Below are 55644 nucleotides of genomic sequence, written 5' to 3'. Positions count from 1 at the left end.
ATGCCGATGGCGTCGATCCATGCCTGGGTGGTGGGACGTTCGACGACGACCTCGTCCCCGGCGGACAGCCCGGCGGTGCCGGCGAGATGGAGGCTGGTGGCACCGGTGGGGACGTAGGCGTCGGTGACGCGCTGCGGGGTGCCGACGGTGGTGTACGAGGACTTGGTGCCGACCGTCAGCAATGTGCGGACGGTGGGGCGGTCCGCGACCAGCGTGGTCGCCGAGGGCGAGGCGCCGGAGCCGCGCAGGACCACTCCGCTCGCGGTGATGCGGAGCTGGCCGGCGAGGTGGTAAGTCCCGGGGGACAGCTGCACGGCGCCGCGGAAGCCGGCCTTGTCCAGGGGCAGCGCGGAGACCTTGTCGAGGGCCGTCTGGACGGTGGCGGTGGCGTCCCCGCCGGCGGGGGCGGGCACGGTCACCCGGGTCGGCACCTTCGGCAGTGCGACGCCGCCGCCCGCGTACCCGGCGTAGGAGTAGTCGGGGATGCGGTTCCCCTGGGCGTCGTGACCGTAGGTCAGGCGGCCGTGGGCCATGCCGAGCCAGGCGCCGCTCACCGGCCCCGACGCCGTCATCGGGCGCGCCGGACGGGCCCCCGCCGTGCTGCCCTGCGCCAGGCCGTGGCCGAGCACGGCGGCGGTCACGCCCGCCAGCACCGCGACCGCCGATGCATATCCATAGCGGCGCTTGCGCGACCGCCTCCCGACCTCAACCATGGGATGGCTCCTCGTCATTGACCCAAGGCCCGAGCGGAGGCTCGTGCACCGGTCAGGACGGGGGGCCGGTGGGGGGCGTTCCGGTCCGGGGGAATGTTGGCGAACCTTTGGCCGGGAGTTCGTTTTCGTCGTCCGGGCGGCCTGCCGCAGACCGCCGGCGGCACGGCGCGGCCCCGGCGGGGACCGCATCCCGCCGGGGCCGTGGTGCGAACGGCCGCGTCGGCTCAGGCCGACATCGGCCGCTGTGCCTTTATCGACTGGAGGAGCCCGATGGCGACCCATCCGGCGAACATCGACGACCCGCCGTAGCTGACGAACGGCAGCGGCAGACCGGTGACGGGCATGATGCCGAGGTTCATCCCGATGTTCTCGAAGGCCTGGAAGGCCAGCCAGCCGATGATGCCGGTCGCCACGACCGTGCCGTAGAGGTCGGAGCACTGCCGCGCGATGCGGCAGGCCCGCCACAGCACCACCCCGATGAGGGCGATGATCAGGCCCGCGCCGAGGAAGCCCAGTTCCTCCCCGGCGACCGAGAAGACGAAGTCGGTCTGCTGCTCGGGCACGAACTGGCCGTTGGTCTGGGCGCCGTGGAAGAGCCCGGAGCCGGTCAGTCCGCCTGCGCCGATCGCGATCCGTGCCTGGCTGGTGTTGTAGCCGACGCCCGAGGGGTCGAGCGCGGGGTCGGCGAAGGCCGCGAACCGGTTGATCTGGTACTGGTCCAGCAGATGGAACTGCCAGACCGCGAGCAGGCCGACCACGCCGGTCCCCAGCAGGCCCAGGATCCACCGCTTCGGCGCGCCCGCGGCCATCAGCATGCACAGCACGATCGCCGCGATGCCCAGCACCTGCCCCAGGTCCGGGGTGAGCATGATCAGCACCGCGGGGACCCCGCCCAGGGCGAGGGCCCGGACGATGCCCCGATGGTCCGGTCGGGCCAGGTCGCCGGCGTCCACCCGCGCGGTGAGCGCCACCGCCATCGCGACGATGATCCCGACCTTGACGAATTCGGCGGGCTGGACGGACATCCCGCCGCCGATCACGATCCACCGCCGGGAGCCGTTGATGGTCGCGCCGACCGGTGTCAGCACCAGCGCCACCAGCAGCACCGTCACGCCGTAGAGGAGGGCGGCGGTGTCGCGCAGACGCCGGTGGCCGTACCAGAGGGCCAACGCCCCCAGGGCGAGGCCGATGCCGGTGTTGAGGACGTGCCGCAGGACGAAGAAGTACGGGTCGCCCTGGTTGAGTTCCATCCGGCCGCGGGTGGCGGAGAAGACCAGCAGCGCACCGATCGCGGAGAGCGCGAAGGCCGCCCCGAACAGCACCCAGTCGAGCCGGCGGACCACGGACCCGCGGCCGAGGATGCGGCCCCAGACCGATTTGGCGCGCGTGGTCCCGCGCACGGGAATGCTGATGGCACTCACCTTGGCCTCCTGTCCGGACGCAGCCACGACAGCCAGACAGTACTCCGCAGATTTGCGCAACTACGAAAGCATGAGGTGTGTCGGTGCATTCGGTGGCGGCCGCGCGCGGTGGTGCGCCTCCCTGAACCCGGGGGCGCCGGGAGGTGCGATGTCCAACCTCCCTTCTCTGCCGTGGGGTTGGGGTGATCGTGGGCGCGGCGGGGACGGCGCTCCGGCCGTCGGGCGAGCGAAGCGGCTACGGGCCGACCTCGCGTCGGAACAGGGCCGTCCACAAGAACGGCTCCCCGAAGTACGAGGATTCCGGCGGTTCGTCGTGCATCCGGCGCAGGTCGACCTCGGTCAGGCCGGTGAACAGCGTGCGCAGTGACTCGGGGGTGTAGGCGAGACCGCCGTGCAGGCCGGAGCCGCGGTAGAAGTCGGCGTCCGGCAGCTCGGAGCCCATCGCCCCGGCCGCGAAGCAGGTCAGCCCGAAGAAGCCGCCGGGGGCCAGGGCCCGTTCGAGGAGGGCGAGGTAGCTGATGCGGCGGTGCGGCGGCAGATGGTGGAAGCAGCCGGAGTCGTAGATCAGGTCGTAGCGGCCGTCGAGGACGCCGCCGGGGTCGGTGGGGGCGGCGAAGGCGTTCCCGCAGTGGAAGCGGATCGCGGCCCCCGCCGCGCGGGCGCGCTCCTCGGCCCAGGCGACGGCGGCCGGTGAGAGGTCCACCGCGTCCACCTCGAAGCCCAGCGAGGCGAGGTACAGGGCGTTGCGGCCCGGACCGCAGCCCAGGTCCAGGGCGCGGCCGCCGGGGAGCAGGCCGCGGTCGTGGTACGAGACGAGGTTCTCGTCCGGCTTCGCCACGAAGAACGGCACCGACCGGTCGCGGGCCGCGTAGAACCCGTCCCACCAGGCGGCCCCGCCGGCCGTCCAGCGGTCCGCCTCCGGCGCGAACAGCCCGTCCAGCAGCCCGAGTACGTCCTCCACCGTCCGGATGTTCCGCGCCGGCTGCCGGCCGCTTTGCTCCGGCACCTCGGACTCGTTCGCCGCGCCCATCTGCTCTCCCCGTCCCCGCCGTTCGCCGTCGCCGACGAGGGTAGGGAAGTGCGGGGGACCTGCCCAGGTCGTCCCCGGTGCGCGAAGCGGCCCACCGCCTGTCTGACGGACCGCGCCCGGGTGATCGGCGTCCACCCTCGCCACCCCGGCCGGCGCCGTGCCCGTACCCCGCCGCAGCTCGTCACGGGGCCGATTCGGGCCCCGCCAGGGTCACTTTCTCGGCGCGTGCCCGCGCCGGTGGGCGGCGGCGGGCGGATGCCGGACCGCCGCCGCGGGCGGCCCCGGCCCGAGGCGGAAGGCCCGCCCCGGAGCTCACGCCCCGGGCACCACTTCCACCGAACCGATGTACTCCTGCGTCTCCTCGTCCGGCAGCCGCACCGCCTGCGCCCAGAAGTAGATGACGAGGCTGAACGCGGCGATCAGCCCGATGTCCCACCACAGGGGAAGGGCGTCGGTGGCGCCGCAGGACACCTTGGACGCCGGGCCGGTGCTGCAGAAGCCGCCCTGCCAGGAGATGACGCCCATGCCCAGCAGGTACGCCGGCAGCCACTGCGCGTGCCGCCAGTCCAGGTGCGGGGCCTTGGGGTTGAGGCGGAGCAGCGCCGAGCCGCCGAGCAGCAGATAGCCGAGGACGATCGCCACGCCGAGGCGCCACAGGGTGTCCCAACCCGCCCAGTAGATGATCAAGTTGGCGATGACGAAGGCCAGCGGGGCCCAGAAGAGTCCACCGGGCAGCCGGTAGGGGCGCGGCCGGTGCGGATCCTGTTTTCGCAGGCAGCCGAAGGCGAGCGGGGCGCCGGCGTACATCAGCACGCTCGCCGAGGTCACGAAGCCGACCAGCTTCTGCCAGGTGGGGAACGGCAGGAAGACCAGGAGCCCGACGGCGAAGGCGACCAGCAGGCCGAACCACGGCACCCCGCGCCCGGTGGTGCGCTCGAAGACCGCCGGGACGTAGCCGTTGCGGGAGAGCCCGTAGGAGACCCGGGAGGTGGCCGTCACGTAGATCAGGCCCGTTCCGGACGGCGAGATGACCGCGTCGATGTAGAGGAGCGTGGCCAGCCAGCCCAGGCCGATGGAGGTGGCGAGGCCGGCGAACGGGCCGGCCTTGCCGCTGAACGTCAGGTTCGCCCAGCCGCCGTGGGCGAACGCGGTGTGCGGCAGCGCCCCGATGAACACCACCTGGAGCGCGAGGTAGATCAGCACGCCGATGAGGATCGAGCCGATGACCGCCCGCGGGATGTCCCGGGCCGGATCGCGGCTCTCGCCCGCCAACTGGTCCGCCTGCTCGAAGCCGAGCAGGGCGAAGATGATGCCGCTGGTGCTGATCGCGGAGAGCACGCCCTTGGCGCCGAACGGTGCGAAGCCCTGGTGGCCGAAGTTGTGCCGGTGGAAGACCGCGGCCCCCATCACGACGATGGTCAGGACCGGGACGGCGATCTTCCACCAGGTCGCCACGCTGTTGGTGTGGGCCAGCCATCTGATGCCGAAGAAGTTGACGACGACGAAGAACGCCATGAAGGCGACGGCGAGCCCGTAGCCGGCCGGGGTCAGATGGTTCTTGCCGGTCTGCACCCAGGGGGCGTGCACGCTCAGGTAGTTCAGCGACGCCATGACCTCGATCGGCGCCACGGTGACCGCCTGGAGCCAGGAGAACCAGCCGAAGGACGCGCCGGCCGCGCTGCCGAACGCGTAGTGCGGGAAGCGCGCGGTGCCGCCCGCGACCGGGTACATGGCCCCCAGCTCGGCGTGGACGAACGCCAGGATGACGATGGCGACGGCCCCGATGCCCCAGGAGATCAGCGCCGCGGTGCCCGCCGCCTGCGCCGCGAACAGCGCCCCGAACAGCCATCCGGACCCGATGATCGACCCCTCGGAGGTCCAGATCAGCCCGACCAGCCCGATCTCGCGTTTCAGTCCGGGGTTCCTGGGGGCGGCCGGTGCGAGTGGCTTGCGCATCTCCATGGGACGTGCCCCCGTTCTGCTGCGATGGGTGCGGCAGGTGACAACGAGCCCGATGTGGGCTGACGTACCTTTTGCCCCAATAGTTCAGGACGGGGACGGGGGAGAAGGGCACGCCGCGCCGGGAACGCGGCCGCCCCCGGCGCGGTCACCTCACGGCTTGACCGCGTGCAGCACGCGCAGCCCCCGCGGCCCGGCCTCGTCGTGCCGGACCTCCAGGCCGGCGGCGCGGCACTGGTCGGCCACCCACCGCGCGGCCAGCCGCAGCTTGGGGTAGCTGCTGGTGCGCAGCTCCCAGCCGGTCGCCGAGCGGGTGTGCAGCAGATCGTTGACCAGCACCGTGTCGTCGTCGAGGTATTCCAGGAAGCAGGTCAGCAGGCGGTCCTCCGTGCTGCGGACCGGCAGGAAGCGCTCGGTGCCGGGCAGTTCCGCCGTCAGGTCGCGGTAGGTGGCGACGAAGTGTCCGCCGGGGCGGAGCGCGCGGGCGACATCGTGGAGCAGTGCGGTGACGTCCCCCTTGGCGGGCAGGTGCGGCAGGGTGTCGCCCATGCACACCACGGCCGCGACCGACGCCGGGTCCGCCGCCTCGGGAAGGGCGCCGCGGATGTCCCGGCACAGGGGGCGGATCGCGTCCGGGGCGCCACCGGTGCGTGCGTGGGCCGCGGTGAGTTCGGCCAGGAGGGCGTCGCTGGTGTCCACGGCGATGACCGGGGCGAAGCCGAGGCGGGTCAGCGCCAGGGTCTGCGTACCGGGACCGGAGCCGAGGTCGACGGCGACGGCGCCCGCCGGGTCGGCCGCGGGGTCCGCGTGGACGTCCAGGTCCCGCAGGAGCGCGAGTTGGCCGGAGGCCGCGGCCTGGAGGTCGCCGCCCAGCATCCAGGTGTAGTGCGCGGCGAGCAGGCGTGCGTAGTGCTGCGCGGCAGCCGTCATCGGGGATTCCTTTCGGGGGTGCGGTGTGTGCTCTCCACGGCCGACTCGCCGGTGCGCACCCACGCCGCGAGGTCGGCGAGGTAGACATTGGCCATCGAGGTGTCCAGGGCCGAGCCGAGGGCGGCCCGGTAGGTGGGGGTCGCCTCCGCGTACCGCTGCCGGCCGGTCTCGGTGATGCCGGCGGCGACCGCCCGTCCGTCACCGGGGGCGGCGGTCCGCCGGGCCAGTCCCTGGGCCTCCAGCCGGCCGACCAGGCGGGTGACGGTGCTGTCCTTCAGCCCGATCCGGTCGGCGAGTTCGCCCATCCGCAGCGCCGGGCCGCTGTCGGGGCGGCTGAGCGCGCACAGCGCCCGGTACTCCGAGAGCGGCAGGCCGTGGCGGCGCTGCAACGTCTCGTCCAGGTGTTTCTCCACCCGGCCCAGCAACCGCACCGCCATGCACCAGCGTTCGTCCTCCGCGTCGCCGGCGGGCGCGACGGAGCGGCCCTCCGATATCGCCTCATGTTCGATCACGGCCGTAACATAACTGCTTGCTCAAGCAATGAACAGGGGGCGTGGGGGTGGAGTTGGCCGGGCAAGGGACGGGGCCGTCCGGTCCTCCGGAAGCCCCGGCCGCCTCAGCTGCCTTACGGGGCGGGGGACTTGACCCTCGTGGGCGCCTCTACTGCTCCTCTTCCGGGAGGCCCAGGACGACCCCGCGTCCGGCGTACACCCGGTCCAGGGTCCGCCAGTCGACAGGGGCGAACTCCTGGGACCGGCCGGGGAATCCGGAGGGGTTGTGGATCACCACGTGGTCCGGGGTGACGCCGACGGCCAGGACCAGGTGGCCGCCGCGGTGCGGCGGTTCGGGGTCGGCGTCCCGGATGGCGGGGTGGACGGAGAGCAGCACGAGACGGCCGGCGCCGATCAGGGCGGGGAGTTCCTCCCGGGGGAGTTCGGGGCGGGACTCGGCGAGCAGGCCCAGGTGGCGTTCCACGTAGGTGGCGAACGGTGCGTAGACCAGACCGTGCAGGCCGTCCTCGTGGCGTACATAGGCGCCGGCGTCCAGGCAGGCGGTGGCCAGGGCCATGGCGGTGGGGACCGGGCGCCGCCAGTAGGCCAGCGCCATCCGCAGGCAGGCCATCCCGCACAGCCGCCAGGACCACCAGGCGTATTCCTCCGGGCTCTTGGCCCCGTACTCCGGCCAGCGGGGGTCCTCGGCGGCCGGGACGGTGCCGGCGATGATCGCGGGGACGAGTTCGGGGGAGGCCCACTGGGAGTGGTACGGGACGGGGTGGATCAGGGTGCGGAGGGCGGGGTCGGTGGCCATGCTGAAGGGTACGACGGGGCGTCGCGCCGAGGCGGGGCGGGCGTGCGGCGGGCCCCCGCCGGCACCGGGCGGGGGCGGTGCACGTCGCGGCGGGATCGGGCGGGGACGGCGTACCGCGCCGTGCCGGTGGCCGGCGGCACGGGCCGCTTCCCCGGCCGGCCCGGGGTCCCCCGCCCGCCGGCGTGCGGTCATGCGGTGTGCGGCGGCTCCCAGACCGAGGCGTCGTGGGCGAAGTACACCCGGCGCGGATCGAACGCGGCGAGCCGGTCGAGCCAGGGCCGGTGGTCCGGCAGCGGCGGCGCCACGCCGTCGCGGGCCGCCCGGCGGGCCAGGTCGTCACCGGAGTAGTGCGAGGCGAAGTCGTGGGCCTGGCCGGCCAGTACCACCGTGCCGTCGGGGCCGCGCAGCACCAGCGACTGGTGCCCGTCGGTGTGGCCGGGCGTCGGAACGACCCAGGCGCCGGGCCAGATCTCGGCCTCACCGGTGAGTTCCTCGTAGGTCGCCCCGGGGAAGTCGATCAGTTCGTCGAAGGTGTAGTCGCCCCGGCGCGCGGTGGCCAGCTCCATCTGCTGCACCACGATGGGCGTGCCGGCCAGCAGCGGATTGCCGCCGCAGTGATCGAAGTGCAGATGGCAGTTGACGACGAGCGAGACGTCCGTGAGGGAGGTGCCGACGGCGGCCAACGCGGCCTGGAGGGACCGGCGTTGCGGGCGGTAGTGGGCTTCGGTCTCCGGGTCCGCGGCGCCGATGCCGGTGTCGAAGAGGAGCCGTCCCCGGTCGTGTTCCACGAGGTAGGCCAGGGCCGGCTCCACGCGGGGCTGCGGGCCGCCGGCCTCCGAGGCCGGCCGGATGAAGTACCCCAGGTCGAGGCGGTGCACCGCCAGGTGTTTCGAGGTCGTCTGCATGCCCTCATCGTCACCGAGCCGGCTGGCCGCCGCAGCCGCTTTGGTGCCCGCGCCCCGCGCGCCGGCTCCCGCCGACGTGCCGGGACCCCTCAGGTCGTCCCGACGCAGAGCACGTCGAGCCGGTGCGCCGCCGGAGCGGCGATCTCCAACTCCGGCCGCCACACGGCGAGGATCTGCGCCGACGGCGTGAACAGCGGGCCCGGCAGCGCGGTCGGGTGGTGCCACTCCCAGGCGCCGACCAGCTCCGGCTCCGCCGCGTACGGCGTCCCCCGGTAGCGGGTGACGAGCGCCGCCATCGTGATGCGGTGCAGACCGTCGAGGTCGTCGTGCAGCATCGTGAAGACCCGGACGTCGTCCGGCTCGGCGTGCAGTCCCGTCTCCTCGTGCAGTTCCCGGGCCGCGGCGGACCGCACGCCCTCGCCCGGATCGACCTTGCCACCGGGCAGTTCCCATGTCCCGGCCCGGTGCCGCCCGAGCAGGACCCGTCCGTCCGCGTCCAGCACGATCACGCCGACGCCGAACAAGGCCTGTGCCTTCGACGGCGCGTCCCCACGCTGCCGGCTGGTCACCGTGTCTGTCCCCATGCCCGTTCCGCTGTCCATCGCGTCCCTCTCTCGGCTCCGTGAAGCGGCCCGCCCCGAGCCCGGGCCGGGGTCCACCTTCTCCCATAGGGGCAGGTCACCTCCACTGATCCGGCCGAACTCGGCCGGTCCGGCCACCGTCCGGCGACTCCCGGCGGCCGGGCGGGACGTTCCGTCGACCGCCGCGGTGCCGTGCGCCCGGTCCTTATACTCGCCCCGTTTCGCGGCGGAACGACGGACGCCCGAAGGCTCCACAAAGGAGTGAATGCCCGAGTGCCGAATCGTTTTGCCTGGTGATGCTCTCCGGGTGTTGACCAAAGACTGGTGGCGCCGCGCAGCCACGACAACAGCCCTGATCGCCACGGCAGTTCTCCCGGCCTCCTCCTCCACCGCCATAGCCGATCCCGCTCCGCACCCCGCACCGGCCGCGCACACGCGGCCCGTCGGGACGGCCGTCGATGCCGGGCCGCTGAAGCTCCCGGAACCGCCGCCCGTCGGCGTGGTGCGCACCGAACTCGCCGGCCTGCACGTCGCGCCGCCCCATTCGATGAACGGCTACAGCCGCGCGAAGTTCCCGCACTGGATCAAGCAGCACGGGGAGTGCGACACCCGTGAAGTCGTCCTCGCCCGGGACGGCGAGGACGTCAAACAGGACGAGAAGTGCCGGGCGATCTCCGGTACGTGGTTCAGCGAGTACGACGCGAAGGTCCTGACGCAGGCCAAGCAGCTCGACATCGACCACGTGGTGCCGCTGGCCAACGCCTGGCGTTCCGGCGCCGACCAGTGGACCACCCCCGAGCGCCGGACGTTCGCCAACGACCTCGTCCACTCCCAGCTGATCGCGGTGTCGGCCCCGTCCAACCGGCAGAAGGGCGACAAGTCCCCGGACAAGTGGGCCCCGCCGCGGCATGCCTACTGGTGCACCTACGCCCGTGCCTGGACGGACGTCAAACACGTCTACCACCTGAACGTCACCGAGCCGGAGAAAGTGAAACTCCGCGAGATGCTGGACACCTGCGAGCAGTGACCACCTCCGATCGCCATGTGCTCACCGACCGGATCACGGCCGGCCCCGGTGGTGCGATGACGGTGCAGGCCGGTGTCATCGCCGGTGATCTGACCGTCACCACGACCGATCTGGGCGACGGCACGGCCGATGTCGTCATCCACTACACCGGCGCCGAGGACCGCTACGACCTCGAAGGCGGCCCGGTCCGCATCCCCCCGGCGGGCATCGCCGCGCTCCATCGGGCGGTGCTCGACGCGGTGCGCGTCGGCGGTGCCGCGCAGGTGCCCGGCACCGCTCCGCGCCCCTGATCCCCTGCCCCCTACGGGAGTTCGGCCCGCCGGCCGTTCCCTTGGAGCCCCGTGCCGTTCGCGGTGCGGGGCTCGGGCGGCATCGCGGCGCGTTCGTGCTCCACGTCCCCAGGGACACCGGCCGCCACGGACCGCGGCCCTCCCTTCGCATCAGCGAAGTAGATCGACCGCGGTCCGCTCGATCGCTCTCCCGGTGACGTCCCGGTGCCCGAAGTTGCCCGCTGGGGGCGGGAGTTCGGGGTGCTCGTCGCTCCCGTCAGCCTGTGAAGCGGCGGACGTACCGCTTCTGCCAGGGGGTTTCCACGGCGTGGCGGTCGTAGTGGCGGCGGACGAACTCCACCGCGCCGTCGGCCGGGACGCCGTCGAGGACGGCGAGGCAGGCCAGTGCCGTCCCGGTCCGTCCGCGGCCGCCGCCGCAGGCGAGCTCGACGCGCTCCTCCGCGGCCCGCTCCCATGCCGTGCGGAACGCGCGGCGCGCCTCCTCGCGATCGCTCGGCAGTCGGAAGTCCGGCCAGCGCAACCATCGTGATTCCCAGGGGACTTCGGACGGCGGCCGACCCACCAGATAGACGCCGTAGGTGGGCGTGGGGCCGTCGGGGAGCGGGTGGCGCAGACCGCGGCCGCGGACGAGACGGCCGGAGGGCAGCCGCAGGACCCCGGGGTCGGTGGAGTTCCAGCTCTCGGTCATCCGTCCACCCTAGGCGGGACGGTGGGGAGTTGGCGGGAAAAGGGGCGAGGGGGGCTGCTCCGCCCTTGGCGCGCCGGCTGACGGGCCGCGGCGCCACGTCGCCCGTTCCCGCAGTGACGCGCTCGGACGGTGGTCCGAGACCTGGGCCCGCCGCGGCGCCGGAGTCCTTCCGGTGCCGCGGCGGGCCACCCGGCACGGTGCCGGGGCCGTGCCGCGACGCCGTGGGCGCGCGGGATGCGGCCTCGATGCCGGCCCGGCAAACCGCATATCGCCCATTTCCGCGGCGAGTTCACGGTGGTAACCGCCCCCAGAAGGATTACAGCTGATGTCTCCTAAGGACCCTGGACCGGTCCCCTGCGCCAGGACCGGTTGCCCCAACGAGGTGGAGAGCGGGTCCGGCCCCGGCCGGCGCCGCAAGTACTGCAGCGACGCCTGCGGCCGGGCCGTCCGCAAGATCCGCAGTTCGCGGCGGACCCCCGACGCCAAGGCCCACGACGAGGACGCCCTCCAGATCGCCGACGACATGGCCTGCCGGATGGCCGTGCTGCGGACCCGGATACGCGACGGTGACGCACTTGCCGGTCTCCGCCAGGCCGTTGAGCTCAAGCGCGATCTGGAGTGCGTCACCGCCGCCATGGTGCAGCAGGCCCGGGACCGCGGCCACCGGGGCGCGGCCATCGCCGACGCCCTGCACATCACGGTGGACAAGATCGGCCGGGCGTACACCAGGGAGCGGATAGGCCGGAAGTTGACCCAGCGCCGCGAGCGGCGGGCGGCCGTCCTCGCGGCCGCCCCGGCGGTGCCGCTGCCCGTCCGGCCGGAGCAACTGGCCGCCCCGGCCCGCCAGGACCCGTCGATACCCGCCCGGACGGACGGCGAACGGCGTCGGATCACCGCCGTCCGCAACGCCCCGCAGCGCCGGGGGTGTGCCGAGGGTGAGGGCGGCGAAGAGGGGGGAAGAGTGGGCGGCGAGGTCGCCGTACCGGACAGCGGTCCGCCGCGCCAGGAGCCGGGCGCCGCGCTCGCCTCGGCGCTGTCCCACCTCCAGCGCTCGGGCGACAAGACCCTGCGGGCCCTGGCGGACGAGGCGCGGGTGAGCGCCTCGTACGTCTCCCGGATCCTCTCGGGTGAGCGCAGCCCCTCCTGGACGGTCACCCGCCGGATGGTGCGCGCCTGCGGCGGTGACCCGGAGGCCGTGCGCCCCCTGTGGGACGCCGCCCACGGACGGCGGCTCGCCCGGGCCGGTAGCCTGCACGCCGCGCTGCGCGGGCTCTACCTGTCGGCGGCCTGCCCGGACCCCGTGGACATCTGCACCTCCAGTGGAAACGCCGTCACGGAAAGGGAGTTCACGGGGCTGCTGTACGGCTCCCTGGTGCCGGACTGGGAGACCGTCGGCACGGTCGTCGGCGTGCTGCACGGCCGCCCGGACGACATCCGTCCGCTCTGGGACCACGCGCGGTTCGCCCAACTCGCGCCGCACACCTGCGGGTTGGTGGCCGAGCGCCGTACCCCGCGCGCCGAGGCCTTCGGATGACGGCGGCCCCGGCCCACGCACCGGTCCGGCCCGTGGTGCCCGCGGCGCGGCCGGCGGTCACCCTGCCGCCCGCCTTCGAGGCCTTCTACGCCCTGCACTGCGCGCGCTACCTCGGCTACGCCCTGGCCCATGTCGCGGAGCCGTGGGCCTCCCGCGCCGTGGGCGAGGCCATGGGGGAGGTCGCCATCCGGTGGGCCGACATCGTGCGCTGCCCCAACCCGGCCGCCTGTGCCTGGGCCCTGGTGCGTACCCGCATCCGGCGGCGGAGCGGGGGTCCCGGGGGCGGTGTGGAGGGCGCCGTGTCACGTCACCCGAGCCGGTCGGGGTTACGCCGATCCGCGCTGAGATACGACGCGTTCGTCCTGCACGAGGTGCTCGGCCACTCGCTGGAGGACACCGCAGAGGCGATGGGGGAGGAGATCAGCCGGGTGCGTTGCGCCCTGGGTGCGGGACGCGGCCGGGTGCGGGCGGAGACCGCGGGGCGCTCGGCCGCGGACCGTCTTCCGGGGGTTGGCGGCAATACCCCGCACGGGTGAGCCGGTCTGTTCGAGTGGTGATCGGCGGCCGCGCGGCAGGGCAGGCGCGGTCTGTCGCGCACAGGGGAACGTGTGTTCATCGCCTGCCCCTGGATTAGCCGTTACGGGGACCCGGGCGGGCCGTTCTTTAGGTCACCTGTACCCCTCGTGCGCCGGGACGGAGAACGGGGGAGTGCCGCGTCCGCGTCGGAACGCGGACCGGTTCCGTTCGAATCCTCCCCGGCGGCCGATCCGGGTGCGGCGCGCGGTTGACACCGCGGGAGGCGGGGCGGTGCCCGTCCTTTCGGGCCGGACCTCCCCGCCGCGCCGTGCCGGTGGCGCGCACGAGCCGATGACCGTCGAAGGGATGGCAGAGCCATGCGGAGCAAGCGAGTGGGGGCCGTTGACCGCCTACGGCAGGAGAAACCCCGGCCGGATACCGGTGAACAGCCGGACGGCGTGGAGGAGTTGCAGTTCGTCGACCGGACCGGCAGCCGGGAGCGGGCCGGGCGGCAGATCCGGCTGGTCGACATGGCGCGGCGGCTGCCGCAACTGGTGCGCCGGTCGGTCGCGTTGGCCTGGCGCATCGACCGCTGGGCGGCGCTGGGACTGCTGCTCTGCCAGGCCGCCTCGGGCGCGATGCAGGCACTGGGGCTGCTGGCGGTCAGCGGGACGCTCACCGCGCTGCTGTCCGGCGGGGACATCTACGGCCGGCTGCTCGGGGCCTGGCCGTCGGTGGCCCTGCTGGCGGCCGCGGCCGGGGCGCGGGCCGGGCTCGGGATCGTGGTGACGTGGCTGTCGTCCCGGCTCGGGCCGCAGATGTCCCGGGAGGCCGAACTCCGGCTGCTCCAGGCCGTCACCGAGGTCGAGCTGACCGCCTACGACGCGCCCGGATTCACCCACCGCAGGGAGGCGGCCGACCGGGGAGCCGAGATCGCCCAGGACCTGGTGGCGGAGGGGCAGGACCTGATCGCCTCGGTCGCCTCGCTGGCGGCCGGCGCGGGCGTGCTCGCCGCGCTGCACCCCGCCCTGCTGCCGCTGTTGCTGCTGGCCAGTCTGCCGCAGGCGGTGGCGCAGGTCGGGGCGGCCCGGGTGCGGTACCTGGCCCGGCTGCGGGCCGGCGGCGACTACCGGCTGCTGTCGATCCTGCGCTGGCATGTCTGCGACCGGTACGCCGCGGACCAGATCCGGGCCGGCACCATGGCCGGCTTCCTGGTCGGGCGCTACCGCCAGATCACCGAGCGCATCAACCGCGCCGACCGGCGCGCGGCCGACACCGGGGCGCGGATGTCCGCACTGGGCGCGGTCTGCGGCGGGCTGGCCTCGACGGCGGTGTGGGCGGCGGTGGTGTGGCTGCTGGCCACCGGGCGGATGAGCGTCGGGCACGCCGGCACCGCGGTGTTCGCGTTGCAGGCGGTCGGGACGGCGTTGCGCGGGCTGGTCGCCGGCGGCGCCCGCATCATGCGCACCGGGCTCTACATGGACGACTGGGCGGACTTCCTGGAGGAGGCCGGCGGCTTCCGGATGCGCCGCGGCACCGCCGTCCCCGAGGCGCCGCGCGAGATCCGCGTGCAGGACCTCGTCTTCCGGTACGAGGAGGCGGCCCAGGACGCGCTGCGGGGCGTGTCGTTCACCCTGCGCCGCGGTGAGGTCATCGCCCTGGTCGGCTACAACGGCAGCGGCAAGACCACGCTCGCCAAGCTGTTGAGCGGGCTCTACCTGCCGACCACCGGGGCGGTCGCCTGGGACGGCGTCCCCACCGGGGACCTCGATCCGCACGCCATGTGGTCGCAGGTCGCCCTCGTGCCCCAGGACTACGCGCGCTGGCCGCTGACCGCCCGGGAGAACATCACCCTGGGCCGGCCCACCGAGGGCGGTGACGCCGACATCCACGCCGCCTGTGCGCGCTCGGGCGCCGACGAGGTGCTGGCCGAACTGCGGTCCGGGCTCGACACCGTGCTGGCCCGCGACTGGCTCGGCGGGCAGGAGCTCTCCGGCGGGCAGTGGCAGCGGATCGCTCTCACCCGGGCGTTCCACCGGCCGGCCGGACTGCTCGTCCTGGACGAGCCGACCTCCGCGCTCGACCCGCTCGGCGAGCACCGCATCTTCGCCGGCCTGCGGGAGATCGCACAGACCCGTGCGGTGGTCCTGATCACCCACCGGCTGACCAACGTGGCGGTGGCCGACCGCATCCTCGTCCTCGACCAGGGCCGGATCGTCCAGCAGGGCACCTTCCCCGAACTGGTCGCGCAACCGGGGCTGTTCCGGGAGCTGTGGGCCTACCAGCACACGCGGGAGGCGCACCGGCCCGAGGGGAGCGGACCGGTGGCCACCGAGGTGGTCCCGCCGGGTCCGCGGGACGCCGCGGGTGCGACGCCCGGGCCCGCGGTGACCAGTGCCGTGGCGCTGCTCGTCAACGACCGGGGGCAGTACCTCCTCCACCTCCGGGACGCGCACAAGGAGATCCACGACCCCGGCACCTGGTCGCTGCCCGGCGGTGCCCCCGAGCCGGGCGAGAGCGCGCACCAGGCCGTCACCCGCGAACTGCGCGAGGAGACCGGGCTGGTGGTGCCCGACCTCGCCCCGTTCGCACTGCTCCGGTGCACCGGCCCGGACGGCACCGTCCACGGGCACATCCAGGTGTTCCTCGGGCACTGGAACGGTGACGCGGCCGCGCTGCCACTCACCGAAGGGGTGCTGCTCCACTGGTTCGACGCCGGGACGGTGCCCCGGCTGACGATGTGCGACTGGGCGGCGGCGGTCCTGCGCCGGCACCAGGACGAGGTGTGCGGGGCGGTCGAGGGCGTCCGCAGCTGAGGGAGCGGGCCCGGGCCGCGGTGCGGGCGGTCCGGGCCCGGCTCTCCGCGGACTGCCGACGGGTGGTCGGGGTTCGGTTCCGGCTCTCCGCGGACTGCCGACGGGTGGTTGGCAGGGCGGCTCCGAAGGTCCCAGTCACCCTGCGGAGTGGTTTGTGCCGCGGATCGTCGCGCGCGTGGTTGGGCGGCTCGCCGACGGATGAGCGTACTGGCGTCACCACGCCAAGTTCCGCGGGTCCAGGGCCCGTTGGGGACGGAGGAACCTCGTGGCTACGTACAACACCGAGATCGAAACCGGCGGTGGGGGCTGGCAGCAGGACCAGCCGCTGTCGCTGAGCATCCGCAATCGCGACGACGTCGTGCCGGAGAACGGCACGCCGGCCGAGGGGACCTCGGTGACCTGGAGCGGCGATGCCGGAAAAGGCTCGGTGACCTTCTTCGACGGCGGCAACAGCTTCCAGGGCACGGCCCAGTTCCCGAACGAGGGGCCCGTCGGCTACCGGGGGACGCTGGCCGAATGACCGACGGCACCCGGCGAGTCGGGTGCCGCGGCGCTGACGTCACGAGGAGCGGTGCGGACACGAGGAGCGGTGCCGAACGCGCTGTTCGGCACCGCCCTCACCCAGTCAACGGCCGGGAGCTCGACGAAGCTCCCGGCTCTTTCGTGCGGGCGACCGGTCAGGCCCCGGCCCGCACGTCAGCGGCAATCCGGGTGGCCCCAACCGTTCGGGCCCTTGGCGACCTGCGTACCGGCCTCGTAGGAGCCGCGGCAACCACCGCAGCGCCCCGCGTACTTGGCCTTGATGGTGCCGCCGCCACCGCCACCGCCACCGGTCCGGGTGCGGCGCGGGGACGTGGCGGGCTTACCGGACCCGCCTGCGGGCCGCACCATCGCCTCGGCGCGCGGGGCCGGGACGGTCTGGGCGCCGTGGGACGTTCCGGCGGCCTGCTGGGAGACCGCCACGTCGCTGGCCGCCTGGTCGGCGATGGCGTTCAGCGGGTCCCCGTCCACCTGGTGCGCCGGGACGTACCGGAACTCCACCTCGCGGCCGGCCAGCAGCGCGTCGATCCGCACCACCAGCTCCCGGTTGGCGACCGGCTTCTTGGACGCCGTCATCCAGCCGTTCCGCTTCCAGCCGGCGATCCACTTGGTCACGGCGTTCATCGCGTACTGGGAGTCCATCCGGACCTCCAGCGGCAGTGCCGGGTCAGTGGCTTCCAGGAGTTCGGCCAGGGCGGTCAGCTCGGCGACGTTGTTGGTCGCCGTCCCCAAGGGGCCGGCCTCCCAGCGGGTGGGGTTCTGGTCGGCGTCGGCGGTGACCCAGGCCCAGGCGGCCCGCCCGGGATTCCCTTTGCTGGCCCCGTCACAGGCAGCGATGATGCGATCGGACATCCCTCGATCATGCCATCTCCGAGCGGGTCGCCTCACGCGCGTGGGGCCGGGCGACGGCGGCCACCTCGGTCACGGCGGACCTGCGCCCGGGCGGACGGTGCGGGGGACCGCCCGCCCCAGTGGCCCGCCCGTGCGGTTCGGCCGTGCGGTCCGGCCGTCAGGCCACGGCGCCCTCGGTCCAGGCGCGGGCCAGGATCGTGTCCACCGTCTCCGCGACGGTCTGCCGCGAGGTGTCCAGCCACAGCCCGAGGTCGCGGGGCGTCTGCGTGCGCAGCAGGACGTCCAGGTCCTCTACGGACCAGTCCGGCCCGTATGCGGTCTTGGGGCGGCCCGCCTCGCGCGCCGCGACCGCTTCCGGATCGGGCAGCAGGGCGACGACGGCGAGCGGACGGGTCGCGATGTCGGCGGCCATCTGGGCGAGGTGCTCGCCCAGGAGGATGTCCTGGACGAGCACGGTGAAGCCGGCCCGGGCGTACTCGTCCGCGCACCGGGCCGTCAGTCGGTGCCGCAACCGCAGCTGGGCGAGGGCCTCCTCACCCGCGTCCGGGGTCATGCCGACCTGCCCCCGGACGATGTTCCGCCGGAAGCCGTCGCCGCGCAGGTGCACGGAGCGGGGCAGGCGCTCGGCGAGGGCCTGGGCGACCGTGGACTTGCCGGCGGCCTGGATGCCGGTGATCACCACAACTCCCGGTTCCCGCCAGGCGCGTTGGGGTGCGTTCGGGGCGGGGGCGGGATCGGGTGCTTGCGTGGTCATGGTGCCCATTGTGGTGGCGGTCGTCCGCCGGTTCCCCTGGTTTTCCGACGCCACGGCGGCGCCTGCGAACCCGCGCTCCGACCCCGGCCGTCCCGCCCGCCGCAGGGCTCGTATGCTCCCTGTTGTCGGGTCCGGAAGCTGACCACCTTCGAAGGGAGGGCGGCGGCCCATGACGACCACCACCTTCTACCAGGACCGCTGGATCACCTGCACCGAGGACGGGGTGCGGATCCGCGGCTACTACTTCCCGTGGGGCACCAAGACCATCCCGTACACCGCGATCCGTTCGGTGCGGCGGGTGGAGATGGGGATGCTGACCGGGCAGGGCCGTATCTGGGGCACCGGGCACCCGCGGTACTGGGCGAGCCTGGACCCGGGGCGGATGTCCAAGTCCACCGCGCTCATCCTCGATCTCGGCCGCTTCGTCCGGCCGTTCCTCACCCCCGACGACCCGGACGCGATGGCGGCGGTGCTCCGCGCGCGGATGCCGCCGGGCGCGGGGGAGGGCGACGACGGCCGGCGGTAGCCAGGCGCCGGTCCCGTCGCCCGCAGCCGGGGTGATCCCTCAACGGCCTTTGTGGGGTGCGGCATTGGGGGCGGCGGTCTGCCGGCGCGCGTCCGTGGGCCGATCAGGGTGCGGGGGCGGGCTGGTCGGCGCGGGTGAGTTCGCGGCGCAGGCGCAGGAAGGGGCGGGGGCGGTCGAGGGCGAGGACGGCGGTGGTGCGGCCGTCGCGTTCGTAGCGGGCGAGGAAGCTGCGGTCGTCCGGGGAGCCCTCGACGATGCGGGGGACGTCGCCGGGTCGGCGTTCGCCGGCGAACTGGATGCGGACGCCGTACTGGTCGGACCAGAAGTAGGGGACGGCGCGGTGGGTGCGGGCGGTGCGGCCGGCGAGGAGGTTGTGGACGGCGGTGCCGGCCTGTTCGGTGGCGCTGGTCCAGTGTTCGGCGCGGGCGCCGGCCACCTGGGCGACGTCGCCGGCGGCCACGACGGTGGGGATCGGGGTGGCGCAGCCGGCGTCGCAGCGGACGCCGTCGCCGAGCGGTAGGCCGGAGCCTTCGAGCCAGTCGGTGCGGGGGCGGACGCCGATGCCGGTGACGACGACGTCGGCGGGCAGGAGGCGGCCGTCGGAGAGTTCCACGGCGGTGATCCGGCCGTCCGCGCCCGCGCCGTGCAGGGCCTGGACGCCGGTGCCGGTGAGCAGGGTGACGCCGTGGTCGCCGTGCAGACGCGCGCACAACCCGGCCATGGTGCGGCCGAGTTGGGGGACGAGCGGGAGCGGGGCGGCCTCGACGACGGTGACCTGGTGGCCGAGGGTGGCGCATGAGGAGGCGACCTCGGCGCCGATGAAGCCGCCGCCGATGACCACGATCCGGGCCGGGCCGCCGCGGGTCAGGTCGGTGCGCAGCGCCCGGGCGTCGTCGAGGGTGCGCAGGGTGTGGGTGCCGGTGGGTGCGGGGCCGGGGAGGCGGCGCGGGGTGGCGCCGGTGGCCAGGACGACGCCGTCGGTGGTGAGGGTGCGGCCGGTGTCGAGATGGACCGCGCGGTGGCGGGGGTCCAGACCGGTGGCGCGGGTGCCCAGGAGCCATTCCGCGTCGAGTGCGGTGAGCTCTTCGGGGTCGGTGAGGGCGAGCGGGGCGCGGGTGGCGGGGTCCTGGTCGGTGTCGTCCGCGGCGGCGGGCGCGGTGAGGAACTCCTTGGAGAGCGGCGGGCGGTCGTAGGGGAGGTGGGGTTCGGCGCCGACGAGCGTCAGGCGGCCGTCGTAGCCCTGGGCGCGCAGGGCGCGGGCGGCGTACAGCCCGGCCAGGGAGGCTCCGACGACGGTGACCGACCTCATGCGGCGGTGCCTTCCCCGGCGGTGAGGTGGACGTAGACCACGCCGTCCTCGACCGACACGGGGTGGGTGCGGACGGGGCGGCGGGCGGGCAGGCAGGTCGGTGCTCCGGTACGGAGATCGAATGAAGCGGCGTGCAGCGGGCATTCGACCAGACACCCTTCCAGCCAGCCGTCCGCGAGTGAGGCGTCCTGGTGGGTGCAGGTGTCGTCGATGGCGTAGAGCTCTCCGTCGGCGTTGAAGACGGCGATCGGAGGTGCGGTGTCGAGGCGAACGGACTCGCCGACGGGCAGGTCGGCGAGGTGGCAGACGGGTATCACGCTGGGCCCCCCTGTTACTGTTCGGTTTCGTTGAGTTTCGTAATCCGCACGACAGAGCGTTATGCGCAACAGAATCCAGCCGGGGGCTTGGCGCGTCAAGCGGTCTCCGGGAAGGGCCGGCCCGATCGGGCCGCTGGACGGTGGCAGCGAGCTGGGTGGTGACACGGACTATGACGGAAACGGCTAGGGCGGCGGCACGGGCGGAGAAGCATCGGGCCGGCAGGTCGGAGCCGAAGTCACGGGAGGCGGTGGCGGGCAGACCGTCCAGAGGGGCGGCGAGCGCGGTGCAGTCGGTGGACCGAGCGGTCACGGTGCTGGAGATCCTGGCGAGGCTCGGCGAGGCCGGAGTGACCGAGATCGCCGAAGAGTTGGGCGTGCACAAGTCGACCGCTTTCCGGCTGTTGGGCGTGCTGGAGAACCGCGGACTGGTGGCCCAGGAGCAGGAGCGCGGCAAGTACTACCTCGGCGCCGGGGTGTTGCGGCTGGCCGGGGCCGCCGCGGTGCGGCTGGACATCTCCCAGGAGGGCGCGGCGGTCTGCCGGACGCTCGCCGACGAACTGGGCGAGACGGTCAACATCGCGGTGCTGGAGAGCGACGCCGCGGTCAATATCATGCAGGCCCGCGGACCGGCGTCGGTCACCGCCCAGAACTGGCTCGGCCGCCGCACGCCGCTGCACGCCACGTCCAGCGGCAAGGCGCTGCTGGCGTACCAGCCGTCGCGGGTCCGGGAGGCCGTACTGGCGCGGAAGCTGCCGCGGTTGACCGAGCGGACGGTGACCTCCGCGGGCGAGCTGCGCGATCAGCTCGCCGAGGTGGTCCAGCGGGGATTCGCGGTTGCGGTCGAGGAGTTGGAGCTGGGGCTGCGCGCGGTCGCCGCGCCGGTGCGGGCCCACGACGGCGCGGTCATCGGCGCGATCAGCGTCTCGGTGCCCGCCTACCGGCTGGACGAGGAGCGGCTGCCGGAGGTGGTCAAGCGCACCGTCGCCGCCGGTGCGGAGCTCTCCCGGCGGATGGGGTACGCCTGTTGAGGGGCGTGCGGCGATCCGGGTGCGGCGCCCGTTGACCGTCGGGTGGTGAGCACGGACTGCGGGGCCGGGTCGTCGATCCGGCCCCGCAGCCGTGTGCGCGGGGCGTGCGCGCCGGGCGGCGACGAGGAGCCGCGCGGGTCCCCTCCGCGGTCGTGTGCGCGGGGCGTGCGCGGGCGGTTCGCTGTGCTTCCGCATACGTAACCGGCCCTTCGCAACGCGCTGGCGCGCACCTCTTGACGCTGCCGATACGCCGTTCCCAATATGTCTCCCATCGCGCAACCAGTCGTGCAGTGCGCAACACTGAGGGGTAGGGCATGCCACATCGAGTCCATGCCGTCGTCGCGGCGAAAAAGGGCGCACCCGTCGGTCCGCAGACGATCCTGGTGCCGGACCCCGGCCCCGGAGAAGTGCTGGTCGACGTCCTGGCCTGCGGCGTGTGCCACACCGATCTGCACTACCGCGAGGGCGCCGTCGGCGACGACTTCCCCTTCCTGCTCGGCCACGAGGCGGCCGGCCTCGTCGACGCCGTCGGCGAGGGCGTCGACGACCTCGTGCCCGGCGACTACGTGGTGCTGGCCTGGCGGGCACCGTGCGGCCGGTGCCGGTCCTGCCGGCGCGGCCGCCCCTGGTACTGCTTCGACTCCCGCACCGCCACCCAGCCGATGACCCTCCTGGACGGCACCCCGCTCAGCCCCGCCCTCGGCATCGGCGCGTTCGCCGAGAAGACGCTGGTCGCCGCCGGACAGGCGGTCAAGGTGGATCCCTCGGCCCGTCCCGAGGCGGCCGGGCTGATCGGCTGCGGGGTGATGGCCGGCTACGGCGCCGCCGTCCACACCGGTGCGGTCGGCAGCGGCGACACGGTCGCCGTCATCGGCTGCGGCGGGGTCGGCAACGCCGCCGTCGCCGGCGCCGCGATCGCCGGGGCCCGCCGTGTCATCGCCGTCGACATCGACGAGCGCAAACTCGACGGCGCCACCCGCTTCGGCGCCACCCACACCGTCAACTCCCGCCGTACCGACCCGGTCGAGGCGGTCCGCGAGCTGACCGGCGGCCACGGCGCGGACGTGGTGATCGACGCGGTGGGCCGCCCCGAGACCTACCGCCAGGGCTTCTACATGCGCGATCTGGCCGGCACCCTCGTCCAAGTCGGCGTTCCGGACCCCGACATGACCATCGACCTGCCGCTGATCGACCTGTTCTCCCGCGGCGGCGCGCTCAAGTCCTCCTGGTACGGCGACTGCCTGCCCAGCCGCGACTTCCCCGTGCTCATCGACCGCTACCTCAGCGGGCGGCTCGACCTGGGCGGGTTCGTCAGCGAGACCATCGCCCTGGACGAGGTGGAGGCCGCCTTCGACAAGATGCGGGACGGGCGGGTGCTGCGCTCGGTGGTGGTCCTGTGACCGGCCCGCTGCGCGACCCCCTCGACGCCCGGGTCGTCATCATCGGAGCCGGCATCGTCGGCTGCTCGCTCGCCGACGAACTCACCGCCCGCGGCTGGCGGCAGGTCACCGTCCTCGACCAGGGGCCGCTGCCCGCCCCCGGCGGCTCCACCTCGCACGCCCCCGGGCTGGTCTTCCAGACCAACCCCTCCAAGACCATGACCGAGTTCGCCGCCTACACCGTCCGCACACTCGGCTCCCTCGACGACGGCGGACGCCCCTGCTTCCACCCCGTCGGCGGCCTGGAGATCGCCACCACCGAGGCCCGCTGGGCCGACCTCCACCGCAAGGCCGGCCTCGCCGCCTCCTGGGGCGTCCGCGGCGAACTCCTCGACCCCCAGCAGTGCCGGAAGCTGTGGCCGCTGCTCGACGAGAGCACCGTCCTCGGCGGCTTCCACACCCCCGACGACGGCCTGGCCCGCGCGGTGCCCGCCTGCCGCGCGCAGACGGCCCGGGCCGAGCGCCGCGGCGCCCGCTTCCTGGGGCGGCACACCGTCACCGGCATCGAGCGCGCCCACGGCCGGGTCACCGGCGTCGTCACCGACCACGGCGTCCTCCCCGCCGACCACGTCGTCTCCGCCGCCGGCTTCTGGGGGCCGGTGATCGGGGCGCTCGCGGGCGTCGAGGTGCCCCTGCTGCCGCTGGCCCACCAGTACGCCACCACCGCACCGCTGCCCGAACTCGCCGGCGCCCACGACCCGTCCGAGGAGACGGGCCGGCCGATCCTGCGCCACCAGGACCGCGACCTCTACTTCCGCGAGCACGCCGGCGCCACCGGGGTCCGACTCGGCATCGGCTCCTACGCCCACCGCCCCATGCCCGTCGACCCGTTCACCGTCCCCGCCTACGACGACGCCCCGGTCATGCCGTCCTCGCTGCCGTTCACCGAGGCGGACTTCGCACCGAGCTGGCGCGACAGCGTCGCGCTGCTGCCCGCCCTCGGCGCCTCGCGGATCGCCGACGGCTTCAACGGGGTCTTCTCCTTCACCCCCGACGGGATGCCGGTCCTCGGCGAGTCCCGCACCCTGCGCGGCTTCTGGCTCGCCGAGGCGGTCTGGGTCACCCACTCCGCCGGCGTCGCCAAGGCCGTCGCCGAGTGGATGACCGACGGCCGCCCCGCCACCGACGTCCATGAATGCGACCTCGCCCGCTTCGAGGACGCCCAGCGCTCACCCGCCTACGTGGCGGAGCGCGGCGCCCAGAACTTCGTCGAGGTCTACGACGTCCTCCACCCCCTCCAGCCCATGGCGCGGCCCCGCCCGCTGCGCACCAGTCCCTTCTATCCGCGCCAGCAGGAACTCGGCGCGTTCTTCCTGGAGGCCGGCGGCTGGGAGCGCCCCCACTGGTACGAGGCCAACGCCCCGCTCGCCGTAGGGCTCGACCTCCCCGAACGGGATGCCTGGTCCGCCCGCTACTGGTCGCCGATCGCCGCCGCCGAGGCGGCCGTCACCCGGGAGCGGGTCGCCCTCTACGACATGACCCCGCTGCGCCGCCTGGAGGTCACCGGTCCCGGCGCGCTGGACTTCCTCCAGCGCATGACGACCAACCAACTCGCCAAGAAACCCGGCGCGGTGACCTACACCCTCCTCCTCGATGCCGCCGGCGGCATCCGCTCCGACCTCACGGTGGCCCGGCTCGCCGCCGACCGCTTCCAGGTCGGCGCCAACAGCCCGGCCGACCTCGACTGGCTGCTGCGGCACGCACCGGCGGACGTCGGCGTCCGGGACATCACCTCCGGCACCTGCTGCATCGGCGTCTGGGGCCCGCTCGCCCGGGACCTGGTCCAGCCGCTGACCCGCGACGACTTCTCGCACCGGGCGTTCGGCTACTTCAAGGCCAGGCGGACCCACCTCGGCCATGTCCCGGTCACCGCGCTGCGCCTGAGCTATGTCGGCGAACTCGGCTGGGAGCTCTACACCACCGCCGACCTGGGGCTCCGCCTCTGGGACACGCTCTGGGAGGCCGGCCGGGCACACGGGGCGATCGCCGCCGGCCGCAGCGCCTTCAACAGCCTCCGCCTGGAGAAGGGCTACCGTGCCTGGGGTGCGGACATGACCACCGAACACCACCCCCACGAGGCCGGGCTCGGCTTCGCCGTCCACCCCGCCAAGGGCGACTTCCTCGGCCGGGCCGCCCTGGAGGACTTCAGCGAGGAGACCGCCACCCGCAAACTCACCTGCCTCACCCTCGACGACCCCGCCGCCGTCGTCCTCGGCAAGGAACCCGTCCGCGTCGACGGCGCCCCGGCCGGCTACGTCACCTCCGCCGCCTACGGCCACACCGTCGGCCGCTGCATCGCCTACGCCTGGCTGCCGGCCGCCGCCGCGGTCCCCGGCACAGCCGTCCACATCGAGTACTTCGGGCGGCAGCTCGCGGCGACCGTCGCCCAAGAGCCGCTGTTCGACCCGCAGATGACCCGCATCCGCTGCTAGGGACAGCCCTGGGTTCCGGCGTCAGCCACCGGCCCGGCGCGCACCTCCGCACCCGTCCGCCCGACCAAGGAGCGAGAAGCATGCCTCCCACCTACGACGTCATCGTCCTCGGCCTCGGTGGGATGGGCAGCGCCGCCGCCCACCACCTCGCCGCCCGCGGCGCCCGGGTCCTGGGGCTGGAGAAGTTCGGGCCGGTCCACCACCGCGGCTCCAGCCACGGCGGTTCCCGGATCACCCGCCAGTCCTACTTCGAGGACCCCGCCTACGTCCCGCTGCTGCTGCGCGCCTACGAGCTCTACGAGCGGCTGGAGCGCGACACCGGCCGGCAGATCGCCACCCTGTGCGGCGGGGTGATGGTCGGCCGTCCCGACAGCCGTACCGTCCGCGGCAGTCTGGCCTCCGCCCGCCAGTGGGATCTGCCGCACGAGATGCTCGACGCCAAGGAGATCCGCCGCCGCTTCCCGACCCTGACCCCGGCCGAGGACGAGATCGCGCTCTACGAGGCCCGCGCCGGGCTCGTCCGCCCGGAGAACACCGTCGCCGCCCATGTCCAACTCGCCACGCGGGACGGCGCCGAGCTGCACTTCGAGGAGCCGGTCGTCCGCTGGGAGGAGCTGCCCGGTGGTGCGGGGATCCGCGTCCACACCGGGGAGAACACCTACACCGCCGGCCAGTTGGTGATCTGCCCCGGTGCCTGGGCGCCCGAACTCCTCGCCGACCTCGGCGTACCGGTCTCCATCGAGCGGCACCTCATGTACTGGTTCGCCCCCGACGGCGGCACCGACCCGTTCACCCCCGCCCGCCACCCCATCTACATCTGGGAGGACGCCCGCGGCGTCCAGTTCTACGGCTTCCCCGCCATCGACGGCCCCGAGGGCGGCGCCAAGGTCGCCTTCTTCCGCAAGGGCACCCCCTGCACGCCCGAGACCGTCGACCGCACCGTGCACGACCACGAGGTGCGCGCCATGGCCGACCAGGTCCGCCCCCGCATCCCCGCCCTGCCCGGCCGCTTGCTGAAGGCCGCCACCTGCATGTACTCCAACACCCCCGACGAACACTTCGTGATCAGCCGCCATCCGGCGCACCCGGAGACGGTCACCGTCGCCTGCGGCTTCTCCGGCCACGGCTTCAAGTTCGTCCCCGTCGTCGGCGAGATCGTCGCCGACCTCGCGCTCACCGGCACCACTGCGCACCCCATCGACCTGTTCGCCCCGTCCCGCCGCCGTACCGGGGAGACCCCGAGCCGGCCCGCCGCCCCGGTCGCCTGAGGAGAACGGCCATGCCGACCACACCCGCCGACGGCCCGTCCACGCCCCCCGCCCCGGCCGCGCCCAGCCTGATCGCCACCCTCCCCGGGCGCGCCTACACCGATCCGGAGCTCTTCCGCCGCGAACAGGAGCTGATCTTCGAGCGGTTGTGGTTCTGCGCGGTCCGCGGCGCCGACCTGGCCCGGCCCGGTGCCTTCCGCACCGTCCGCGTCGGCCGGGAGAGCGTCCTGATCACCCGCAACCGGGCCGGCGCGCTGCGCGCCTTCCTCAACGTCTGCCGGCACCGCGGCGCCCAGCTGTGCACCGAGGAGTCCGGTGCGGTCCGCCGCAACCTCCAATGCCCGTACCACGCCTGGACCTACGATCTCGACGGACGGCTGGTGGCCGCCCCCAACCTCCAGCAGATGCCCGACCTCGACCGGACCGGACGCGGCCTGGTCGCCGTCCCGGTGCGGGAGTGGCTCGGCTATGCCTGGGTCTGCCTGGCGGACGAGCCGCCGTCCTTTGAAGACACCGTGATAGGTGCGGCCGTCGAGCGGCTGGGCGACGTCGCGGCCATCGACCGCTACCGCACCGAGACCCTGGCCCTGGGCCGCCGTATCCGGTACGACGTGCGCGCCAACTGGAAGCTGCTGGTCGAGAACTTCATGGAGTGCTACCACTGCGCGACCATCCACCCCGAACTCACCGACGTCCTGCCGGAGTTCGCGGAGGGGTTCGCCGCGCAGTACTACGTGGGCCATGGTGCGGAGTTCGCCGCGGAGGCGCGCGGTTTCACCGTGGACGGCAGCGCGGGCTTCGGCCGGCTGCCGGGTATCGACGACGGTCAGGACCGGCGGTACTACGCGGTGACCGTCCGCCCGCAGGTCTTCGTCAACCTCGTCCCCGACCACGTCATCCTGCACCGGATGTTCCCCCTGGCCGCCGACCGGACCGTGGTCGAGTGCGACTGGCTGTATCTGCCCGAGGTCGTCGCGTCGGGGGCCGACACCGGCAAGTCCGTCGAGCTGTTCCACCGCGTCAACACCCAGGACTTCGACGCCTGTGAGCGCACCCAGCCCGCCATGGACTCCCGTGCCTACCGCGGCGGGGGCGTGCTGGTGCCCAGTGAGCACCACATCGGTGCGTTCCATGCGTGGGTTGCCGCCTGCGTGGGGGAGGGCGCGCCCGGGGCGTAAGGCGGCGAGGAAGCGCCCGGACGTGGGGGAGGGCGGCGTAGGCCCCGGCCGGATCGGTCCGTCCGGGGCCGAACCGACCGTCTACAGCCGTCGGTTGTCCAGCACCGCCACCGCCCGCCGGACCCGCTCGGCCTCCGCCGGGTCCACCTCGCCGAGCAGCAGCCCCGGGGCGCCGCCCAGCCGGGCCCGTACCGTCCCGTCCGGGCCGATCAGTGCGCTGTGCCCCACGCCGGTCGGGGCCTTGGTGGGCAGGTCCGGGTCGGCGTCCGGTTCCGGGGCTGCCTGGCCCACGGCCGCCAGCCACACCGTGGCGTCCAGCGCCCTGGCCCGCACCAGCAGATCCCACTGCGCGCGCTTGCCGGGGCCGGCGCCCCAGGAGGCGGGCAGTACCGACAGCGTCGCGCCGGCGTCCGCATGGGCCCGGAACAGTTCCGGGAACCGCAGGTCGTAGCAGGTGGCCAGGCCCACCCGGACGCCGTCCACGTCGAGTGTCACCACGCGCTCACCCGGTGCGACGGTGTCCGATTCGCGGAACCCGAAGGCGTCATAGAGGTGGATCTTGTCGTAGGACTCCTCGCCGCCGGGGCCGGTGGCCAGCAGGGTGTTCGCCACCCGGCCGTCGGGTGCGGGGGTGAACATGCCTGCCACCACCGTGATCCCGGTCTCCTGGGCCACGGTGCGGACCCCGTCGGCCCACGGCCCGTCCAGCGGCTCGGCCACCGGCCCCAGCGGCACCCCGAAGCGCACCATCGCCGCCTCCGGCAGCACCGCCAGCCGCGCCCCCTCGGCGGCGGCCCGGCGGACGAGGTCCGCGACCTGCGCGAGGTTCTCCTTCGGCTCGGTCGAAGAGGTCATCTGGCACAGCGCGATACGCATCGGCACTCTCTCCTGTCGTCTCCGGTCCCGGCCCGCGGGGAGCCGGCGCGGGTCGCCCTGCCCTGGACGGTACGCCGTGCCGCTTCGGGGCACAGCCCCCTGAGGCGCGTGCGGCCTGGTCAGCCGGGGTGTGAGGCCCGTGACCGGAACCACTTGGAAGTTCAAAACGGCGTGCGGTTAGCATATGAGCACCGCCTAGCTCGATCGAGAGATAAGCCTGTGACTGTCAACGACGACTCGTTCACTAACTGGAAGACCCGCGAGGAGATCGCGGAGTCGATGATCCCGATCATCGGGAAGCTGCACCGGGAGCGCGACGTCACCGTCCTGCTCCACAGCCGCTCCTTGGTGAACAAGTCGGTGGTCAGCATCCTCAAGACGCACCGCTTCGCCCGGCAGATCGCCGGCGAGGAGCTTTCGGTCACCGAGACGCTGCCGTTCCTGCAGGCGCTCACCACGCTCGACCTCGGCCCGTCCCAGATCGACCTCGGCATGCTCGCCGCGACGTACAAGGCCGACGACCGCGGCCTGTCGATCGAGGAGTTCACCGCCGAGGCCGTCGCCGGCGCCACCGGCGCCAACAAGATCGAGTGCCGCGAGGGACGCGACGTCGTCCTCTACGGCTTCGGTCGCATCGGCCGCCTCGTGGCCCGCCTCCTCATAGAGAAGGCCGGCTCCGGCAACGGCCTGCGGCTGCGCGCCATCGTGGTGCGCGGCGGCGGCGAGCAGGACATCGTCAAGCGCGCTTCGCTGCTGCGCCGGGACTCCATCCACGGCCAGTTCCAGGGCACCATCACCGTCGACGAGGCCAACAGCGAGATCATCGCCAACGGCAACGTGATCAAGGTGATCTACGCCAACGACCCGGCCGAGGTCGACTACACGGCGTACGGCATCAAGGACGCCATCCTCATCGACAACACCGGTAAGTGGCGCGACCGCGAGGGCCTGTCGAAGCACCTCCGCCCCGGTATCGACAAGGTGGTCCTGACCGCCCCGGGCAAGGGCGACGTCCCCAACATCGTGCACGGCGTCAACCACGACATGATCAAGCCCGACGAGCAGATCCTGTCCTGCGCGTCCTGCACCACCAACGCGATCGTCCCGCCGCTGAAGGCGATGGAGGACGAGTACGGCGTGCTGCGCGGTCACGTGGAGACCGTCCACTCGTTCACCAACGACCAGAACCTGCTGGACAACTACCACAAGTCCGAGCGCCGCGGCCGCTCCGCGCCGCTCAACATGGTCATCACCGAGACCGGCGCCGCCTCGGCCGTCGCCAAGGCGCTGCCCGACCTCAAGGCGAAGATCACCGGCAGCTCGATCCGGGTGCCGGTGCCGGACGTCTCGATCGCCATCCTCAACCTCCAACTGGCCCGCGAGACCAGCCGCGAGGAGGTCCTCGACTACCTGCGCGAGGTGTCGCTGACCTCGCCGCTCAAGCGTCAGATCGACTTCACCAGCGCCCCCGACGCGGTCTCCAACGACTTCATCGGCTCGCGCCACGCCTCGATCGTCGACGCCGGCGCCACCAAGGTCGAGGGCGACAACGCCATCCTCTACCTCTGGTACGACAACGAGTTCGGCTACTCCTGCCAGGTCATCCGGGTCGTCCAGTACGTCTCCGGTGTGGAGTACCCGACCTACCCGGCACCGGTGGCCTGACCCCGGTGGTCTGACCGCTCCCCAGGAGGGCGATCGATTCCGTGCGCGGAATCGGTCGCCCTCCTTGCCGTTCACCGGCCGCATCGCTCCGGCCTGTCGGCCGCCTCCGACTTGCGGCTTCCGTTACGTCAACTTCTACGGTCTTGGGTGTGGCCGGAACGACCGGCCCGGCGAGGGGAGGCACGGCCATGGCCTGGTCGATCGCGGAGGTGGCGCGGATGTCCGGGGTGACGTCCCGGACGTTGCGGCACTACGACGAGATCGGCCTGCTGCCGCCCGCGGGGATCGCGAGCAACGGACACCGGTACTACGAGGACGCGGATCTGCTGCGGTTGCAGCAGATCCTGCTGATGCGGGAGCTGGGCGTGGGACTGCGGGAGATCCGCGCGGTCCTGGACAGCGAGGTGGACCAGGTGGCCGTGTTGCGCGCGCACCACGGGCGGTTGCTGGGGGAGCGGAACCGTTTGGAGACGCTGGCCCGGACGGTCGGCCGCACCATCGCCGAACTGGAGAAGGAGAAGGAGGGCAGGACCATGGCAGTGGAGATCAACCGGCCGGAGAACCTGTTCGAGGGTTTTGCACCGTCCCGTTACGACGCCGAGGTCGAGGCGGAGGTCCGGGAGCGGTGGCCGGCGGCCTGGGAGCAGTCCCGGCGGGCGGTCGAGGGCATGTCCGCGGAGGAGACCGAGCAGTGGCAGCGGGAGGCGACGGCCCAGATGATCCGCATGGCGGAGTTCATGGTGGCCGGCACCCCGGTGGCCGACCCCGCGGTGCAGACCGAGGTGGACGCCCACTACCGGGGGGTGTGCCGCTTCTGGACGCCGAACAAGGCGGCCTACGAGGGGCTCGCCCAGCGGTACGCCGACGACCCGCAGATGCGGGCCAACTTCGACAAGATCGCTGAGGGGTTGGCCGGATACCAGCGCGAGGCGATGATCGTCTACGCCGGTGCCCGGCTGAGCTGATCGAGGACGCATGCTGTCGGTGGGCTGCAGACCGCCGGCGGCAGGTGCCGCGCCCTCGCGCCGACCGTGTGCGGTGCGCAGGGCCGTTCGTGGACGGGGCGCGAAAGCCCCTTGCGCCCGCGTGCCGGCGTGTAGTCGGCTGGCCCGCATGAGCAGCAGGAGGGGCTGGAAGAGCATGCGGAAGCGGAGCGTTGCCGCGTTGTTCGCCGCGTTGGTCGCGGGCTCGCTGTGTGCCGGCGCACCGTACGGGCGTGCCCAGGCCGCCGAGAGCGGTGCCGACGGGCCGCCGCCGCAGGCCGGTTCGCCCGCGGCGCTCGGCGTCGATCTCGACACGGTGACGATCCCGGAACTCCAGGCGCGGATGTCCGACGGTTCGCTGACGTCCGCGGCGCTGACCGCCGCCTACCTGGCGCGGATCAAGGCCGTCGACCCCAAGATCAACGCGGTGTTGCGCACCGATCCGACGGCCCTGCGCCAGGCCGCCGCCAGCGACGTCCGGCACCGGCGCGGTGCGCAGCGCGGCCCGCTCGACGGCATCCCCGTCCTGCTCAAGGACAACGTGAACACCCGGGACCTGCCCACCACGGCCGGGTCCCTGGCGCTGGCCGGCAGCCCGCCGGAGCAGGATGCCGTCCTGGTGACCCGGCTGCGGGAAGCCGGTGCGGTGATCCTCGGCAAGACCAACCTGTCGGAATGGGCCAACTTCCGTGCGGACAAGCCGACATCGGGGTGGTCGGCGGTCGGCAGGCAGACCCACAACCCCTACGTACTGGACCGGAACCCGTGCGGCTCCTCCTCCGGATCGGCCGCCGGGATCGCCGCGTCGTTGGCGCAGGTGGCCGTCGGCAGCGAGACGGACGGCTCCATCGTGTGCCCGTCCGGGATGAACGGGGTGGTCGGGCTCAAGCCCAGCCTCGGCGTCGTCAGCCAGTCCGGGATCGTGCCGATCTCCGCCGAGCAGGACACCGCGGGCCCGATCGCCCGCAATGTGATCGACACCGCGCTCACCCTCGCGGTGCTGAGCGGGCGTGACGCCGCACGCGCCGGCGGCCCCGGGGGCCTGTCGGCCGGTGCGGCACACCCCGACGCGCTGCGCGGCAAGCGGATCGGGCTGTGGCGGCTGCCCGAGCTCGGACCGGACGTGGACGCCGTGATGACCCGGACCGCGGAGGAACTGCGGCACGCGGGGGCCCACGTCGTCGAGGTGACGCCGCCCTACCAGAAGCGGCTCGCCGAGCTCGAATTCCCGGCGCTGCTCAGCGAGTTCCACCGGGACATCGATGCCTACCTCGCCACCCGCGACGGGCCGCGCAATCTCGCCGAGCTGATCGCGTTCAACCGCAGCCACCCGGCGGAACGCACCTGCTTCGCCGGCCAGGAACTGTTCGAGAAGGCGTTGGCCGCGCCGTCCACGAGTGACCCGAAGTACCGTGCGAGGCGCGCCGAGTTGAGCGACCTCGCCCGGCGGTCCATCGACGAGACCATGGCCGCCCATCGCCTGGACGCCATCGCCGCGCCGACCAACCCGCCGGCCTGGACGACGGACTGCGCGCGCGGCGACGACGACGTCATCCCGTCCTCGACGCCCGCGGCCGTGTCCGGCTACCCGTCGCTGTCGGTTCCCGCCGGGACGGTGCAGCAACTTCCCGTTGGTGTGCTGCTGATGGCCGGTGACCGCCAGGACGCCAGGCTTCTTTCCCTGGGGGCCGCGGTGGAACACCGGTTGCGCGCCTGGCGGGCTCCGCGCTTCCTGCCGACGCTGGGGGCCGACGGGCCGCGATGAACCAGTTCGGTCGGATTTTCGCCGATCTGGTGTTCGCTCGTACGGGGGAATTTTCCGAAAAGGGCCTCGCATTACCTCGATCGGGCAACGACGATGCGTTCGTGATTGATGATCGTCGTCGTGCCACGCACCGTCGCCGGGCCCTCCGGACCGGGCTGGCCGCCCTCAGCACCCTGTCGTTACTGTCCGCCGTGCCGGCTGCTGCCCAGCCGGCCAACTCCTCCGCCACCCCGTCGCGTTCGGCCCGCCCGCTCGACGCGGCCGAAGCGCGCACCGCCGCCTACCTGGACTCCGTCCGCACCGACCCGGCGCGGCTGCGCGACTTCTTCCGGGCCCTGCCCAAGGGCGGAGACCTGCACAACCACCTCTCCGGCGCGATACCCACCGAGTATCTGATCACGCTCGCCGCCGAGGACGGACTGTGCATCGACGTCAAGACGATGACGGCCGTTCCGCCGCAGTGCGGTCCGGGCAAGCGGCCGGCGGCGGACGCCCGGACCGACCGGGCGTTCCACGACGCGGTGGTGCGGGCCTGGTCGATGCAGGACTTCCCAGCCGGCCAGTCGGGGCATGACCACTTCTTCGACACGTTCGGCAAGTTCGGCGAGGTCACCTGGCGGCACCGCGGCAAGCTGGCGGCGAAGGTCGCCGACGGCATCGCCCAGCAGAACCAGTTCTACCTGGAGACCCTGGTCACCCCCGCCTCCGAGGAGACCAAGAAGGTCGCCGACCAGGTCGGTTGGCAGGCCGACTTCGCCCGGATGCACCGGGCGCTGGCCGCCGACGGCAAGCTCGACCGGCTGGTGGCCACGGCCCGCAAGGAGGCGGACGACGCGGACGCCGAGTTCCGCGCGACCGAACGCTGCGGCACCTCCCATGCCGCCCCCGGCTGCCGGGTGACCGTGCGCTGGAACTCCCAGGTCTCCCGGGGCAGCAGCCCCGAGCGGGTCTTCGCGCAGATGGCGGTCGGCATGCGGCTGGCCGAGCGGGACCGGCGGTTCACCGCGGTCAACCTCGTCCAGCCCGAGGACGGCGAGGTCTCGCTGCGCGACTACAGCCTCCAGATGCGGATGCTCGACTATCTGCACCGGGTCTACCCGCGGGCCCACATCACCCTGCACGCCGGTGAGTTGTGGACGGGACTGGTCAAGCCGAAGGACCTGACGTTCCACATCGGCGAGGCGGTCAACGTCGCCCACGCCCAGCGCATCGGCCACGGCGTCGACCTCGTCCACGAGGACAACTGGCGGCAGTTGGCGCGGACCATGGCCGACCGGCAGGTCGCCGTGGAGGTGCCCTTCACCAGCAACGCCCAGATCCTCGGCGTGAAGGGCGCGGAGCACCCCTTCAACACCTACCGCGCGTACGGCGTGCCGATCGTGCTGGCCACCGACGACCCCGGTGTCTCCCGCATCGACATCACCCACGAGTACCAGTACGCCGCCAAGACCTACGGCCTCGGCTACGGCGAGTTGAAGGACCTGGCCCGCGCGTCCCTCCAGTACTCCTTCCTCTCCGGCCCCAGCCTGTGGCAGGGCAACCCGACCCGGAACGGCTACCACCCCGTCGCCGCCTGCCGCGGCCAGGCCCCCGGCAACGGCACCCCGGGTGCCGCCTGCCGACTCCTGCTCAAGACCAGCCCCAAGGCGGCCGTGGAGTGGCAGCAGGAGGCCGCGTTCGCCGCCTTCGAGCGGCAGTTCAGCGCCCGCCGCTGACCCCGGTCGGCCCGGGCCCGGCGTTCCGTGCCCCTCGCGGGCGCGCCGGGCCCGGCCTTGACCCCATGGATACGTGAGCCCCTTCCCGCCTGCCTGGGAAGGGGCTCATGTGTGCTGCGGGCGGTTCGGGGTGCCGTGCCGCCGACCGGCTACGCCGCCCCGGTCGGCGAGGGCGCGCCGCTCGGCGCCGCACCGGACGCCGGCTCCGCGCGGAAGTCCAGCATGTAGAAGACCTTGTCCCAGCGGCGTGCGCCGATCGCCACGAAACCGGGGAGCCGGCCGTACTCCCGGAACCCCAACGACCGGTACAGCCGCAGGGCGTGGGCGTTGTCGGCGCGGGCGTCCAGGGTGAGGACCTCGACGCCCGCGGCCCGGGCGTCGGCGATCAACGCGGTGGCCAGCGTCCGGCCGGTGCCGCGGCGATGGGCGGCGGCGGCCACCGCCAGCTTCTCCAGATCGGCGTGCGGGCGGTTGGTCGGGCGGGCGTAGCGCAACCAGTAGCCCAGGCCGATCAGCGTGCGGCCGGCGTAGGCGGCCCGCAGTGCTCCCTCGCCGGTCGCGGTGGCGGCCAGCACCCGGTCGACCAGTTCGGCCACCTCCTCCCGGCCGGGCGGATCGACCCAGCCGAGCGGCGCGCCGTCGGCGACCAGCTCGGCGAGGATGCGGTGCGCCGACCCGGCGAATTCCGCGGCCAGTTGGGGGTCGGCCAGCAGGCCGGGGGCGTCCAGGACGACGGTCTCGTGGTCGCCTTCGGGTTCGTTGATCATGGAGGGCATGGGCGGCAGCCTAGGTCGTCCCGGGATGCGGTGGACAGGGGCGGCGCTCGTACCTTCGCCGACGTGCCCGTCGGTCAGTCCGCGGGCAGCTGCCGGACGGCCTTCTCCAGGGCGGCGGCGATCCGTTGGACGTCCTCCTCGGTGGTCCGCCAGTTGCTGAACGCGGCCCGGAGGGCGGGCAGTCCGGCGTGGACGGTGGGGGTGAGGAAGGCCTCGGCGGCCAGCGCGTCGGCGAGGGCGGCGAGGCGTTCGGCGGTGGGGCGGGCGGCGAGGGTGAAGCAGACGACGTTCAGGCGGACCGGGTCGAGCAGCCGCAGGCCGTCGAGGGAGGCGACCGCCGTGCCCAGGGTGCCGGCGCTCGCCGCGCAGCGTTCGACGATCTCGCGGTGGCCCTCGCGCCCGTAGGCGCGCAGGGTGAACCAGGTGGGGAGGGCGCGCAGCCGGCGGGAGTTCTCCGGGGTGAGGTGGACCAGGTCCGGATCGGCGCCGAGTTCGCCCAGGTAGGCGGCGGCGTTCTGGAAGACCCGGGCCTGGAGGTCGCGGCGGCGGGTGAACTGGACCGCACTGTCGTAGGGGACGTTCAGCCACTTGTGCAGGTCGATGCAGAGCGAGTCGGCCAGGTCGAGGCCGTCGACCAGGCGCGCGTGCTGCGGGGAGAGCGCGGCGAAGGCGCCGAAGGCGGCGTCGATGTGCAGCCAGCAGCCGTAGCGGTCGCGGAGCGCGGCCAGGGCGCGGAGGTCGTCGAAGTCGACGGTGTTGACGGTGCCGGCGTTGGCAATGATGACGCAGGGGCCGTCGGTCTCCTGGAGGGCGCGTTCCAGTGCCGCCGGGTCCACCGCCTCCCGGTCGGGGAGGGTGGGGACGGTGACCAGCGCGGACCGGCCGAGGCCGAGCACCGACAGCGCCTTGGCGATGCTGGAGTGCGGGGCGCCGGACAGGACGCGGACCGGACCGAGGGCGGCCACTCCGTCCTCGGCGGGGGAGACGCCGCGTTGTTCCCCCAACCACTCCCGGGCGATGGCCAGTCCGACGGTGTTGGACTGGGTGGCGCCGCTGACCAGCGCGCCCTGGTGGGCGTCGGAGAGCCCGAAGAGGGCGCGCAGCCAGTCGACCGTCTCCCGCTCCAGGTGCTGTCCGGTGGGGTCCAGGGACGACATGGCGTTCTGGTCCACGGTGGCGGTCAGCCAGTCACCGGCGAGGGCCGCCGGGGTCGCCCCGCCGGTGACGAAGCCGAGGTAGCGGGGGCCGGCGCTGGCCGACAGCCCGGGCTGCCAGCGCGTGGTGAAGTCCCGCAGCGCGTCGCGGAGTCCGGTGCCGTGCTCCGGGAGCGGGGCCGGCTCCGGGGCGGGCCGCGCGGGGACGACCGGGGCCTCCGGGAGAGTGGCCAGGAAGTCCGTGGCGTGCTGCCGGGTGGTCTCCAGCAGGTCGGGCAGCGCGGCGAGATCCGCGGCGAGCTGGGGGTGCACGGTGCGCTCCGTTCGTCGGTTGGACTCGACGCTAACCGGGGCCGGGTCCCGGTCACTGGGGCCAATTCGCAGAAAGTGGGCTGGGATTGGGGCCATGCGGCCTGGTGTGCGGACGGCGGGCGCTCGGTCGGGCCTACCGGCCGGCCGTGACCGACGGCGTCCCGGGCGCACCCGGACCGCCCGGGAGGCCGGCCCCAGCCGCCTCGTCCGCGGTGCGCCGCTCGTCCAGGAACGCGGCGATCACGGCGGCGAATCCGGCCGGGTCCTCGCCCGGGGCCCCGTGCCCGGCGTCGATCTCCTGGTAGCGGGCCTGCGGGATGCCGGCCAGCAACGCCTGCTGCTGCGCGGCGTCGATGAGGCGATCGTGGGCGCTGGCCAGCACCAGCGTCGGCGCCGTGATCCGGCCCAGCAGGGGGCGCAGGTCCACCGAGAGGTCCACTTTGGTCTGCCGGTCGGTCCCCGGTGCCACTGTCGGGGGCAGGGCCCGGACCAGGTCCTCGTTGGCCGCGGTGTCGGTGCGTTCCCAGTAGCGGGGGCCGAACGCCATCAGCGGCAGCATCCGGGCGAAGTGCGTGGTGCCGTGCGCCGCGTCGCTGCGCAGCAGGTCGAGCCAGTGGGTGAACTCGGCCCACATCCGGGTGTCGGTGTGCGCCCAGCAGGCGTGCAGGGCCAGCGAGCGGACCCGGTCGGGGTGGTGGGCGGCGAGGTGGGCGGCGGTCACCGCGCCGAGCGAGTGGCCGACCAGGTGGAAGCGGTCCAGCCCGGCGTGGTCGGCGGCGGCCAGCACCTCGTCGGCGAGGTCGGCCACGGTGAGCGGGCCGCCGTGGTCGGTGGTGCCGCCGGAGCCGGAGTAGTCCGGTGCCACCACGGTGAAGCGGTCGGCGACCGCGGCGGTCAGCGGCTGCCACTGTGCGCGGTCGGTGCCGGTGCCGTGCACCAGCACCAGCCCCGGGCCGGTCCCGGTGCGGTCGTAGGCGACGGCGGCCGGGCCGCCGCTGAGGGACACCTGTGTCACGGGCATGGGGATTCCCCTTGAGGGATGACGGGGTGCCGGGCCGCTTGCGTCGGCCGCGTACGGGCCCGGCGGGTGGACGGGGTGCCGGGCCGGTTCGCGTCGGGCGGGCTCGGCGGCGGACGGGGCGGTTCAGGCGGTGGTGGCGCGGGCGGCCGGCGCCATGCGGGCCAGCGCGGTGCGCAGCGCGGCGTTGAAGGCGTCGGGGAGTTCCTGGTGCGGCATGTGGCCGGAGCCGGTGATGACGCCGACCTCGGCCCCCGGCGTGCGGGCGGCGCAGTTCCGGGCCACCTCCAGCGGGATGGCGGGGTCCAGCTCGCCGTGCAGGTAGTGGATCGGCACCCGCAGCCCGGGCAGGGTGGGGCGCGGGTCGTAGCCGGCGGCGGTGGCCTGGTGCTCGTCGATGTGGACGCCGGAGTCCAGGATCTGCCGGATCGTCCAGTCGATCAGCGCGGGCGAGGTGCCCGGCGCGAACCACCCCGGCACCCAGTTCGCCACCGTCCCGGCCCGGTCCCGCCGCAGCGCGGCCACCATCTGGGCCTGGCCGTCCTCCGTCGGCCAGTACGCCGGCGCGCCCACCGGGATCACCCCGCCGATCAACTCCGGCCGCCGCACCCCCAGTTCCGTGGCGAAGGAGCCGCCGACCGACGAGCCGACGACCACCGGCCGGTCCAGCCGCAGCGCGCCGATCAGCGCCACCAGGTCGCTGACCACGCCGGTGAGGGTGTTGCCGCGGGCGGGCCGGGCCGACCGCCCGCAGCCCCGCCAGTCGACGGTCACCACCCGGTGGTCCCGGACGAACTCGGCCTGCTGCGCGCCCCAGGTGCGCCCGCTGGTGCCCCAGCCGTGCAGGAACAACAGGGCAGGGCCGGTCCCCTCGTCCTCGTAGTAGAGCGTGGTGTCGTTGACGTCCAGGTGCGGCATGGCGGTGTCCTCTGCCTCGATGGCCCGGGTGGGCCGCGCGGTCGGTGATGACCTCAGCCAACCGCGATCACGCCCGCCGACCAACGAGCGATCCCCGCCTACACTGATCGCGATCAGTGATCAATACGGGTCACGGCGAACGGGGGGCCATGGAGATCCGTCAGCTGCGCTACTTCCTCACCGTGGCGGAGGAACTGCACTTCGGCCGCGCCGCCGAGCGTCTGCACATCGTGCAGTCCGCGGTCAGCCAGCAGCTCCGCCGGCTCGAACGGGAGCTGGGCACCGAGCTGTTCACCCGCTCCACCCGCGTCGTCCGCCTCACCGCGGCCGGCGACCGGCTCGTGCCGTACGCCAGGGAGATGCTCGCCCTCCAGGCCCGCGCCCGCGAAGCCCTCGACGAACTGCGCGCCGAACAGGCCGCGACGGTGCGGCTCGGCACCAGCTCCGGACTGGGTACCTGGTTGGACGCCGTACTCGCCGCGTTCACCCGCCTCGCCGGCCACGCCCAGCTCGAACTCGTCACCGGCGCCACGGACGACCGCCTGGCGCAGGTGCGCACCGGCGAGCTGGACGCCACCCTGCTGCGCGGTGAACGCACCGACCCCGGGCTGGAGTTCCTCCCCCTCTGGCAGGACGAGGTGCGGGCGGCCCTGCCCGCAGGACATCCCCTCGCGGCACGGGACACCGTCGAGCTGGCCCACCTCGCCGACCTGCCGCTGCGGCTCTCCCCGCCCTCCCGCAACCCCGCGCTGCACGGCCTGGTCCTGCGCTCCTGCCGCGAGGCCGGCTTCGAGCCCGTCCTGGGACCGGAGTTCACCAACGCGCAGGACACCCTGGCCGCCATCGGCTACGCCAAACCGTCCTGGACGGTCTTCTACGCCCCGCACGCCGCCCAACTCCCCGTTCCCGGCGTGGTGTTCCGCCCCCTGACCGGCCCGACCCCCGTCATGCGGACCTACCTCGCCGTACGCGGCGACCCACCCCGGGCGGGCCTGCGCGCCCTGATAGAGGCGTGCTACGAGGCCGTCGAGCACGGCCCGGAGACTGGCATCGGCAAGGGTCTGTTGTGAAAGTGCTGGTCACAGCCGTTCGTTGAGGACTGCGACCAGTACGGTCGCCTCGTAGCGGACCGCGAGGTTGTCCTACCTCGTGGCTACCGACCGGTGGTGCTTGAGGCGGTTGCGGACGCGGTCCGTCGGGACCGGGATCGTGGCTTTGATCCCGCGTCTGCGCAGGTAGGCGCGATTGCTGCGGGAGTCGTACGCCTTGTCGGCCCGGACCAGGTCCGGCCGTTTGCGCGGCCTGCCGACCCCGAGCCGGGGCACCCGGATCGCTTCCAGGACCGACTCGAACTGAGGCGAATCACCCCGCTGTCCGGCGGTGATCACCACCGATAGCGGCTTCTGACCCTGCTCGACGTCCGGGTCCGCCACCGTATGCCGTCTATCAGCTGCCGTCGCGTCCGTACCGGCGGACGGCCCGACGTGATGCCCCGCGGCAACGGCGGCTCAAGTCGGGCCCACTGGCCGCTCGTCAGATCCCCACGTCCCACCGGACATGATCACCAACGATCGAGATCAACTTTCGTAAACAGACCCTGGTCGGCCTACGCGGTTGTGGCGATGCCGCCGTCGACGGGGATCACGGTGCCTGTTACGTATGCGCCTGCCCGGCTGGCGAGGAACACGGCGACACCCGCCATGTCGTCGTCGCGGCCGATCCGGCGTAGTGGGGCCGACGCCGCGATCGCCTCGCCGAACTCATCGAGGGTTGCAGCCATCATCGTCGACGGGAACGGTCCCGGCGCCACGGCGTTCACGGTGACGTGCTGCGGTCCGAGTTCCTTGGCGAGCACTCTGGTGAGTTGATGCAGTGCGGCCTTGCTGCTGGAGTACGAGTAGTTGGGCCGCTGGGGGATGTGGATGGCGGCGATGCTGCCGATGTTGATGATCCGCGCGGGATCGTCGGCGGTGCCCGCCCTGCGAAGTGCGGGCAGCAGCGCCTGGACCAGCCAGAACGGCGACTTCAGGTTGAGGTCGACGACCGTGTCCCAGGCCGCGTCTGGGAACGTCGCCAGCGGCTCGTCCCAGATGGCGCCCGCGTTGTTGACGAGGATGTCGAGACGCTCCGAGTCGGCGGTGACAAGGTCGGACAGCCGCCGACACTCGTCGTGGCGGGACAGGTCGGCGGGAATGGCCCGCACCTCACCAAATTTGGACAGCTGTTCCTGCGCCTGAGCGCACGCTTCCGCATTGCGTGAGCTGATGACCACGCGGACGCCCGCCTGGAGAAGGCCACGCGCGATCATCATTCCGATGCCTCGGGTGCCACCGGTGACGAGCGCGCGCTTTTCACCCAGATCGAAAAGTTCTGCATGCGTGGTGAATTGGTTGTCTACCACGTGCCGCCTTCCAGTTGATCGTGCGGGATGACGCGTCGACGCGTTGGGTGTTCGGTTCAGCTGTCTCAACGCTATGGCCCTGGAGCGCACTCCAAGCAAGCGGATCCCGGTCCCGACGGACCGCGTCCGCAACCGCCTCAAGCGCGGATCGCGAGGCGGACGGCCGCCCAAGTCCGACAAGGACGACTGCGAGCAGCGGCACGCGGTCGAGTGCGGGATCAACCGCCTCAAGCACCACCGGGCGGTAGCCACGAGGGAGGACAACCTCGCGGTCCGCTACGAGGCGACCGTGCTGGTCGCAGTCCTCAACGAACGGCTGTGACCAGCACTTTCACAACAGGCCCTGGGCGCTCCCGGTCGACGGCCGGCAGGAACGCCCGCTGATGGGGTGGAGGGCCTCGCGCAGGGTGCGTACCTGGTCGGTGAGGTTGTGTTCGCTGATGCGGGCCTGGGGGAAGAGGAGGTCGAAGCCGTGGACGGCGCCGGGGACCTGGACGAGTTCGGTGGTGACGCCGGCGGCGGACAGGCGTGCGGCGTAGTCGCGGCCCTCGTCGCGCAGCGGGTCGATCTCGGCCACGGCGATGTAGGTGGGCGGTAGGCCGCTGAGGTCGGTGGCGCGGACCGGGGAGGCGTACGGGTCGGCGTGGCTGTCCTTCGCGTAGTACTGCACGGCCAGTTCCATCGCGGCCCGGTTGAGGACCGGGGTATCGGTGAACTCCCGTGCCGAGGCGCTGGTGAGGCTGCTGTCCACACCGGGGTAGGTCAGGGACTGGAAGAGCAGGTGCGGGCCTGCCTGGTCGCGGGCGCGGAGCACGGTGGAGGCGGCGAGGTTCCCGCCGGCGCTGCCGCCGGCCACCGCGATGCGGGTGCGGTCTCCGCCGAGTTCGGCCGGGTTGTCGGCGATCCAGGTCAGGGCGGCGTAGACGTCGTCGGCTGCGGCCGGGTAGGGGTGTTCGGGGGCGAGGCGGTAGTCGACGGAGACGACGACGGCGTGGGCGTCGCGGGCGTAGCGCAGGGAGCGTCCCTCTTCGGCCTCGGGAGATCCGTAGGTGAAGGCGCCGCCGTGCACGTAGAGGATCATCGGCAGGTCTTCGGTGGTGTCGGGTCGGTAGACGCGCAGTCGCAGTTGTCCTGCGGGGCCGGGGATGTACAGGTCTCGCACCGTGACCTGGTCGTCGACGGGGGTGTCGGGGTGTGCGCGCAGCAGTGCGTAGCGCTGGGGGTCGGCGAGGACGGCGTCCAGGCCGTGGACGGGGAAGACGCCGGTGTCGGCGGTGTCGAGCAGGGTCTGGATCTCGGGATCGACAGCGGGGACAGACATGGCTCGATGGCCACCTTCCGGGGGTTCGACCGGGTGCTGACCGGCCTGTTGGGCGGAACTGATCTCAGTCTGTGCCACTCACGAGTGGCACAGAAGTGGCCCGAGAGTCACTATGTGCAACTATCGGGCCATGACTGTTGCGACACCGCACCAGGTGGCCGTCCTCGCCCTCGCACCGGTGGTGGCCTTCGACCTGAGCATCCCGGCCCAGATGCTGGCCGCGGTCGAAACCCGCGCGGGCACTGCGGCCTACGAGGTGCGCACCCTCACCCCGGACGGCTCCCCCGTACCGACGGTGAACGGGTACGGCATCACGCCCCAGGGCGACCTGTCCCTGCTGGAGCACGCCGACACGGTGATCGTGGCCGGCACCCGCTGCCCGGAGGTACTGGACGCCGGCGCGGTGGACGCCTCCGTCGCCGAGACGCTGCGCCGTGCGGTCCGGCGCCGCGCCCGCGTGGTGTCCCTGTGCACCGGCTCGTTCGTCCTCGCGGCCGCCGGCCTGCTGGAGGGCCGCCGGGCCGCGACCCACTGGCGCTACGCGCAGCAGTTCAGGCGGCTCTTCCCCGCAGTCGACCTCGACACCGACCCGCTGTACATCGCCGACCGCGGGATCCTGACGTCGGCCGGCGGCGCGGCCGCCATCGACCTGTGCCTGCACCTGGTCCGGGAGGACCACGGCAGTTCCGTGGCGAACCGGGTGGCGCGGTACAACGTCGTCGCGCCCATGAGAGACGGAGGGCAGGCACAGTACATCGAGCACCCGGTCCGGGAGGACGCGGGCACCTCGACGGCCGGGGCGCGGACGTTGATGGCGGAACACCTGGACCGGCGGCTGTCCCTCAAGGACCTCGCGGCCCACTGCCACATGAGCGTACGGACCTTCACCAGGCGCTTCCGGCAGGAGACCGGGCTCTCCCCGGCCGAATGGCTCGCCTCGGCCCGCCTGGCACACGTACGCCATCTGCTGGAGTCGACCGAACTGCCCGTTGACGACATCGCCGCCAGGGCCGGCCTGGGCAGCGGCACCAACCTGCGGCAACATATGCGCACCGCCCTGGACACCACCCCGTCCGCCTACCGGAGGGCGTTCCGCTCGGCCACCACTGCCTGCGCACCGCCCCTCTCCGAGGACCAGCGGGACCGGTCCGCGGGCATGTGACGCCGTTCGGCGCGGACTCCACGATCGCGCGAACGCGACGGGATTTGCTAGCCGAAGGCCGAGGCGGTCGGGGAGGTCCAGAACGTCACTGTCGGCCCGTAGGAGCCGTCCTCCTCGTCGCTCACCGCGACCGTGATCTCCCGGTCGCGGTAGCGCGCGGACAGGATTCCCTGCCAGCACTCACCCAGAGCCAGCGCGAGTTGGGGCAGTTCCTCCCCGAGCCGATCGTCACCCGCCAAGGGGGTGTTGCTGAAAATTCCCCACAACTCGACGTGGTTGACCACCGTTTCGATACGGCGCCGATCGCCTTCCAGGTTCGTGAACCAGTCGTCGACCGTGTCCTGACCGAAGTGTTCCTTGAGGAATACGCAGCCACGGTAGTCAACGGTCTCGGGGCAGAACAGCCAGGCCGCGGCCAGGACGAAACGCAGACCACCCTCGAAGTCGAGGTAGTTGTCCGGTGAGAGGTTCTCATCCTTCCAGTCGGTGCGCCATTGCCGGAAGAACGCCGGCAGTTCACGCTCGGACCACGACGGTTTTCTGCTGCTCACCGGATCTCCCGGGGGGAATGCGACGCACACCTTTCTTGATGGGCGTACGAAGACTTCACCGGAGACAAGCTCTCAATGAGCACAAGCTCTCCATGAGTACTTCCCACGCGCCGTCGATCACGCCGCACCCCCCTCAGGAATTCCCTTAAGCCCCCGACATGCTCTGGTACGTCACGAACAGGAACCAGAGGACCGGTATCAACGCCCCAAGGGCGGCCGGGCGTCGGTACAGCGGTGTCCCGGGATCGAGTTGGGGGCCCGGCTGGCCCGGGATCGGGGGTTGGAGCTTGCTCAGTTTGACCCGGACGACGAGGTTCCACAGGAGCGTGAAGGGAGTGAAGAGGAAGAGGGAGAACGGGCTCCACCATCCCTGCCAGAGCGTCTTGCCTGTCATCTCGCGGCACAGGGCGAGGCCGCAGTTGCGGCAGAAGGGGCCCTTCATGCTCAGGAACCGCATGACGATGAGGATGCCCTGGTGGCCGCGCACGGTGATGTCCGCGGCCGGCACGGCACCGCAGAACCGGCAGCCCGCATGCTGCGGTTGCGGCGCCGGCGGAAACGGCGCGGGATGGCCCTGGTAGCCCTGCTGGCCCTGCTGGCCTTGGTTCCAGGCGGGGGCGGGAGGTTGGCCCCAGGCGGCAGGGGGCTGGGGTTGCGGCTGACCCCAGGCGGCGGGTTGGCCGGGCTGCGGGTGCGGCGGCTGGTAGGGCTGGCCGGGTTGCGGCTGCGGAGCCTGGTACGGCGCAGGCTGAGGTTGCGGCGGAGTCGTCAACGTATGTCCCCCGTATGTGCATCAATGCAAACAGAAAGCGCGTGCTCGCTGTTGGAACGCAAGCACGCCAGCCTTGTGTTTATCACAGAGGGTGAGCGACAGGAAAAGTCACGGTGTTGCCGTGGGGCGGGAGGGCAGTGTCAACACGATCAACACGCCGGTCGGTTGCGGAGGTTGGCGGACGGGCCGTCTAGCTCGCCCGGGCCCAGGCGTATCGGTGTTCCGGGCGGCCGGTGTCGCCGTATTTGAGGGTGAGGCTGATGTGGCCGGTGCGTTCGAGGTGTTTGAGGTAGCGCTGGGCGGTGGAGCGGCTGACGCCGGCGCGTTCGGCGACCTCATGGGCGGAGAGCGGCAGTCCCGCCTCGTCCAGGATGCGGCGGATCAGGTCGACGGTCGCGGCCGAGTGGCCCTTGGGGAGTTCGGAGTGCGGGGAGTCCGGGGTGCGGAGCGCGGCGAAGATCCGGTCCACCTGTTCCTGGCCGGCCTCGCCCCGGCCGCCGACGCCCTCGACGGTCCGGCGCAGCGCGGCGTAGGCGTCCAGTTTGGCGCGCAGCCCCGAGAAGCCGAACGGCTTGACCAGGTACTGCAGGGCGCCGTAGCGCATCGCGGCCTGCACGGTGGCCACGTCCCGGGCCGCGGTCACCATGATGACGTCGCTGTGGTGGCCCATCTGGCGCAGCCGCCGCACCAGGGTCAGGCCGGTCTCGTCCGGCAGGTAGTGGTCCAGCAGCACCAGATCGACGGGGAGGCGCTCCAGCGTGGCCAGGGCCTGGGCCGCGGTGTGGGCGCGTCCGACGACCCGGAAGCCGGGCACCTGGGAGACATATGCGGCGTTGATCTCCGCGACACGGAAGTCGTCGTCCACGACAAGGACATCGATCACGGTGACTCTCCTGTGGCCGTGAGCTGACAGACGGGCGGTCGGCGCGTAGCGCCGTCATTGGGGGTGGAGGTCGGGTGGCGGGAGGGCGGTCGGCGCGTAGCGCCGTCATCTGGGGGTGGCGGGAGGGCGGGCAGGAGGCGGTCGGCCGCGAGGTGGTCGGGGGCCAGCGCCTCGGGCAGGACGACGGTGAAGACGGCGCCGCCGCCGGCGCGGGCGGTGACCCGCGCCATCCCGCCGTAGCGCTCGGAGAGTCGGCGTACCAGTGCCAGGCCGATGCCCCGGCCCCGGGAGACGACGGTGGCGCTCTTGGTGGACCAGCCCTCGGCGAAGATCTGCTCGCGTTTCTCCGGTGGGACGCCCGGTCCGGTGTCGCTGATCCGGAGGACCGCGGTGGTGCCCTCGGCGCGCAGTTCCACCTCGACGAACGGTTCGGTGCGGGGGCACTCGGCGGTGGCGTCCAGGGCGTTGTCGATGAGGTTGCCCAGGACGGTGACCAGGTCGCGGGGGTCGACCACGGCGTCCGGCAGCAGCGTGTTCGGCGACATCCGCAGGGAGACGCCGCGTTCGGCGGCGATCGCGGCCTTGCCGACCAGCAGTGCGGACAGCAGCGGGTCGTGCACCCGCTCGGCGATCTGCTCCGCGGACGCCCGGTGGGCGCTGGCCACCTCGGCGACGAACTCCACCGCCATGTCGTACCGGCCCAGTTCGAGCAGTCCGCGCACCGTGTGCAGTTGGTTGGCGTGCTCGTGGTCCTGGGCGCGCAGCGCGTCCAGCAGGCCCTGGGTGCTGTCCAGCTCCCGGCCCAGCAGTTCCAGTTCGGTGCGGTCCCGCAGGGTCACCACCGCGCCGCCGTCCCGGGTCGGGACGCGGTTGGCCACCAGCACCCGGCCGCCGCTGATGGCCAGCAGGTCGCTGCCGGCCACCCGGCCCGCCAGCACGTCGGTGGTCCGGCCCGGCGGCAGCACCTCGTCCAGGGCGCGGCCGGCGGGGTCGGCGTCGAGGCCCAGCAGCCGCCCCGCCTCGTCGTTGACCAGCCGGATCCGGCCCCGCCGGTCGAAGGCCACCACCCCCTCCCGGATGCCGTGCAGCATCGCCTCGCGCTCGTCCAGGAGCGCCGAGATGTCGGCGGTGGCGACCCCGTGTGTACGGCGGCGCAGGCTGCGGGCGACGACCACCGCGGCCAGCACACCGGCCGCCAGCGCCGCGCCGGCGTACCGCAGCAGGCCGGGGATGGCGCGCAGCAGCAGTCCGTGCACGCTGTCGTAGGCGATGCCGACCGAGACCGCGCCGATGATGCGGCCGCCGCCGTCGCGCAGCGGCACCTTCGCGCGGGCCGAGCGGCCCAGCGTGCCGGTGTCGATCTGGCGGACCTCCTGGCCGGCCAGGGTCCGGCTGGGGTCGGTGGAGACGTGCTGGCCGATCTCGGCGACGTTGGTGTGCGACCAGCGGACCCCGCGGGTGTCCATGACCACGATGTAGAGCGCCCCGGTGGACCGCCGGATGCGTTCGGCGGTGGACTGCACCGGGCCGTGTACGGCCGGTGCGGTCGTCCGGAGGTTGCGGGCCAGGTCCGGGTCGGCCGCCGCGGTCTCGGCGATGGCCAGTGCCCGGCGCATCGCCTGGTCGTCCAGGGCGTGGCTCAGCGGGGCCAGGAACAGCCCGGTGGCCAGCACCATCACGCCGGTGGTGATGGCCAGTTGCGCGGTCAGGACCTGTGCGAAGACGCGACGGGGCCAGTGGATCCGCATGCGGTCCCCCTTGTCTCGGCCGCCCTCCGCGGATGTGCGGAACGGACACTTCTCGTTTCTGACGCTGCCTGTTGATCTGGTGTCCACGCAACGTAAGCCGCCGTGGGCGCGCTGCCCAGCCCCTGGCGAACCTTTGCTGTTCTAGCGTGAGCAAAATGGGCACAACAGGGTTTGCGCGCAGAAAGACGGGTTGCGCCCACAAGGCTGCCGCTGTGGCCCGGCTCACTCCTAGCCTCCCGGTCCATGAACAGCCATACGAGCCCCGCCATCGAGCTGCGGGGAGCGAGCAAGACCTTCCGCACCCCCTCGGGCGGTCTGCACACCGCCGTCCGGGATCTGGACCTGACCGTGGGCCGCGGCGAGTTCGTCGCCGTGGTGGGGCCCACGGGCTGCGGTAAGTCCACCACCCTGACCCTGGTCAGCGGGCTTACGGAGCCCACCGAGGGTGAGGTGCTGGTCGCCGGTGAGCCGGTCCGCGGCATCGGCGACAAGGTCGGCTTCGTCTTCCAGCAGGACGCCGTCTTCCCCTGGCGCACCGTGCTCTCCAACGTCATGGCCGGCCCCCGCTTCCGCGGTGTCCCCAAGCCCGAGGCCAGGGAGCGGGCCCGGGAGTGGCTCGCCCGGGTCGGTCTGGCCGCCTTCGAGGACCGCTATCCGCACCAGCTCTCCGGTGGCCAGCGCAAGCGCGTGGCGCTCGCCGCGACCTTCGTCAACGACCCCGAGATCCTGCTGATGGACGAGCCGTTCTCCGCGCTCGACGTGCAGACCCGGGCCCTGATGTCCGACGAGCTCCTGGACCTGTGGTCCGGGACCGGTGCCTCCGTCGTCTTCGTCACCCACGACCTGGAGGAGTCCATCGCGCTGGCCGACAAGGTCGTGGTGATGACCGCGGGCCCGGCCACCGTCAAGGAGGTCTTCGCCATCGACCTGCCGCGGCCCCGTCGGGTCGAATCGGTGCGGCTGGAGCCGCGGTTCCTCGAGATCTACCGGGAGATCTGGGCCTCGCTCGGCGAAGAGGTCCGCATCACCCGCGAAAGGGGTGCCGCCCATGTCGCCTGAGACCGTCACCGCAGCGGCCACCGTCAAGGACGGCACCGCGGGGGAGCGCAGCCAGGCCCGTGCCCGGGCCGCCCGCAACCGCAAGGCCCTGGTCTACGGCGCCCGCGCCGCGCTCCTGGTCGGACTGCTCGCCCTGTGGGAGTCGCTGGCCCGGGCCGGCGTCATCGACCCGTTCAACTTCTCCATGCCGTCGAAGATCTGGAACCAGATCACCCAGTGGGCGCTCAACGGCACTCCGCAGGGCAATCTGTGGGAGCAGATCTGGTACACGCTCTACGAAGCGCTGCTCGGCTGGGTCATCGGCGTCCTCGGCGGTGTCGTGCTGGGCATCGCGCTCGGCCGGATCCGCTTCCTGGCCGATGTGCTCGGCCCGTACATCAAGGTCCTCAACGCGCTGCCGCGGATCGTCCTCGCGCCGATCTTCCTGATCTGGTTCGGCCTCGGGCCGGCCTCCAAGGTGGCCTCGGCCGTCGTCCTGGTCTTCTTCCCGGTGTTCTTCAACGCCTTCCAGGGGGCCCGCGAGGTGGACCGCAACCTGGTGGCCAACTCCCGCATCCTGGGCGCCAGCAACCGTCAGGTCACCCTCCAGGTCGTCATCCCCTCCGCCACCTCCTGGATCTTCACCAGCCTGCACGTCAGCTTCGGCTTCGCGCTGATCGGCGCCATCGTCGGCGAGTACATCGGCGCGACCAAGGGTCTGGGCCTGCTGGTGTCGGCCTCCCAGGGCACCTTCAACGCCGCCGGTGTCTACGCCGCCATGGTGATCCTCGCCGTGGTCGCCCTGCTCGCCGAGGGGCTGTTGGCCTTCCTCGAAAAGCGGCTCTTCCGCTGGAAGCCGGCCGACGCCGGCGACGGCCGCTGACTCAAAGCCCGCACCGCCTCACCTCACAAGGACGTGACATGCGCACCCAGCTCAGGATCCCGGCCGCCCTCGCCGCCGCCGCGCTCGCCCTCACCGGCCTGACCGCCTGCGGCGGTTCGTCCTCCGGTGCGTCCGACGACGCCAAGGACGGCAAGGTCAAGATCATGGTGGGCGGCCTGGACAAGGTCATCTACCTCCCGGCCAGACTCACCCAGCAGCTCGGCTACTTCAAGGCCGAGGGCCTGGACGTCACCCTGCTCACCGAACCGGCCGGGGTCCAGGCCACCACCTCCCTGATCTCCGGTGACGTCCAGGGCGTCGTCGGCTTCTACGACCACACCCTCGACCTCCAGGCCAAGGGCAAGCAGGTCGAGTCGGTGGTGCAGCTCGCCCAGACGCCCGGTGAGGTCGAGGTGGTCTCCAACAAGGCCGCCGGTGAGCTGACTTCCCCGAAGGACTTCAAGGGCAAGAAGCTCGGCGTCACCGGCCTGGGCTCGTCCACCGACTTCCTCACCAAGTACCTGGCGGTCAAGAACGGTGTGAAGACCGAGGAGTTCACCCCGGTCGCGGTCGGCGCCGGCCAGACCTTCCTCTCCGCCCTGGAGCAGGGCTCCATCCAGGGCGGGATGACGACCGACCCGACCGTCGCGCAGGTCGTCAACAAGAAGATCGGCAAGGTGCTGGTCGACATGCGCACCCCCGAGGGCTCCAAGGAGGCGCTCGGCGGCCTCTACCCGTCCTCCAGCCTCTACATGAACACCGACTGGGTGAACAGCCACAAGGACACCGTCCAGAAGCTCGCCAACGCCTTCGTCAAGACCCTCAAGTGGATGTCCGCCCACACCCCCGAGGAGATCGCCGCGAAGATGCCGGCGGACTACGCGCAGGGCGGCAAGGAGCTCTACGCCCAGGCCATCAAGGACACCCTGCCGATGTTCACCAAGGACGGCGTGATGCCGGCCGACGGACCGGACACCGTCCAGCGCGTCCTGAAGGCGTTCAACCCCAACCTCAAGAACGCCTCGCTCGACCTGACGAAGACCTACACCACGGAGTTCGTCAAGAAGTGAGCGCCGCCCGCGAGTTGGCGGTGTGACCCGCCGGGATCAGGTGCGGAACCCCATGTGCACATGGTCCCGGTGGGTGTCGTCCGAGAAGAACTGGCCGGGCGCCCCGCCCGACAGCCGCACCGGCCCGCCGACGTTGTACGACCCGGCGGCCGCCGCCGCCCGCATGAACGACTCGACGAGGTGCCGGGGCGTCGCCGGATCGACCACCGGGCGCCCGTCGATCCGCCACACGTCGACCGCCCGTCCGCGCGGGTGGTCACTGGGCCGGTCGGTCCCGAAGACGTTCAGCGGGTGCCCGGACCGCAGCACGCTCACCGCCATCCGGTGCTTTTCCGCCAGCTCCAGCAGCGCCTCCAGCACGCTGTCGTGCACCGCGCCGCTGCGCACGTCCGCGTCCGCGGCCGGCGGCAGTTCGATCCGCGGACCGGTCGCCAGCACCCGCTTCGCCGCGGTGCTCGGCGTCGCCGACGGCGGCCCCGGCCGCGCCGGGTGCAACGCGGTCACCGTCCACTTCGGCCGCGCCCGGCGCAGCCGTACGTCCACCGTCGTCCCGCCTCCGACCACCGTGCCGTCGGCCCGTCGCACCCACTGCCGGCACACCACCAGCACGCTCGCGGAATCCGCCAGGATTCCCCCGTACTGGGCGTTCACCACCTCCAGCACCGCCTCCGTGCCGCCGGGGCGCAGCGCCCCCGCCTGGTCGACGAGCGACGGCGTCAGGCCCAGTGCCTCGACGCGGGCCATCGCCGCGTCCCGTTCGCCGGCCGGCCAGGCCCCGATCGCCCGGACCAGTTCCACGGCCCGCTCTTTCACCTCCGGCCGCACGTCCCCCGGGCTCGGCCGCCACCGCGCGGGCTCCGGCAGGCGCGACGCCGTCCCTGTCGCGGTCGGCCGCGCCGCTCCCGTCCCGCCGCCCGCGCATCCGGCGGTCCCCAACAGCACGGCCGGCGCCGCCACCAGCACCGTCCGCCGCCGCGGCCGCCCGCCGCTCCCGTCCCGCCTGCCTGTACCCGCACCACCCGTACCGAGGACCCTCATACGAAGTTGACCTCCCCCCGCGCCAGCAGCGGATCCTCCGCCAACTGCCACAGCGGTACGGCGTAGTTGCCCCGTCCGTAGCGGCCGCCGAAGTGCAGTCCGAGGACGCGGTGGTCGGTGAGGTCGAAGACCGGTGAGCCGCTGTTGCCGCCCAGGGTCGAGCAGTCGTGGCGCATCACGTTCCCTTCCTGTTCCAGCCCGGTGCTCCTGCCGGGCTGGAGGCGCTTGACGTTGTAGACGTCCATGAAGATCCGGCGCATGGACTCCGGTTCGCCGCGGCGGCCGTCCCAGACCGGGTAGCCGACGCAGTAGACGGGGTGTCCGGGGAGGTCCGGCGGTGCGTCCGCGGCGACGGCCAGGGGAGTGGGCAGCGCACTGCCGCCGAGGTACGGGGCGATCCGCAACAGGGCCAGATCGACGTCCTCATGGATCCCCAGGATCTCGGTGACCTCGTACGACGGTCCGCCGTCGGATGGTTCGGAACCGTCGCCGCCGTCCTCGCCCATGTCGAGGGCGGCGCCCAGTCCCTGTCGGAACACCCACGCGCCGTCCGCGCGCCGGGCGAACTCCACCGCCACATGGCGGTTGGTCATCACCGTCTCCGGTCCGACCAGGAAACCGGTCCCCAGCCAGTCCAGGCTCACGTGCCCGGAGACCTCCAACCGGCCGACCCGGGCCAGGGACTGCCGGATCGCCGCCCGATGGGAGTCCAGCACCGCCCAGTCGCCCGGTTGCGGGGCGAAGTCCTGGCGCTCGACGAGGATCGCCGGCCGGCCCGCCCACAGGACGACGGCCCCCACCCCGAAGGACTCCTCGTCGCCGAGCTCGTCGCCGCGCCCCGCCGCGAGCTTGTCCAGGCCGTTGGCGCCGGCCGCCAGGACCCGGGTGCGCTCCTGCCGGGCGTCCCGTGAGAGCTGACCGGCCGGCCGCTCCTCCGCGGGCAGGCTCGCTGCGGATTCGGGCTCCTCCCAGGAGAGGTGGTCGCGCACCCGCGCGGCCACCGCGTGCAGATCGGAGAAGACCAGCTCGGGGCCGGTCGCCACCGGTGATCGGCTCCGGTTGTCCATCGCGTCCTCCTCGCTCGGGTCCTCGACGGACTCGGCCGCCTCCGGCCGGGCGCGCCCAACTCCGCCCGCCGGACGCCCGGTTGGCGCGGCGCCCCGTGAACATGCCGGCGGGCCCGGCCCTCCGGTGCGGCCCGTCGGAGGTCCGACCGGCCGCACCGGGAACGGGCCCGCGCCCCGGTGTCACCGTCCCGTCCGTCGGCGGTGTGACGACCGGGCCCGGCGGCCCGGGGCCGCACCTGCCGGGAGATCACTGGGAGGGGTAGATGTCCCCGCTCCGCATGGCGCTCTCCTGCTCGCTCCGGCTCTGCAGCCGACGGGACTTCTCCTGCAGCCGCTGCCGCTCCTTGGGATCGCTGGTGTGCTCCGCGGCGTCGGCCAGCTCCCGGGCCTTCTCCCGCATGTGCTCAAGGCGTTCCCGTACCTCGTCCGAACCCATGACCGCTCCCTCTCCTCCCGTGCCGATGTCCGGCGTTCCCGGGGGTGCCTGGTGCTCCGCCCGGCCCCGCCCCGGCCGGCGGCACGCGTGCCGGAAAGCCGCTGCTACCAGCGAATCAGGGCCCGCTCCCGTCGGCACCTCGAAGCGTCACCGTGCGCGAGATCGCCGGTACGCACAGGGAGCCGCGGCCGCGGAACGGAGCCGAGAGGGGGCGTCCGCGGAAGCGCATAATGGTGGCCATGTAGGGAACCTCCGGAGGTGGATCCCGTGGCCCCTCTCCTCCTTGTCCTGCTGCTGGTCCTGCTCTTCGTGGGCGCCGGTTTCCTGATGAAGCTGTTCTGGCTCGTCGCCGTCGCCCTGCTGGCCGTGTTCGTCATCGGCTTCCTGTTCCGTTCGTCGGGCCCGCGGGGCGGCCGGGGCCGCCGCCACACCTGGTAGGCGGATTCCGATGGCCGTCACCCAAGCCCGCACCGGCACCACCACCGCTGAGGCCATCGCCGGCGCTCCCTGCTGGGTGAGCCTGATGACCCACGACATGCGAGGCGCCCAGGACTTCTACGCGAAGGTCCTCGGCTGGAGCTTCCGCCCCGGTAGCCTCGGCGCCTTCGCCCTCGCGCTGGCCGACGGCCGGCCGGTCGCCGGGATCGGTGCCCTGGGCGCCGAATGGCACGTCCCCGTGGCCTGGACCCCGTACTTCGCCGTGGCGAGCGCCAACGACATCGCCGCCCGGATCCGCGAACGCGGCGCCACGCTCGCCGTCGGCCCGCTCGAAATGGGCAAGGGCCGCGCCGCGCTCGCCGCCGACCGGGATGGCGCGGTGTTCGGCCTGTGGGAGGGCCAGACGCTCTCCTGGGCCGTGGGGCAGGGCGGCGCACCGATGTGCCTGGAACTGCGCACCCGCGACGCCTTCGAGGCGGCGATCTTCTACGGGGAGGTCTTCGGCTGGGCCCCCGACCTGCCCGGCGGCTGCGACATCAGCTACGAGCACGACGAGGTGATGGTGCGCGACGAGGGCGGGCACACCGTGGCCGCGCTCCGCGGCGGCGGCGTCGAGGCCGCCCCCGACCCCCATGTCCGCCCGCGCTGGCACGTGTACTTCCCCGTGCACGACATCGAGCGGGTCACCACGGCCGCGGTGGCCGCCGGCGGCTTCGCGCTGCCGGTGACGCCGATGGTGGACGGCACCGGCTGCGAGGCCGTGATCCGCGACCCCCAGGGCGGCCTCTTCACCGTCGCCACCGCGCAGGACTGAGCCCGCCCGGCCGAACCGACACGCCCGGTCGCCGACTGGGCCCGCGGCGTGTCTCCACCGGATGGCCCGCCAGCGTTGGCGCGCGCCGTTAATAGGGACGTTGGCTGAACCTCAGCAGGCACAACCAGCACGCACAACGCCCGATGAGCGCCGGCGCCCGACGGTGCGGACGCTCTCACCTCGTTCAGTGGAGTCCCTACATGTCACCTGAACCAGCTCCTCGTGGGGGCCAAGCCGAGCCGCCCCCGACAGAGCACGGCGAACACGCCCCGCCCACCAGCCAAGAGAACGTCTCCTTCCGCACCCTGGTGTGGACCGCGGCCACCACGAGGCCGGTGGAGGAGGTCGCCGCCCTCGTGGAACTGCTCAAGCGCAGCGGCGAGGACCCCAACCCGGGAGACGAGGCCCTCCGGGTGGCGGCCATGAGCCGCCCGGTGAGCGAGGTCGGGCCGCTGCTCGCCCTGCTCAGCGAGGCCCCGCTCACCGCGGAGGCGAGCTACGAGGCGCTGCGTGCGGCGGCGGTCAGCAGATCCGTCGACGAGGTCGCCCAGCTGATCAGGCTGTTCGACCGGGCCCAGGAGGGCCGCGCCCGCGCCGGGGGACCGCAGTCCGGCGACGGTTCCCCCGGCGCCCCCGTCGACACCGCGGGCATGGCCACCACGACCCTGCCCACCGTCAACGACCCGTACGCCGACCGCTACGAGGACCCCTACGCGGAGCCGTACGTCGACCTCTACGCCGACCCCTACAGCCACCCGGGCCACGAGTACGGCTACCCGGCCCCGGGGCAGGCCGAGCCGGCCGATCCGGCGCCGCAGGACCCCTCCCATCAGGACACCCCGCCGCGTCCCCCGCGCGCCCCGTGGCCGGCGGCCAACGCGCCGCGCGGCGGCCACTGGCAGGACGCCGGGGAGCCGGGACGGCCGGGGCACGCGGTCGGCGGCGTCCTGCGCTCGGTGCTGCGCTGGCCGGCCGCCGCGGCGCTGGTCCTGTGCGGGCTCAGCCACCTGCCGATGGGGGTCGCGGGGAGCCATGGCGGCCCCTCGGACGTCATCTCGATGACCGTCGCCGCGGTGTACCTGCTGCTGGCCGGCTGCCTGGCGATGCGCGACACCGCCGCCGTCTGGACGGCCAGCGCCGCGGCCGCGGTCACCGTGATCGTCCTGCACGCGCTGTCCCGGGCCGGCGTCCTGGTGCCGCTGCGCAGCACCCTGGGCGACGGCTCGATGTGGCCGGAGCTGGCGGCGGTCGGACTGGCGATCCTCAGTGCCGGCCTGGCCGGTGCCGCACTGCTCCTGCGTCCGCGCCGGATGGCCCCCGTGGTGGCTGCCGTGTGAGCGGCGCCCGGACCAGCAGGCGGGGGGGGGGCGGCCGGGCGGCCGCCCCCCCCCCGGGGGGGGGCCCCCCCCCCGCGGGCCGCCCCCCCCCCCCCCCCGGCGGGAGGCGCGGGACCGCGAAGCGCGGGGGGGTGCGGCGGGG

54 protein-coding genes and 1 pseudogene (1 of these 55 running past the window's edge) are annotated in these 55644 nt (G+C 73.0%); 26 read left to right on the top strand and 29 right to left on the bottom strand.

What is annotated here, in order from left to right:
- The 9 genes from ACIQE0_RS22030 to ACIQE0_RS21990 all read right to left on the bottom strand — a co-directional run.
- A protein-coding gene (locus ACIQE0_RS22030) for a peptidoglycan-binding protein (protein ID WP_402334712.1) crosses the window boundary here: on the bottom strand, window positions 1-713 show its 5' end (the start). Its footprint begins 880 nt before the window's first position; 713 of the gene's 1593 nt are visible here — the first part of the coding sequence; the start codon lies at window positions 711-713; its stop codon lies off the left edge, out of view.
- 224 nt (window positions 714-937) lie between these two features.
- Window positions 938-2134, bottom strand: a complete 1197-nt coding sequence (gene rodA / locus ACIQE0_RS22025; RefSeq protein WP_366330535.1) for a rod shape-determining protein RodA — start codon at window positions 2132-2134, stop codon at window positions 938-940.
- Window positions 2135-2369: 235 nt separating this feature from the next.
- Window positions 2370-3164: a class I SAM-dependent methyltransferase gene (locus ACIQE0_RS22020; RefSeq protein WP_402334709.1), complete on the bottom strand. Its 795-nt coding sequence runs from the start codon at window positions 3162-3164 to the stop codon at window positions 2370-2372.
- Between the two features lie 312 nt (window positions 3165-3476).
- Window positions 3477-5126 (bottom strand): APC family permease, encoded by a 1650-nt coding sequence (locus tag ACIQE0_RS22015; protein ID WP_384091255.1) that lies wholly within the window; start codon window positions 5124-5126, stop codon window positions 3477-3479.
- A 150-nt stretch (window positions 5127-5276) separates the two neighbouring features.
- The gene (locus ACIQE0_RS22010; protein WP_402334706.1) at window positions 5277-6053 is read right to left on the bottom strand and encodes a methyltransferase domain-containing protein; all 777 of its coding nucleotides are present in this window, start codon (window positions 6051-6053) and stop codon (window positions 5277-5279) included.
- Window positions 6050-6565: a MarR family winged helix-turn-helix transcriptional regulator gene (locus tag ACIQE0_RS22005; protein WP_402334703.1), complete on the bottom strand. Its 516-nt coding sequence runs from the start codon at window positions 6563-6565 to the stop codon at window positions 6050-6052. The genes ACIQE0_RS22010 and ACIQE0_RS22005 overlap by 4 nt, the downstream gene beginning before the upstream one ends.
- Window positions 6566-6713: 148 nt before the next feature.
- Complete coding sequence (locus tag ACIQE0_RS22000) at window positions 6714-7361, bottom strand: C39 family peptidase (RefSeq protein WP_402334700.1); 648 nt, start codon at window positions 7359-7361, stop codon at window positions 6714-6716.
- Between the two features lie 188 nt (window positions 7362-7549).
- The gene (locus tag ACIQE0_RS21995) at window positions 7550-8266 is read right to left on the bottom strand and encodes an N-acyl homoserine lactonase family protein (protein WP_366330529.1); all 717 of its coding nucleotides are present in this window, start codon (window positions 8264-8266) and stop codon (window positions 7550-7552) included.
- A gap of 89 nt (window positions 8267-8355) precedes the next feature.
- Window positions 8356-8850 carry an NUDIX hydrolase gene (locus tag ACIQE0_RS21990; protein ID WP_402334696.1) on the bottom strand — a complete coding sequence of 165 codons (495 nt, stop codon included), beginning with the start codon at window positions 8848-8850 and terminating at the stop codon, window positions 8356-8358.
- A gap of 307 nt (window positions 8851-9157) precedes the next feature.
- Between ACIQE0_RS21990 and ACIQE0_RS21985 the strand changes: the two genes are divergently transcribed.
- Both ACIQE0_RS21985 and ACIQE0_RS21980 read left to right on the top strand, forming a co-directional pair.
- Complete coding sequence (locus ACIQE0_RS21985; protein ID WP_402334767.1) at window positions 9158-9874, top strand: HNH endonuclease family protein; 717 nt, start codon at window positions 9158-9160, stop codon at window positions 9872-9874.
- Window positions 9871-10164 carry a hypothetical protein gene (locus ACIQE0_RS21980; RefSeq protein ID WP_366330527.1) on the top strand — a complete coding sequence of 98 codons (294 nt, stop codon included), beginning with the start codon at window positions 9871-9873 and terminating at the stop codon, window positions 10162-10164. The genes ACIQE0_RS21985 and ACIQE0_RS21980 overlap by 4 nt, the downstream gene beginning before the upstream one ends.
- Before the next feature lie 256 nt (window positions 10165-10420).
- Here the strand turns inward: ACIQE0_RS21980 and ACIQE0_RS21975 are convergent, their stop codons facing one another.
- Window positions 10421-10852, bottom strand: a complete 432-nt coding sequence (locus ACIQE0_RS21975; RefSeq protein ID WP_402334693.1) for a protein phosphatase — start codon at window positions 10850-10852, stop codon at window positions 10421-10423.
- A 325-nt stretch (window positions 10853-11177) separates the two neighbouring features.
- Between ACIQE0_RS21975 and ACIQE0_RS21970 the strand changes: the two genes are divergently transcribed.
- The 5 genes and pseudogenes from ACIQE0_RS21970 to ACIQE0_RS21950 all read left to right on the top strand — a co-directional run bounded on the left by ACIQE0_RS21970 (window position 11178) and on the right by ACIQE0_RS21950 (window position 16238).
- Entirely contained in the window at window positions 11178-12386 is a 1209-nt protein-coding gene (locus ACIQE0_RS21970) for a helix-turn-helix domain-containing protein (RefSeq protein ID WP_402334690.1), read from the top strand.
- Entirely contained in the window at window positions 12383-12922 is a 540-nt protein-coding gene (locus ACIQE0_RS21965; protein ID WP_402334687.1) for a hypothetical protein, read from the top strand. The genes ACIQE0_RS21970 and ACIQE0_RS21965 overlap by 4 nt, the downstream gene beginning before the upstream one ends.
- A 447-nt stretch (window positions 12923-13369) precedes the next feature.
- A pseudogene (locus ACIQE0_RS21960) lies at window positions 13370-15220 on the top strand (ABC transporter ATP-binding protein); the annotation flags it as partial.
- A gap of 6 nt (window positions 15221-15226) precedes the next feature.
- Complete coding sequence (locus tag ACIQE0_RS21955) at window positions 15227-15718, top strand: NUDIX domain-containing protein (protein ID WP_402334765.1); 492 nt, start codon at window positions 15227-15229, stop codon at window positions 15716-15718.
- Between the two features lie 265 nt (window positions 15719-15983).
- Window positions 15984-16238 carry a hypothetical protein gene (locus tag ACIQE0_RS21950; RefSeq protein WP_366330523.1) on the top strand — a complete coding sequence of 85 codons (255 nt, stop codon included), beginning with the start codon at window positions 15984-15986 and terminating at the stop codon, window positions 16236-16238.
- Between the two features lie 176 nt (window positions 16239-16414).
- Here the strand turns inward: ACIQE0_RS21950 and ACIQE0_RS21945 are convergent, their stop codons facing one another.
- Together ACIQE0_RS21945 and ACIQE0_RS21940 are read right to left on the bottom strand one after the other, a co-directional pair.
- The gene (locus ACIQE0_RS21945) at window positions 16415-17110 is read right to left on the bottom strand and encodes a ribonuclease H (protein ID WP_402334683.1); all 696 of its coding nucleotides are present in this window, start codon (window positions 17108-17110) and stop codon (window positions 16415-16417) included.
- Between the two features lie 157 nt (window positions 17111-17267).
- Window positions 17268-17864: an AAA family ATPase gene (locus ACIQE0_RS21940; RefSeq protein ID WP_402334680.1), complete on the bottom strand. Its 597-nt coding sequence runs from the start codon at window positions 17862-17864 to the stop codon at window positions 17268-17270.
- 169 nt (window positions 17865-18033) lie between these two features.
- Here ACIQE0_RS21940 and ACIQE0_RS21935 point away from each other — a divergent pair, with 169 nt between their 5' ends.
- Entirely contained in the window at window positions 18034-18390 is a 357-nt protein-coding gene (locus tag ACIQE0_RS21935) for a hypothetical protein (protein ID WP_402334677.1), read from the top strand.
- A gap of 103 nt (window positions 18391-18493) precedes the next feature.
- On the opposite strand, the gene ACIQE0_RS21930 is transcribed toward ACIQE0_RS21935, so the two are convergent.
- Together ACIQE0_RS21930 and ACIQE0_RS21925 are read right to left on the bottom strand one after the other, a co-directional pair.
- Window positions 18494-19699, bottom strand: coding sequence for an NAD(P)/FAD-dependent oxidoreductase (locus tag ACIQE0_RS21930; RefSeq protein ID WP_402334674.1), 1206 nt, complete (start codon window positions 19697-19699; stop codon window positions 18494-18496).
- Window positions 19696-20016, bottom strand: a complete 321-nt coding sequence (locus tag ACIQE0_RS21925) for a bifunctional 3-phenylpropionate/cinnamic acid dioxygenase ferredoxin subunit (protein WP_366330519.1) — start codon at window positions 20014-20016, stop codon at window positions 19696-19698. Before ACIQE0_RS21925 ends, ACIQE0_RS21930 begins: the two co-directional genes overlap by 4 nt.
- Before the next feature lie 284 nt (window positions 20017-20300).
- Here ACIQE0_RS21925 and ACIQE0_RS21920 point away from each other — a divergent pair, with 284 nt between their 5' ends.
- The 5 genes from ACIQE0_RS21920 (at window position 20301) to ACIQE0_RS21900 (ending at window position 27361) form a co-directional block, all read left to right on the top strand.
- Window positions 20301-21044, top strand: coding sequence for an IclR family transcriptional regulator (locus ACIQE0_RS21920; RefSeq protein ID WP_402334672.1), 744 nt, complete (start codon window positions 20301-20303; stop codon window positions 21042-21044).
- A 314-nt stretch (window positions 21045-21358) separates the two neighbouring features.
- Window positions 21359-22444 carry an S-(hydroxymethyl)mycothiol dehydrogenase gene (locus ACIQE0_RS21915; protein ID WP_402334669.1) on the top strand — a complete coding sequence of 362 codons (1086 nt, stop codon included), beginning with the start codon at window positions 21359-21361 and terminating at the stop codon, window positions 22442-22444.
- Window positions 22441-24915, top strand: a complete 2475-nt coding sequence (locus ACIQE0_RS21910) for an FAD-dependent oxidoreductase (RefSeq protein WP_402334667.1) — start codon at window positions 22441-22443, stop codon at window positions 24913-24915. Before ACIQE0_RS21915 ends, ACIQE0_RS21910 begins: the two co-directional genes overlap by 4 nt.
- Window positions 24916-24995: 80 nt before the next feature.
- Window positions 24996-26183 carry an N-methyl-L-tryptophan oxidase gene (solA, locus tag ACIQE0_RS21905; protein ID WP_402334664.1) on the top strand — a complete coding sequence of 396 codons (1188 nt, stop codon included), beginning with the start codon at window positions 24996-24998 and terminating at the stop codon, window positions 26181-26183.
- Between the two features lie 11 nt (window positions 26184-26194).
- Window positions 26195-27361: an aromatic ring-hydroxylating dioxygenase subunit alpha gene (locus tag ACIQE0_RS21900; RefSeq protein ID WP_402334661.1), complete on the top strand. Its 1167-nt coding sequence runs from the start codon at window positions 26195-26197 to the stop codon at window positions 27359-27361.
- Between the two features lie 81 nt (window positions 27362-27442).
- Here ACIQE0_RS21900 and ACIQE0_RS21895 read toward each other — a convergent pair whose 3' ends face one another.
- Window positions 27443-28237 carry a carbon-nitrogen hydrolase family protein gene (locus ACIQE0_RS21895; RefSeq protein ID WP_402334658.1) on the bottom strand — a complete coding sequence of 265 codons (795 nt, stop codon included), beginning with the start codon at window positions 28235-28237 and terminating at the stop codon, window positions 27443-27445.
- Between the two features lie 219 nt (window positions 28238-28456).
- Between ACIQE0_RS21895 and ACIQE0_RS21890 the strand changes: the two genes are divergently transcribed.
- From ACIQE0_RS21890 to ACIQE0_RS21875, 4 genes are all read left to right on the top strand, one after another.
- A complete protein-coding gene (locus tag ACIQE0_RS21890) occupies window positions 28457-29902 on the top strand; it encodes a glyceraldehyde-3-phosphate dehydrogenase (RefSeq protein WP_366330512.1) in 1446 nt (481 codons plus the stop codon).
- A 188-nt stretch (window positions 29903-30090) separates the two neighbouring features.
- The gene (locus ACIQE0_RS21885; protein ID WP_366330511.1) at window positions 30091-30867 is read left to right on the top strand and encodes a MerR family transcriptional regulator; all 777 of its coding nucleotides are present in this window, start codon (window positions 30091-30093) and stop codon (window positions 30865-30867) included.
- A 175-nt stretch (window positions 30868-31042) separates the two neighbouring features.
- A complete protein-coding gene (locus ACIQE0_RS21880; protein WP_402334762.1) occupies window positions 31043-32650 on the top strand; it encodes an amidase in 1608 nt (535 codons plus the stop codon).
- 101 nt (window positions 32651-32751) lie between these two features.
- On the top strand, window positions 32752-34365 hold the full coding sequence (locus tag ACIQE0_RS21875; RefSeq protein ID WP_402334654.1) for an adenosine deaminase: 1614 nt from the start codon (window positions 32752-32754) through the stop codon (window positions 34363-34365).
- 149 nt (window positions 34366-34514) lie between these two features.
- Here the strand turns inward: ACIQE0_RS21875 and ACIQE0_RS21870 are convergent, their stop codons facing one another.
- The 4 genes from ACIQE0_RS21870 to ACIQE0_RS21855 all read right to left on the bottom strand — a co-directional run bounded on the left by ACIQE0_RS21870 (window position 34515) and on the right by ACIQE0_RS21855 (window position 38543).
- On the bottom strand, window positions 34515-35132 hold the full coding sequence (locus ACIQE0_RS21870) for an N-acetyltransferase (RefSeq protein WP_366330601.1): 618 nt from the start codon (window positions 35130-35132) through the stop codon (window positions 34515-34517).
- An 83-nt stretch (window positions 35133-35215) separates the two neighbouring features.
- Complete coding sequence (locus ACIQE0_RS21865) at window positions 35216-36607, bottom strand: pyridoxal phosphate-dependent decarboxylase family protein (RefSeq protein ID WP_402334651.1); 1392 nt, start codon at window positions 36605-36607, stop codon at window positions 35216-35218.
- A 133-nt stretch (window positions 36608-36740) separates the two neighbouring features.
- Window positions 36741-37628 (bottom strand): alpha/beta fold hydrolase, encoded by an 888-nt coding sequence (locus ACIQE0_RS21860; RefSeq protein WP_402334649.1) that lies wholly within the window; start codon window positions 37626-37628, stop codon window positions 36741-36743.
- A gap of 123 nt (window positions 37629-37751) precedes the next feature.
- Window positions 37752-38543, bottom strand: a complete 792-nt coding sequence (locus ACIQE0_RS21855; protein WP_366330508.1) for an alpha/beta hydrolase — start codon at window positions 38541-38543, stop codon at window positions 37752-37754.
- 149 nt (window positions 38544-38692) lie between these two features.
- Here ACIQE0_RS21855 and ACIQE0_RS21850 point away from each other — a divergent pair, with 149 nt between their 5' ends.
- A complete protein-coding gene (locus ACIQE0_RS21850; RefSeq protein ID WP_366330507.1) occupies window positions 38693-39613 on the top strand; it encodes a LysR family transcriptional regulator in 921 nt (306 codons plus the stop codon).
- A 72-nt stretch (window positions 39614-39685) separates the two neighbouring features.
- Here the strand turns inward: ACIQE0_RS21850 and ACIQE0_RS21845 are convergent, their stop codons facing one another.
- Together ACIQE0_RS21845 and ACIQE0_RS21840 are read right to left on the bottom strand one after the other, a co-directional pair.
- Entirely contained in the window at window positions 39686-39976 is a 291-nt protein-coding gene (locus ACIQE0_RS21845; protein ID WP_402334644.1) for a transposase, read from the bottom strand.
- A gap of 173 nt (window positions 39977-40149) precedes the next feature.
- Window positions 40150-40944, bottom strand: a complete 795-nt coding sequence (locus ACIQE0_RS21840; RefSeq protein ID WP_402334641.1) for an SDR family oxidoreductase — start codon at window positions 40942-40944, stop codon at window positions 40150-40152.
- Window positions 40945-41017: 73 nt separating this feature from the next.
- Here ACIQE0_RS21840 and ACIQE0_RS21835 point away from each other — a divergent pair, with 73 nt between their 5' ends.
- Window positions 41018-41266: a hypothetical protein gene (locus ACIQE0_RS21835; protein ID WP_402334638.1), complete on the top strand. Its 249-nt coding sequence runs from the start codon at window positions 41018-41020 to the stop codon at window positions 41264-41266.
- A 9-nt stretch (window positions 41267-41275) separates the two neighbouring features.
- On the opposite strand, the gene ACIQE0_RS21830 is transcribed toward ACIQE0_RS21835, so the two are convergent.
- Entirely contained in the window at window positions 41276-42265 is a 990-nt protein-coding gene (locus ACIQE0_RS21830) for an alpha/beta hydrolase (protein WP_402334635.1), read from the bottom strand.
- Between the two features lie 130 nt (window positions 42266-42395).
- Between ACIQE0_RS21830 and ACIQE0_RS21825 the strand changes: the two genes are divergently transcribed.
- Window positions 42396-43427: an AraC family transcriptional regulator gene (locus tag ACIQE0_RS21825; protein WP_366330503.1), complete on the top strand. Its 1032-nt coding sequence runs from the start codon at window positions 42396-42398 to the stop codon at window positions 43425-43427.
- A gap of 47 nt (window positions 43428-43474) precedes the next feature.
- On the opposite strand, the gene ACIQE0_RS21820 is transcribed toward ACIQE0_RS21825, so the two are convergent.
- The 4 genes from ACIQE0_RS21820 to ACIQE0_RS21805 form a co-directional block, all read right to left on the bottom strand.
- On the bottom strand, window positions 43475-43978 hold the full coding sequence (locus ACIQE0_RS21820; protein WP_402334631.1) for a hypothetical protein: 504 nt from the start codon (window positions 43976-43978) through the stop codon (window positions 43475-43477).
- 145 nt (window positions 43979-44123) lie between these two features.
- Window positions 44124-44486, bottom strand: coding sequence for a hypothetical protein (locus tag ACIQE0_RS21815; RefSeq protein WP_366330501.1), 363 nt, complete (start codon window positions 44484-44486; stop codon window positions 44124-44126).
- Between the two features lie 454 nt (window positions 44487-44940).
- Window positions 44941-45633, bottom strand: coding sequence for a response regulator (locus ACIQE0_RS21810; protein ID WP_366330500.1), 693 nt, complete (start codon window positions 45631-45633; stop codon window positions 44941-44943).
- Entirely contained in the window at window positions 45630-47381 is a 1752-nt protein-coding gene (locus tag ACIQE0_RS21805) for an ATP-binding protein (RefSeq protein ID WP_402334627.1), read from the bottom strand. Before ACIQE0_RS21805 ends, ACIQE0_RS21810 begins: the two co-directional genes overlap by 4 nt.
- Before the next feature lie 243 nt (window positions 47382-47624).
- On the opposite strand from ACIQE0_RS21805, the gene ACIQE0_RS21800 reads away from it, so the two are divergent.
- From ACIQE0_RS21800 to ACIQE0_RS21790, 3 genes are read left to right on the top strand one after another with little or no spacing between them, the layout of a single operon-like run.
- Window positions 47625-48440 carry an ABC transporter ATP-binding protein gene (locus ACIQE0_RS21800; RefSeq protein WP_366330498.1) on the top strand — a complete coding sequence of 272 codons (816 nt, stop codon included), beginning with the start codon at window positions 47625-47627 and terminating at the stop codon, window positions 48438-48440.
- A complete protein-coding gene (locus ACIQE0_RS21795) occupies window positions 48430-49302 on the top strand; it encodes an ABC transporter permease (protein ID WP_402334624.1) in 873 nt (290 codons plus the stop codon). Before ACIQE0_RS21800 ends, ACIQE0_RS21795 begins: the two co-directional genes overlap by 11 nt.
- Before the next feature lie 38 nt (window positions 49303-49340).
- Window positions 49341-50372, top strand: coding sequence for an ABC transporter substrate-binding protein (locus tag ACIQE0_RS21790; protein ID WP_402334621.1), 1032 nt, complete (start codon window positions 49341-49343; stop codon window positions 50370-50372).
- A 36-nt stretch (window positions 50373-50408) separates the two neighbouring features.
- Here ACIQE0_RS21790 and ACIQE0_RS21785 read toward each other — a convergent pair whose 3' ends face one another.
- The 3 genes from ACIQE0_RS21785 to ACIQE0_RS21775 form a co-directional block, all read right to left on the bottom strand.
- Window positions 50409-51170 carry a hypothetical protein gene (locus tag ACIQE0_RS21785; RefSeq protein WP_402334618.1) on the bottom strand — a complete coding sequence of 254 codons (762 nt, stop codon included), beginning with the start codon at window positions 51168-51170 and terminating at the stop codon, window positions 50409-50411.
- Window positions 51171-51406: 236 nt separating this feature from the next.
- On the bottom strand, window positions 51407-52477 hold the full coding sequence (locus tag ACIQE0_RS21780) for a serine protease (RefSeq protein WP_366330494.1): 1071 nt from the start codon (window positions 52475-52477) through the stop codon (window positions 51407-51409).
- Window positions 52478-52724: 247 nt separating this feature from the next.
- Complete coding sequence (locus ACIQE0_RS21775) at window positions 52725-52913, bottom strand: DUF6381 family protein (protein WP_366330493.1); 189 nt, start codon at window positions 52911-52913, stop codon at window positions 52725-52727.
- 267 nt (window positions 52914-53180) lie between these two features.
- Here ACIQE0_RS21775 and ACIQE0_RS21770 point away from each other — a divergent pair, with 267 nt between their 5' ends.
- From ACIQE0_RS21770 to ACIQE0_RS21760, 3 genes are all read left to right on the top strand, one after another.
- On the top strand, window positions 53181-53351 hold the full coding sequence (locus ACIQE0_RS21770) for a hydrophobic protein (protein WP_366330492.1): 171 nt from the start codon (window positions 53181-53183) through the stop codon (window positions 53349-53351).
- Window positions 53352-53361: 10 nt separating this feature from the next.
- Window positions 53362-54165, top strand: coding sequence for a VOC family protein (locus ACIQE0_RS21765; RefSeq protein WP_366330491.1), 804 nt, complete (start codon window positions 53362-53364; stop codon window positions 54163-54165).
- Window positions 54166-54365: 200 nt separating this feature from the next.
- The gene (locus ACIQE0_RS21760) at window positions 54366-55502 is read left to right on the top strand and encodes a hypothetical protein (RefSeq protein WP_366330490.1); all 1137 of its coding nucleotides are present in this window, start codon (window positions 54366-54368) and stop codon (window positions 55500-55502) included.
- The last annotated feature ends 142 nt before the right edge of the window (window positions 55503-55644 follow it).

Source organism: Streptomyces sp. NPDC093097 (genome assembly GCF_044754325.1).
GTDB lineage: Bacteria > Actinomycetota > Actinomycetes > Streptomycetales > Streptomycetaceae > Streptomyces.
Note: the sequence above shows the minus strand (reverse complement) of the source record. Positions and strands in the feature narration are given on the sequence as shown.

Excerpts from the sequence above, each read along its gene's own strand:
- ACIQE0_RS21795 (WP_402334624.1), top strand. The coding sequence starts at position 48,430 with ATGTCGCCTGAGACCGTCACCGCAGCGGCCACCGTCAAGGACGGCACC.
- ACIQE0_RS21780 (WP_366330494.1), bottom strand. The coding sequence starts at position 52,477 with ATGGACAACCGGAGCCGATCACCGGTGGCGACCGGCCCCGAGCTGGTC.
- ACIQE0_RS22000 (WP_402334700.1), bottom strand. The coding sequence starts at position 7,361 with ATGGCCACCGACCCCGCCCTCCGCACCCTGATCCACCCCGTCCCGTAC.
- ACIQE0_RS21790 (WP_402334621.1), top strand. The coding sequence starts at position 49,341 with ATGCGCACCCAGCTCAGGATCCCGGCCGCCCTCGCCGCCGCCGCGCTC.
- ACIQE0_RS21945 (WP_402334683.1), bottom strand. The coding sequence starts at position 17,110 with ATGTCCGATCGCATCATCGCTGCCTGTGACGGGGCCAGCAAAGGGAAT.
- ACIQE0_RS22015 (WP_384091255.1), bottom strand. The coding sequence starts at position 5,126 with ATGGAGATGCGCAAGCCACTCGCACCGGCCGCCCCCAGGAACCCCGGA.
- solA (WP_402334664.1), top strand. The coding sequence starts at position 24,996 with ATGCCTCCCACCTACGACGTCATCGTCCTCGGCCTCGGTGGGATGGGC.
- ACIQE0_RS21825 (WP_366330503.1), top strand. The coding sequence starts at position 42,396 with ATGACTGTTGCGACACCGCACCAGGTGGCCGTCCTCGCCCTCGCACCG.
- ACIQE0_RS21860 (WP_402334649.1), bottom strand. The coding sequence starts at position 37,628 with ATGCCCGTGACACAGGTGTCCCTCAGCGGCGGCCCGGCCGCCGTCGCC.
- ACIQE0_RS21885 (WP_366330511.1), top strand. The coding sequence starts at position 30,091 with ATGGCCTGGTCGATCGCGGAGGTGGCGCGGATGTCCGGGGTGACGTCC.
- ACIQE0_RS21940 (WP_402334680.1), bottom strand. The coding sequence starts at position 17,864 with ATGACCACGCAAGCACCCGATCCCGCCCCCGCCCCGAACGCACCCCAA.
- ACIQE0_RS21930 (WP_402334674.1), bottom strand. The coding sequence starts at position 19,699 with ATGAGGTCGGTCACCGTCGTCGGAGCCTCCCTGGCCGGGCTGTACGCC.
- ACIQE0_RS21760 (WP_366330490.1), top strand. The coding sequence starts at position 54,366 with ATGTCACCTGAACCAGCTCCTCGTGGGGGCCAAGCCGAGCCGCCCCCG.
- ACIQE0_RS21965 (WP_402334687.1), top strand. The coding sequence starts at position 12,383 with ATGACGGCGGCCCCGGCCCACGCACCGGTCCGGCCCGTGGTGCCCGCG.
- ACIQE0_RS21995 (WP_366330529.1), bottom strand. The coding sequence starts at position 8,266 with ATGCAGACGACCTCGAAACACCTGGCGGTGCACCGCCTCGACCTGGGG.
- ACIQE0_RS21990 (WP_402334696.1), bottom strand. The coding sequence starts at position 8,850 with ATGGGGACAGACACGGTGACCAGCCGGCAGCGTGGGGACGCGCCGTCG.
- ACIQE0_RS21975 (WP_402334693.1), bottom strand. The coding sequence starts at position 10,852 with ATGACCGAGAGCTGGAACTCCACCGACCCCGGGGTCCTGCGGCTGCCC.
- ACIQE0_RS21870 (WP_366330601.1), bottom strand. The coding sequence starts at position 35,132 with ATGATCAACGAACCCGAAGGCGACCACGAGACCGTCGTCCTGGACGCC.
- ACIQE0_RS21775 (WP_366330493.1), bottom strand. The coding sequence starts at position 52,913 with ATGGGTTCGGACGAGGTACGGGAACGCCTTGAGCACATGCGGGAGAAG.
- ACIQE0_RS21830 (WP_402334635.1), bottom strand. The coding sequence starts at position 42,265 with ATGTCTGTCCCCGCTGTCGATCCCGAGATCCAGACCCTGCTCGACACC.
- ACIQE0_RS21935 (WP_402334677.1), top strand. The coding sequence starts at position 18,034 with ATGACGACCACCACCTTCTACCAGGACCGCTGGATCACCTGCACCGAG.
- ACIQE0_RS21850 (WP_366330507.1), top strand. The coding sequence starts at position 38,693 with ATGGAGATCCGTCAGCTGCGCTACTTCCTCACCGTGGCGGAGGAACTG.
- ACIQE0_RS21970 (WP_402334690.1), top strand. The coding sequence starts at position 11,178 with ATGTCTCCTAAGGACCCTGGACCGGTCCCCTGCGCCAGGACCGGTTGC.
- ACIQE0_RS21765 (WP_366330491.1), top strand. The coding sequence starts at position 53,362 with ATGGCCGTCACCCAAGCCCGCACCGGCACCACCACCGCTGAGGCCATC.
- ACIQE0_RS21800 (WP_366330498.1), top strand. The coding sequence starts at position 47,625 with ATGAACAGCCATACGAGCCCCGCCATCGAGCTGCGGGGAGCGAGCAAG.
- ACIQE0_RS21835 (WP_402334638.1), top strand. The coding sequence starts at position 41,018 with ATGGCCCTGGAGCGCACTCCAAGCAAGCGGATCCCGGTCCCGACGGAC.
- ACIQE0_RS21915 (WP_402334669.1), top strand. The coding sequence starts at position 21,359 with ATGCCACATCGAGTCCATGCCGTCGTCGCGGCGAAAAAGGGCGCACCC.
- ACIQE0_RS22010 (WP_402334706.1), bottom strand. The coding sequence starts at position 6,053 with ATGACGGCTGCCGCGCAGCACTACGCACGCCTGCTCGCCGCGCACTAC.
- ACIQE0_RS21895 (WP_402334658.1), bottom strand. The coding sequence starts at position 28,237 with ATGCGTATCGCGCTGTGCCAGATGACCTCTTCGACCGAGCCGAAGGAG.
- ACIQE0_RS21880 (WP_402334762.1), top strand. The coding sequence starts at position 31,043 with ATGCGGAAGCGGAGCGTTGCCGCGTTGTTCGCCGCGTTGGTCGCGGGC.
- ACIQE0_RS21900 (WP_402334661.1), top strand. The coding sequence starts at position 26,195 with ATGCCGACCACACCCGCCGACGGCCCGTCCACGCCCCCCGCCCCGGCC.
- ACIQE0_RS21805 (WP_402334627.1), bottom strand. The coding sequence starts at position 47,381 with ATGCGGATCCACTGGCCCCGTCGCGTCTTCGCACAGGTCCTGACCGCG.
- ACIQE0_RS21855 (WP_366330508.1), bottom strand. The coding sequence starts at position 38,543 with ATGCCGCACCTGGACGTCAACGACACCACGCTCTACTACGAGGACGAG.
- ACIQE0_RS22020 (WP_402334709.1), bottom strand. The coding sequence starts at position 3,164 with ATGGGCGCGGCGAACGAGTCCGAGGTGCCGGAGCAAAGCGGCCGGCAG.